Source organism: Luedemannella helvata, assembly GCF_039528415.1.
Lineage (GTDB): Bacteria > Actinomycetota > Actinomycetes > Mycobacteriales > Micromonosporaceae > Luedemannella > Luedemannella helvata.
On record NZ_BAAALS010000011.1, the window covers coordinates 1 to 57,671 of the forward strand.

General features: G+C 72.8%; 50 protein-coding genes and 1 tRNA gene (1 of these 51 running past the window's edge). 33 read left to right on the forward strand and 18 right to left on the reverse strand.

What is annotated here, in order from left to right:
• Window positions 1-318: 318 nt before the first annotated feature.
• Complete coding sequence (locus tag ABD191_RS12830) at window positions 319-1,077, reverse strand: hypothetical protein (RefSeq protein ID WP_344080698.1); 759 nt, start codon at window positions 1,075-1,077, stop codon at window positions 319-321.
• A gap of 213 nt (window positions 1,078-1,290) precedes the next feature.
• Between ABD191_RS12830 and ABD191_RS12835 the strand changes: the two genes are divergently transcribed.
• The 4 genes from ABD191_RS12835 (at window position 1,291) to ABD191_RS12850 (ending at window position 6,756) form a co-directional block, all read left to right on the forward strand.
• Window positions 1,291-1,815, forward strand: coding sequence for an endonuclease V (locus ABD191_RS12835; protein WP_344080701.1), 525 nt, complete (start codon window positions 1,291-1,293; stop codon window positions 1,813-1,815).
• 37 nt (window positions 1,816-1,852) lie between these two features.
• Complete coding sequence (locus tag ABD191_RS12840; RefSeq protein ID WP_344080703.1) at window positions 1,853-3,064, forward strand: S8 family serine peptidase; 1,212 nt, start codon at window positions 1,853-1,855, stop codon at window positions 3,062-3,064.
• A gap of 375 nt (window positions 3,065-3,439) precedes the next feature.
• On the forward strand, window positions 3,440-4,195 hold the full coding sequence (locus ABD191_RS12845) for an ABC transporter ATP-binding protein (RefSeq protein WP_344080706.1): 756 nt from the start codon (window positions 3,440-3,442) through the stop codon (window positions 4,193-4,195).
• Window positions 4,195-6,756, forward strand: coding sequence for an ABC transporter permease (locus ABD191_RS12850; protein WP_344080709.1), 2,562 nt, complete (start codon window positions 4,195-4,197; stop codon window positions 6,754-6,756). The genes ABD191_RS12845 and ABD191_RS12850 overlap by 1 nt, the downstream gene beginning before the upstream one ends.
• 81 nt (window positions 6,757-6,837) lie before the next feature.
• On the opposite strand, the gene ABD191_RS12855 is transcribed toward ABD191_RS12850, so the two are convergent.
• The 7 genes from ABD191_RS12855 to ABD191_RS12885 form a co-directional block, all read right to left on the reverse strand.
• Window positions 6,838-7,491, reverse strand: a complete 654-nt coding sequence (locus ABD191_RS12855; RefSeq protein ID WP_344080712.1) for a GNAT family N-acetyltransferase — start codon at window positions 7,489-7,491, stop codon at window positions 6,838-6,840.
• A gap of 253 nt (window positions 7,492-7,744) precedes the next feature.
• Window positions 7,745-8,230 carry an NUDIX domain-containing protein gene (locus ABD191_RS12860; protein ID WP_344080715.1) on the reverse strand — a complete coding sequence of 162 codons (486 nt, stop codon included), beginning with the start codon at window positions 8,228-8,230 and terminating at the stop codon, window positions 7,745-7,747.
• Between the two features lie 138 nt (window positions 8,231-8,368).
• Window positions 8,369-9,175 carry an ABC transporter permease gene (locus tag ABD191_RS12865; protein WP_344080718.1) on the reverse strand — a complete coding sequence of 269 codons (807 nt, stop codon included), beginning with the start codon at window positions 9,173-9,175 and terminating at the stop codon, window positions 8,369-8,371.
• The gene (locus ABD191_RS12870; RefSeq protein WP_344080721.1) at window positions 9,135-9,929 is read right to left on the reverse strand and encodes an ABC transporter ATP-binding protein; all 795 of its coding nucleotides are present in this window, start codon (window positions 9,927-9,929) and stop codon (window positions 9,135-9,137) included. Before ABD191_RS12870 ends, ABD191_RS12865 begins: the two co-directional genes overlap by 41 nt.
• Window positions 9,926-10,387 (reverse strand): MarR family winged helix-turn-helix transcriptional regulator, encoded by a 462-nt coding sequence (locus ABD191_RS12875; protein WP_344080724.1) that lies wholly within the window; start codon window positions 10,385-10,387, stop codon window positions 9,926-9,928. Before ABD191_RS12875 ends, ABD191_RS12870 begins: the two co-directional genes overlap by 4 nt.
• Before the next feature lie 122 nt (window positions 10,388-10,509).
• A tRNA-Pro gene (locus tag ABD191_RS12880) sits at window positions 10,510-10,583 on the reverse strand.
• 58 nt (window positions 10,584-10,641) lie between these two features.
• Entirely contained in the window at window positions 10,642-11,535 is an 894-nt protein-coding gene (locus tag ABD191_RS12885) for a metallophosphoesterase (RefSeq protein ID WP_344080727.1), read from the reverse strand.
• Between the two features lie 54 nt (window positions 11,536-11,589).
• Between ABD191_RS12885 and ABD191_RS12890 the strand changes: the two genes are divergently transcribed.
• Entirely contained in the window at window positions 11,590-12,045 is a 456-nt protein-coding gene (locus ABD191_RS12890; RefSeq protein WP_344080730.1) for a GatB/YqeY domain-containing protein, read from the forward strand.
• A 218-nt stretch (window positions 12,046-12,263) separates the two neighbouring features.
• On the opposite strand, the gene ABD191_RS12895 is transcribed toward ABD191_RS12890, so the two are convergent.
• Window positions 12,264-14,699 (reverse strand): transglycosylase domain-containing protein, encoded by a 2,436-nt coding sequence (locus tag ABD191_RS12895; RefSeq protein WP_344081145.1) that lies wholly within the window; start codon window positions 14,697-14,699, stop codon window positions 12,264-12,266.
• Window positions 14,700-15,134: 435 nt separating this feature from the next.
• Between ABD191_RS12895 and ABD191_RS12900 the strand changes: the two genes are divergently transcribed.
• A complete protein-coding gene (locus tag ABD191_RS12900) occupies window positions 15,135-15,425 on the forward strand; it encodes a WhiB family transcriptional regulator (RefSeq protein WP_344080733.1) in 291 nt (96 codons plus the stop codon).
• Here the strand turns inward: ABD191_RS12900 and bagB are convergent.
• Genes bagB through ABD191_RS12915 form a run of 3 tightly spaced genes read right to left on the reverse strand, consistent with a single transcriptional unit; the run spans window position 15,412 to window position 18,663 of the window.
• Window positions 15,412-16,527, reverse strand: coding sequence for an ArsA family ATPase (gene bagB / locus ABD191_RS12905; protein WP_344080736.1), 1,116 nt, complete (start codon window positions 16,525-16,527; stop codon window positions 15,412-15,414). The genes ABD191_RS12900 and bagB overlap by 14 nt on opposite strands.
• Entirely contained in the window at window positions 16,520-17,530 is a 1,011-nt protein-coding gene (bagA, locus tag ABD191_RS12910; RefSeq protein WP_344080739.1) for an ATPase BagA, read from the reverse strand. Before bagA ends, bagB begins: the two co-directional genes overlap by 8 nt.
• A gap of 44 nt (window positions 17,531-17,574) precedes the next feature.
• Entirely contained in the window at window positions 17,575-18,663 is a 1,089-nt protein-coding gene (locus tag ABD191_RS12915) for an Rv0361 family membrane protein (RefSeq protein ID WP_344080741.1), read from the reverse strand.
• Window positions 18,664-18,790: 127 nt separating this feature from the next.
• Between ABD191_RS12915 and sp36 the strand changes: the two genes are divergently transcribed.
• The 8 genes from sp36 to ABD191_RS12955 are packed head-to-tail and all read left to right on the forward strand — an operon-like array spanning window position 18,791 to window position 27,772.
• Entirely contained in the window at window positions 18,791-18,946 is a 156-nt protein-coding gene (gene sp36 / locus ABD191_RS12920; protein ID WP_344080744.1) for a Sp36 family protein, read from the forward strand.
• 20 nt (window positions 18,947-18,966) lie between these two features.
• A complete protein-coding gene (locus ABD191_RS12925) occupies window positions 18,967-19,425 on the forward strand; it encodes a RidA family protein (protein WP_344080747.1) in 459 nt (152 codons plus the stop codon).
• Window positions 19,426-19,465: 40 nt separating this feature from the next.
• Window positions 19,466-20,302, forward strand: coding sequence for an MBL fold metallo-hydrolase (locus tag ABD191_RS12930; RefSeq protein WP_344080750.1), 837 nt, complete (start codon window positions 19,466-19,468; stop codon window positions 20,300-20,302).
• A complete protein-coding gene (locus ABD191_RS12935; RefSeq protein ID WP_344080753.1) occupies window positions 20,299-23,949 on the forward strand; it encodes a tetratricopeptide repeat protein in 3,651 nt (1,216 codons plus the stop codon). The genes ABD191_RS12930 and ABD191_RS12935 overlap by 4 nt, the downstream gene beginning before the upstream one ends.
• 53 nt (window positions 23,950-24,002) lie before the next feature.
• On the forward strand, window positions 24,003-24,905 hold the full coding sequence (locus tag ABD191_RS12940; protein ID WP_425560710.1) for a serine/threonine-protein kinase: 903 nt from the start codon (window positions 24,003-24,005) through the stop codon (window positions 24,903-24,905).
• A gap of 44 nt (window positions 24,906-24,949) precedes the next feature.
• Window positions 24,950-25,300 (forward strand): hypothetical protein, encoded by a 351-nt coding sequence (locus tag ABD191_RS12945; protein ID WP_344080756.1) that lies wholly within the window; start codon window positions 24,950-24,952, stop codon window positions 25,298-25,300.
• Window positions 25,294-27,168 carry a M91 family zinc metallopeptidase gene (locus ABD191_RS12950; protein ID WP_344080759.1) on the forward strand — a complete coding sequence of 625 codons (1,875 nt, stop codon included), beginning with the start codon at window positions 25,294-25,296 and terminating at the stop codon, window positions 27,166-27,168. The genes ABD191_RS12945 and ABD191_RS12950 overlap by 7 nt, the downstream gene beginning before the upstream one ends.
• Window position 27,169: 1 nt before the next feature.
• Entirely contained in the window at window positions 27,170-27,772 is a 603-nt protein-coding gene (locus ABD191_RS12955; RefSeq protein WP_344080762.1) for a hypothetical protein, read from the forward strand.
• Window positions 27,773-27,835: 63 nt separating this feature from the next.
• Here the strand turns inward: ABD191_RS12955 and ABD191_RS12960 are convergent, their stop codons facing one another.
• On the reverse strand, window positions 27,836-28,513 hold the full coding sequence (locus ABD191_RS12960) for a Crp/Fnr family transcriptional regulator (RefSeq protein ID WP_344080765.1): 678 nt from the start codon (window positions 28,511-28,513) through the stop codon (window positions 27,836-27,838).
• A 114-nt stretch (window positions 28,514-28,627) separates the two neighbouring features.
• Between ABD191_RS12960 and ABD191_RS12965 the strand changes: the two genes are divergently transcribed.
• The 6 genes from ABD191_RS12965 (at window position 28,628) to ABD191_RS12990 (ending at window position 33,785) form a co-directional block, all read left to right on the forward strand.
• Complete coding sequence (locus ABD191_RS12965) at window positions 28,628-29,278, forward strand: adenosylcobinamide amidohydrolase (RefSeq protein WP_344080768.1); 651 nt, start codon at window positions 28,628-28,630, stop codon at window positions 29,276-29,278.
• A gap of 93 nt (window positions 29,279-29,371) precedes the next feature.
• On the forward strand, window positions 29,372-30,577 hold the full coding sequence (locus tag ABD191_RS12970; protein WP_425560716.1) for a CapA family protein: 1,206 nt from the start codon (window positions 29,372-29,374) through the stop codon (window positions 30,575-30,577).
• Between the two features lie 40 nt (window positions 30,578-30,617).
• Window positions 30,618-31,358, forward strand: a complete 741-nt coding sequence (gene nth, locus ABD191_RS12975) for an endonuclease III (protein ID WP_344080774.1) — start codon at window positions 30,618-30,620, stop codon at window positions 31,356-31,358.
• Window positions 31,355-31,915 (forward strand): TlpA family protein disulfide reductase, encoded by a 561-nt coding sequence (locus tag ABD191_RS12980; RefSeq protein WP_344080776.1) that lies wholly within the window; start codon window positions 31,355-31,357, stop codon window positions 31,913-31,915. The genes nth and ABD191_RS12980 overlap by 4 nt, the downstream gene beginning before the upstream one ends.
• A gap of 4 nt (window positions 31,916-31,919) precedes the next feature.
• Entirely contained in the window at window positions 31,920-32,558 is a 639-nt protein-coding gene (locus ABD191_RS12985) for an NUDIX hydrolase (RefSeq protein ID WP_425560711.1), read from the forward strand.
• Between the two features lie 39 nt (window positions 32,559-32,597).
• Window positions 32,598-33,785 (forward strand): MarP family serine protease, encoded by a 1,188-nt coding sequence (locus ABD191_RS12990; protein WP_344080778.1) that lies wholly within the window; start codon window positions 32,598-32,600, stop codon window positions 33,783-33,785.
• A gap of 38 nt (window positions 33,786-33,823) precedes the next feature.
• On the opposite strand, the gene eccCa is transcribed toward ABD191_RS12990, so the two are convergent.
• Window positions 33,824-37,774 (reverse strand): type VII secretion protein EccCa, encoded by a 3,951-nt coding sequence (gene eccCa / locus ABD191_RS12995; protein WP_344080781.1) that lies wholly within the window; start codon window positions 37,772-37,774, stop codon window positions 33,824-33,826.
• A 121-nt stretch (window positions 37,775-37,895) separates the two neighbouring features.
• On the opposite strand from eccCa, the gene ABD191_RS13000 reads away from it, so the two are divergent.
• From ABD191_RS13000 to ABD191_RS13025, 6 genes are all read left to right on the forward strand, one after another.
• Entirely contained in the window at window positions 37,896-38,756 is an 861-nt protein-coding gene (locus ABD191_RS13000; protein WP_344080784.1) for a dihydrodipicolinate synthase family protein, read from the forward strand.
• Entirely contained in the window at window positions 38,756-39,760 is a 1,005-nt protein-coding gene (locus tag ABD191_RS13005; protein ID WP_344080787.1) for a proline racemase family protein, read from the forward strand. Before ABD191_RS13000 ends, ABD191_RS13005 begins: the two co-directional genes overlap by 1 nt.
• Entirely contained in the window at window positions 39,757-40,902 is a 1,146-nt protein-coding gene (locus tag ABD191_RS13010) for an NAD(P)/FAD-dependent oxidoreductase (protein WP_344080790.1), read from the forward strand. The genes ABD191_RS13005 and ABD191_RS13010 overlap by 4 nt, the downstream gene beginning before the upstream one ends.
• A 252-nt stretch (window positions 40,903-41,154) precedes the next feature.
• Window positions 41,155-42,789: an FAD-dependent oxidoreductase gene (locus ABD191_RS13015; protein ID WP_344080793.1), complete on the forward strand. Its 1,635-nt coding sequence runs from the start codon at window positions 41,155-41,157 to the stop codon at window positions 42,787-42,789.
• Window positions 42,790-42,829: 40 nt separating this feature from the next.
• Entirely contained in the window at window positions 42,830-44,254 is a 1,425-nt protein-coding gene (gene eccD / locus ABD191_RS13020; RefSeq protein WP_344080796.1) for a type VII secretion integral membrane protein EccD, read from the forward strand.
• A gap of 53 nt (window positions 44,255-44,307) precedes the next feature.
• Window positions 44,308-45,192 carry a LamG domain-containing protein gene (locus tag ABD191_RS13025; RefSeq protein ID WP_344080799.1) on the forward strand — a complete coding sequence of 295 codons (885 nt, stop codon included), beginning with the start codon at window positions 44,308-44,310 and terminating at the stop codon, window positions 45,190-45,192.
• 55 nt (window positions 45,193-45,247) lie between these two features.
• Here the strand turns inward: ABD191_RS13025 and ABD191_RS13030 are convergent, their stop codons facing one another.
• Window positions 45,248-45,796, reverse strand: a complete 549-nt coding sequence (locus ABD191_RS13030; protein WP_344081150.1) for an inorganic diphosphatase — start codon at window positions 45,794-45,796, stop codon at window positions 45,248-45,250.
• A gap of 95 nt (window positions 45,797-45,891) precedes the next feature.
• On the opposite strand from ABD191_RS13030, the gene dacB reads away from it, so the two are divergent.
• Genes dacB through tilS form a run of 3 tightly spaced genes read left to right on the forward strand, consistent with a single transcriptional unit; the run spans window position 45,892 to window position 51,418 of the window.
• Window positions 45,892-49,299, forward strand: coding sequence for a D-alanyl-D-alanine carboxypeptidase/D-alanyl-D-alanine endopeptidase (gene dacB / locus ABD191_RS13035; protein WP_344080802.1), 3,408 nt, complete (start codon window positions 45,892-45,894; stop codon window positions 49,297-49,299).
• 41 nt (window positions 49,300-49,340) lie between these two features.
• The gene (locus ABD191_RS13040; protein WP_344080805.1) at window positions 49,341-50,405 is read left to right on the forward strand and encodes a zinc-dependent metalloprotease; all 1,065 of its coding nucleotides are present in this window, start codon (window positions 49,341-49,343) and stop codon (window positions 50,403-50,405) included.
• 8 nt (window positions 50,406-50,413) lie between these two features.
• A complete protein-coding gene (tilS, locus tag ABD191_RS13045) occupies window positions 50,414-51,418 on the forward strand; it encodes a tRNA lysidine(34) synthetase TilS (protein WP_344080808.1) in 1,005 nt (334 codons plus the stop codon).
• On the opposite strand, the gene ABD191_RS13050 is transcribed toward tilS, so the two are convergent.
• Window positions 51,415-52,386, reverse strand: a complete 972-nt coding sequence (locus ABD191_RS13050) for a GlxA family transcriptional regulator (RefSeq protein ID WP_344080811.1) — start codon at window positions 52,384-52,386, stop codon at window positions 51,415-51,417. The two genes, tilS and ABD191_RS13050, sit on opposite strands and share 4 nt — an antisense overlap.
• A gap of 165 nt (window positions 52,387-52,551) precedes the next feature.
• Between ABD191_RS13050 and ABD191_RS13055 the strand changes: the two genes are divergently transcribed.
• The 4 genes from ABD191_RS13055 (at window position 52,552) to folE (ending at window position 56,348) form a co-directional block, all read left to right on the forward strand.
• Window positions 52,552-52,677: a hypothetical protein gene (locus ABD191_RS13055; RefSeq protein WP_344080814.1), complete on the forward strand. Its 126-nt coding sequence runs from the start codon at window positions 52,552-52,554 to the stop codon at window positions 52,675-52,677.
• 95 nt (window positions 52,678-52,772) lie between these two features.
• Window positions 52,773-53,369, forward strand: coding sequence for a hypoxanthine phosphoribosyltransferase (hpt, locus tag ABD191_RS13060; protein ID WP_344080817.1), 597 nt, complete (start codon window positions 52,773-52,775; stop codon window positions 53,367-53,369).
• Window positions 53,370-53,592: 223 nt separating this feature from the next.
• Complete coding sequence (gene ftsH / locus ABD191_RS13065; RefSeq protein WP_344080820.1) at window positions 53,593-55,653, forward strand: ATP-dependent zinc metalloprotease FtsH; 2,061 nt, start codon at window positions 53,593-53,595, stop codon at window positions 55,651-55,653.
• A gap of 26 nt (window positions 55,654-55,679) precedes the next feature.
• A complete protein-coding gene (folE, locus tag ABD191_RS13070; protein ID WP_344081153.1) occupies window positions 55,680-56,348 on the forward strand; it encodes a GTP cyclohydrolase I FolE in 669 nt (222 codons plus the stop codon).
• A 6-nt stretch (window positions 56,349-56,354) separates the two neighbouring features.
• Here the strand turns inward: folE and ABD191_RS13075 are convergent, their stop codons facing one another.
• Together ABD191_RS13075 and ABD191_RS13080 are read right to left on the reverse strand one after the other, a co-directional pair.
• Window positions 56,355-57,515: a hypothetical protein gene (locus tag ABD191_RS13075; protein WP_344080823.1), complete on the reverse strand. Its 1,161-nt coding sequence runs from the start codon at window positions 57,513-57,515 to the stop codon at window positions 56,355-56,357.
• Window positions 57,516-57,599: 84 nt separating this feature from the next.
• A protein-coding gene (locus ABD191_RS13080; RefSeq protein WP_344080826.1) for a hypothetical protein crosses the window boundary here: on the reverse strand, window positions 57,600-57,671 show its 3' end. It continues 591 nt past the right edge of the window; the window shows 72 of its 663 coding nt (coding positions 592-663); its start codon lies beyond the right edge, outside the window; its stop codon occupies window positions 57,600-57,602.

A 57,671-nucleotide genomic window follows, 5' to 3' on the forward strand; every position in this document is an offset into this window, starting at 1 on the left:
TGGCGGGCAGTCCACTGAAGAGCCGAAGAAGGGCCGGGCCGTCGACATCATCGAGTCGACGCTCGTCGATGGTCGTATCGGCGATCAGCTCTCGTGCGTCGGTGAGGTCCTTCAACATGTCGACAGCAGTCTCCGTCCTGTCCTCGGTCTAAACCTCTTTCTCGAAGTTGTTTCTGAGAGTAGCGCGCATTATGGCCGAACGGTCAGGCTGATATCAGCCGAAAGGACTAGTTGAGAGCGGGAGGCGGACAAGCTGCGTCCGCTGACCTTCACGGGCGCGGGTGCCGCCCCAGGGGGCCGGCACCCGCCGCCGTCCGGTCAGCTCTGCCGCGTCAGGTCGACGCAGCCCGCCTCGTCCGGGAGCAGTGGACGCAGGGTGAGCGTCCACTGCTTTCCACCCGACTGCCACGGGGTCAGCGTGTTCGCCCGCACCGCGGCCGCCTGCACCTGGGCGGCGGCCGCACCCGTGGCCGTCACGCAGTGCAGGTCCAGGCCGCCGCTCAGCCGCTCGCCGGGCAGCTCCGGCCCCGGCCACGACCGCTCAGGCTGCGCCGGCTGGTCGGGCCCCGGGTCCCGGTACGGCTCCACGATCGCGGCGATCGCCGAGGGCGCGTACAGCCTGGAGGCGCTCACCGCGTCCGGCCCGAGCGTCCCGGACAGGTCGTTGAGCTTGGACATCAGGTCCCACAGCGGGCGCCGGGCCGCGATCTGCGCGGGCGTCAGGCCGCTGGTGAACCCGTCCTCGCCGTCGCCCAGCGCGTACACCTCGGTGCTCTTGAGGCCGTCGTCCGTAAGCACGGTGAACCGGGTCGACGGCACGTCCGCGACCCCGGGCCGGCCATAGTCGGCGGTGCCGCCCACCCCGGCGGCGACCGCGAGGTCGACGAGCTTCCACGCGTCCTCCGGCGAGATCTGCCGCACCTCCAGGCCCGGCAGCGCCGGCGGCGGGAAGATCTCGATCTGCGGTGCCTGGGTCAGCACCCGGCCGTCCGCGTAGACGCTGAGCACCGGCAGGCGGGCGGGGATCAGGTTGGGCGGCACGAACCCGCCCACCCACGCGACACGCAGAATCAACACATCTCCGTCGTACGAGCTGGCGGGCGTGCCGCCGCTGGGCCCGCCTGCGGGCGTACCGTTCGCATCGGCGGCTGCGGCGCACCCGGCGCTCAGGCCGACGAGTACAGCCGTGGTTGCGGCGGTGACCGCCGCGCGTAATGTCCTCACACCCGCTCAGACGCGACGGCCTGCCCCCCGGTTCCGGGGTTCTTCGCGGCGGGCGACAATCCGGGCATGGATCACCCGGCGGGTTTTCGGCTCGGCGCCGTCGACGTGCACTACCCGGAGTCCGGCGGGGCGCGGGCGGCGCTCGTCACCGCCGACGACGACCGGTTCGCCCCGATCCTCGCGGAGCGGGTGGCCTGGCTCGACCACGTCCAGCCGTACGAGCCGGGCGCCTTCTACGCCCGCGAACTGCCGGCGCTGCGGACCGTACTCGACGGGGTTGACCTGGAGCTCCTGGTGGTCGACGGATACGTGGACCTGGACCCCGACGGACGTCCGGGGTTGGGCGCCCACGTCCGCGCCGCGCTGGGCGTCCCGGTGATCGGGGTGGCCAAGACGGCGTTCCGCACGGCCACGCACGCCGCCGCCGTGCGGCGCGGCTCGTCGACCCGCCCGCTCTACATCACTGCGGCCGGCCTGCCCGTCGCCGAGGCGGCCACGCTGGTGGAGCGGATGGCCGGGCCACACCGCCTGCCCGACGCGCTGCGCCGCGTCGACGCCCTGGCCCGCGGCGCCGCCCCCCGCCACGAATGAATGCCACGGTGACAGGCCCGGCCACTACCATCGATCGGTGCGTGTCCATCGGGTGTGGTGGGCGGTCGTCGCGTTGCTGGCGGCCGTGCTGCCCGCCGTGCCCGCGGCGGCGGCGCCGACGTGCGAACCGGCCACCTCGTATCGGGCGGTCACCGATGTGCCGTGGCCGCAGCGGCGTTACGACTATGCCTCGATCGCGCGCCTCGCCGACGGGCGGGGCGTGACCGTCGCCGTGATCGACTCCGGGGTGGACGCGGACCATCCACAGCTGCGCGGCCGCGTCGCCGCCGGCGTCGACCTCGTGGACGGGGGCAACGGGCAGGTCGACTGCGTCGGGCACGGTACCGCCGTGGCCAGCGTCATCGCCGCCCGGCCTCGATCCGGCTCGGGCCTGCGCGGCCTCGCTGCCGGGGCGACGATCCTGCCGATCCGGGTCACCGACCGCCACGACAGCGACGGTGACGTGGTGGGCAGCGGCCTCGACGCGAAGGGCGTCGCGACCGCCGTACGCCGCGCGATCCTCGCGCGCGTTGGCGTGATCAACCTCTCGCTGAGCACGACCACGGACGATCCCGCGCTGCGTGACGCCATCGCGGACGCGGTAGCGGCCGACATCGTGGTGGTCGCCGCCGCCGGCAACGCGCGCGAGCGGGGCAACCCGACGCCGTACCCCGCCGCCTATCCGGGGGTCCTCGGCGTGGGGGCGATCGACGAGAGCGGCCAGCGGGTGGCCGCGTCGCAGGTCGGCTCCTACGTGGACATCGTGGCGCCCGGCGCCCAGGTGATCGGCGCCCAGCCCGGCGGGGGTCACGCGGCGATGAGCGGTACGAGCCTGGCCGCCCCGTTCGTCGCGGCCACGGCCGCGCTCGTGCGCCAGTACCGCAGCGATTTGGACGCGGCGGCCGTGGCGCGCCGCCTGCTGGCGACCGCGGACCCGGCCCCGGGCGCGCGCCGGGCCGCCGACTACGGCCATGGGGTGCTCAACCCGCTGCGCGCGCTGACCGACGTCCTGCCGGTGGGTGCCGCGCGAGCGCCGGCTGCCGGCGGTGTGCCGACCCGCCCGACGACCGCCGCGGTCGGGTCCACAGGGCTCGGTCGGGCGTTCGGCGTCGGCGGCGTCCTGGTCGCCGCGGGCGGCTCGGTCGCGCTGATAGCGATGTTCGTCCCTGCCGGGCGTCGCCGCCGTTGGCGCCCGGGGGTCCTGAGTGCTCGGGATCCGGGCAGCCACCGCGCCCCCGGTGCGCACTGACGAACACCCGACACCTGCCGCACCGTGTGTCCACCGCCACTCCGACGGCCCTGACCCCGCACCGCGCCCACCCCGCCTGCCCCTCGCCAAAGTGCGCACTCGGGCGGTTACCAGGGGCCACGGAAGCCGCCGAAGTGCGCACTTTGCCGGCTTGCGGCGAGGTGGGGCGGACGAAATGGGTCGGCGGGGAGGTCGTGGGTTGGGGGGTCAGGGTCTTCCCTGAGAGGCGGCTGGGGCGAAGCTCGGGGTTGGGGCCCGATGCACCTCGGGTACGGGGCCCCGCACCATGGTTGAGCCGGTCCGGTGTCTGCCGGGCCGGTCCAACGTGTGGGAGGGCGGTGAACACCCGTGACGATCGCATCGTCGCCGGCGAGGGTGCGTGACCAGTATGACCGGCCGGCGGAGCCCGCTGCTCGCGCCGCGGACGTCTGGAAGGTATACGGCGAGGGAGAGGCGCGGGTCAGTGCGCTGCGCGGCGTGAGCGTGGAGTTCGCCCGCGGGCGGTTCACCGCCATCATGGGTCCCTCGGGCTCCGGAAAGTCCACCCTCATGCACTGCCTCGCCGGGCTGGACTCGGTGACGCGCGGTGAGGTCTACATCGGCGCCACGAAGCTGACCGGGCTGGGCGACGCGGGCCTCACCAAGCTGCGCCGTACCCAGGTCGGCTTCATCTTCCAGCAGTTCAACCTGCTGCCGACGTTGACCGCGCACGAGAACATCCTGCTCCCGCTGGCGATCGCGGGGCGCAAGGTCGACAAGGAGTGGTTCCGGACGGTCATCGACGCGGTCGGCCTCGGCGACCGGCTCGACCACCGGCCCGCGCAGCTGTCCGGCGGGCAGCAGCAGCGCGTCGCGTGCGCGCGCGCCCTGGTCAGCAAGCCCGAGGTGATCTTCGCGGACGAGCCGACCGGTAACCTCGACTCGCGTACGGGCGCCGAGGTGCTGGGCTTCCTGCGCCAGTCGGTCCACGACTTCGGGCAGACCATCGTCATGGTCACCCACGACGCGAACGCCGCGAGCCACGCCGACCGGGTCGTCTTCCTGGCCGACGGCCAGATCGTGCACGACATGGCCAACCCGACCGCCGATGGGGTCCTCGACACCATCAAGCGCATCACCGGGGAGCGGTGATGCTGCGCGCCACCCTCAGTAGCCTGCTCGCGCGCAAACTCCGGCTCATCCTGTCGGCCCTCGCGGTCGTGCTCGGCGTCATGTTCGTCTCCGGCTCGTTCGTGCTCACCGACACCCTGACCCGTTCGTTCGACGACCTGTTCCGGGGCATCTACGCGACCGTCGACGTGCAGGTGGGACCCGCCGGCCAGGGCGGCGCGTCGATGGACGACAACGACCTCGCCGTGAAGACCATTCCGGCGGCCACCCTGGACAAGGTCCGCGCCGTGCCCGGCGTCGCCTCCGCCACCGGCGAGGTGGGCGCGGACGGCGCCCGGGTCATCGGCGCCAACGGCAAGATCGTGAGCACGTTCGGACCGCCCAGCTTCGGTGAGGCCTGGACCGGCACCAACGAACTCGTCCAGCTGCGCGAGGGCCGTGGCCCCACGGCCGACAACGAGATCGCCATCAACGCCGACCTGGCGAAGCGGGCCGAGCTCAAGGTCGGCGACCAGGTGGGCGTGCTCACCCGCGAGCCGAAGCAGACGTTCACGCTGGTCGGCATCGTCGGCTACAGCGGCGGGCGGGACACCCTCGGCGGTTCGCAGTCCGTGCTGTTCACCGAGCCGGTGGCGCAGAAGCTCATGCTCGGCGAGACCGGCGTGTACACCGGCATCTCCGTCCAGGCGGCCGACGGCACCACCCCCGAGGCGCTGCGGGACGCGATCGCCGCCGCGCTCGGTCCGGAGTACTCGGCGAAGACCGGCACCGAGCTGGGCGCGGAAAGCTCCGCCGCGTTCAAGTCCGTGCTGGACATCTTCAACAACGTGCTGCTCGGCTTCGCCGGGGTCGCCCTGTTCGTCGGCGCGTTCCTCATCCTCAACACGTTCTCGATCATCGTGGCGCAGCGCACCCGCGAGCTGGCGCTCATGCGGGCCGTCGGCGCCAGCCGCCGCCAGATGATCGGTTCCGTCATCACCGAGGCCGTCGTGATCGGCCTGCTCGCGTCCGTGCTCGGCCTGGCCGCCGGTTTCGGGGTCGGCCGTCTCATGGCCGCGCTGTTCGCCAGCTCCGGGGCTGGCGGGCTCGCGCTCGCCAGCGTCGGCCTGCCGGCGGCGGCCGTGATCAGCGCGTTCGCCGTCGGACTCATCGTGACGATGGTGGCCGCCGTCCTGCCCGCGCTGCGCGCCTCCCGCATCCCGCCGATCGCTGCCCTGCAGGAGGTGGCGACCCCCGACCGGCCGTTGACCAAGCTCACCGTCTCCGGCGCCGTGATCGGCGTGGCCGGCGCGGTCACGCTCGGGCTCGGCCTGACGGGCCGGTTCGGCGACAACACGCTCTGGGGCGTACTCGGTGGGGGGTTGGCCATTTTCCTCGGCGTCGCGCTGATCACCCCCTGGATCAGCCGGCCGGTGGTCGCCGGGCTGGGCCGGCTGACCGGGCGCTGGCTGCCCGGCATGCTCGGCCGGCGTAACGCGGGCCGCAACCCGCGCCGCACCGGCATCACCGCCGCCGCCCTGATGATCGGTGTGGCCCTGGTGACGACCTGCGGCGTGATCCTGACCTCGGCGAAGGCCAGCTTCACGGAGGCGGTCGAGGACACGGTCCACGCGGACATCTACATCGGCGCCGACCAGACCGGCCCGATTCCGCCGACCTTCGACGCCAGGGTGCTGAGCCAGGCGGCCCAGGTCCCGGGCGTCGCTCAGGTGCTCGGCACCTGGGACGACGACGGCGCCATCGTCGACGGCGAGAAGTCCGACCTCACAGCCGTGCACAACGCGGCGGCACTGCGCCCGATCCTGGGGCTGACCGCCACGGCGGGCAGCATCGACACGCTCGGCGAGGGCCAGGTGCTGGTCGACGAGGCGACCGCCGCCTCCCGCCAGCTCACGATCGGGTCCACGGTGGACATCACGACCACCCGGGGTACAGAGAAGACGTACACGGTGGCGGGCATCTACCCGTCCTCGGACTGGTCCTACCTGCGGGGGTTCGTGCTGCCGGAGTCCGCGCGTACCGGATTCGCGGTGCCGCAGGCGCGCTCGGCGTTCATCGCGCTGACGCCCGGCGTCACGGTCGCCGAGACGCTACCGAAGGTGCGGGCGCTGCTGGCCGACTCGCCCGAGGTCGATGCCGTCGACCGGGCCACGATGATCGAGAACGAGACGTCCGAGGTCGACACCCTGCTCAACATGGTGCAGATCCTGCTGTCGCTCGCCATCCTGATCGCGGCCCTGGGCATCATCAACACCCTGGCCCTGTCGGTGCTGGAGCGAACCCGCGAACTCGGCCTGCTGCGCGCCGTCGGCCTGGGCCGGCTGCACACCACGGCCATGGTGACCGTGGAAGCCCTGGTCATCACCGTGTTCGGCGCGTTGCTCGGCATGGGCGTCGGCATCGGCCTGGGCTACGCGGCGGTGCAGGCCTTCAAGGACAACGGCTTCAGTACCTTCTCGCTGCCCTGGTCGCAGCTGGGCACGTACGTGGTGGCCGCGACCGTGGTGGGCATCGTGGCTGGTCTGCTGGCGTCGATCCGGGCCGCCCGGATCAACGTTCTCGCGGCCATCGCCCACGAGTAGTACCGATGGTCCCGGTGCCGGCCAGCGCTAACGCGGTGGCTCGGCGCCGGGACCACGATGTGGATAAACAGCGCGCCGCAATCAATTCGCGCGGGACACCATTGTTGTCTCGATGAGATCACTGATGTCGGTCGACCGCCCGAGCCACACCACCGGCGCTGGATCGGGCACCTCGATGGGCCTGAAGCCCATGCTGTCGTAATACTTGAGTCCGCCGGGATTCTGTGCGGACACGCACACGTGCACGCCGGGTACGCCGGCAGTCCTCAGCGCCTTGAGATAGGTCAACATCAGTTCCCGGCCCAGCCCCAACCGGTGGAACTCCGGTGCGAGGTCGATGTGCAAGTGGGACGGATAGTCCTCGATTCCCGGCACCACCATGCGTGGGTACGAGTTGAAGTGCAGACAGTAGGTCCACAGCTCATCCCAGCTTTGCGGCGACTCGATCGGCTGCGGGTACTTGCGACCGGCCAACGGGGCCCACTCGTCGCGGAACCAGGTCGCGAACCGCACCGTGTCCGCGCAGCCGACGATGTAGCCAACTGCCCGCCCGCCATCCTCGACAACGAAACACAGATCGGGATCGTGGACGGTGTACGGCACCAGGAAGATGTCGGGAACCAGATCGGGGAACGCTGTCATCGGGGTGGAATCTTGTCCCGAGTTCGCGGTCCGCACGCAAATGCGGCGCGTCTCATCAAGGTCAATGTCGCGGTGCAGACGAATCGCAGCCATAGATCCTCATCGCTTCGACAAACACTGATGGAGATAGTGGCATGCGCGGCCTGGCGCGACAAGGAGTCCGCATTGAGGAGCGATACAACAGGTCTAAAATCGAGACTGATAATTCGCTTTTCGCGCTCGATCAGACCGGGGCCTTCCCATCAATTGTCGCCCGATCTTTTCGCCGCAGACGAGATCGTCGATTCACAGAGTTGGAGAGCCCGATTCATGGGGGCGCCGAAGCCGGGACCGCCCCGCGCATCCGCTACCCGTGGTTCCAGGGCAGCCGGATCGGGTGCGCGGGCGTGCCGTCGGCGAGGGTGGTGAGCAGGCCGGCGAGGTTGAGCGGTACGACCGCCTCCGCCGTGGTCGTGAGTTCCTCGGCCGCCCACCAGCGGTACTCGGCGGGGGTGCCGCAGTCGATCGTCGGCGCGGAGCGGCGCAGGACGAAGTAGTCGTTGCGGAAGACGCCGTTGGTCCAGCCCGCGCTCGCGTACCCCGTGGACACGGCCACGACGTCGCCCAGCTCGGCCGGTGCGCACGCGACGCCGGTCTCCTCCGCCAGCTCGCGAGCGGCGGCCTCGGGCGCCGACTCGCCGGGCGCCACCCCGCCGCCGGGGGTGCACCACACGTGACCGGCGGTGGGATCGTCCGGGTCACGCAGGCAGCGCAACAGCAGTACCTTGCCGTCGTCGTCGAGCAGTAGCACGCGCGCGGAATGGCGGCGGACCTCGCTGTCCGGCGCCGTCACGGATCGCTCCTGAGCAGCGGCATGCCGGCGATCATAGGCGCGTTTGGGTCGGGAAGGCGTCAGTCTGGTGGCCGGAAAATCACCCCGCACCGGCCGACGCGCGAGCGTCACCATGCGACGACAATGCGCGACGGCAGGTCAACGGGCCAGGCGGGGAAGCAGCGCGGCGGCCACGACGATGGCCACGGCGGCCGAGCCGGCCAGGACCGCGAAGTCCAGCGCTAGCCGGGCGGGCGTGCCGATGAGCAGGCCGCGTAGCGCTTCCACCTGGTACGACAAAGGGTTTATGTGGTTGATGGCCTGCAACCAGCCCGGCATGACGGCCACTGGATACAGCGCGTTGGAGGCGAAGAAGAGCGGCATCATGATGGCCTGGCCGATGCCCATCATCCGGTCGCGCTTGAGCACCAGGCCCGCGATCGTGATGGACAGGCAGCAGAAGAACGCCGCGCCGAGAAGCAGCACCACGGCCGTGCCGAGCAGGCGCAGCGGGTCGCGGGTCAGCCCCACGCCGAGGATCGCGGCCAGGATCACCACGACGACCGCCTGCGTCAGCGCCCGTACGCCCGTGGCGAACGCCTTGCCCGCGACCAGGGCGACCCGGGGTGTCGGGGTGACCATCAACTTGGCCAGCACGCCCGCGTCCCGGTCCCAGATGATCTGGATGCCGTAGAAGATCGCGATGAACAGGGCAGACTGGGCGAGCACGCCGGGGGCGAGGAAGTCCAGGTAGGGGATGTCGCCCGTCGGGATCGCCTTGATCTGGGTGAAGGTCTGCCCGAAGATGATCAGCCACAGGGCGGGCTGGATCGCGCGGGTGACCAGCTCCGTGCGGTCGCGGCGCAGCTTCTGCAGCTCCACCAGGCACAGGGCCCAGGTGCGGCTGGCCAGCAGCCGCAGTGGCTCAGCCCAGGCGTTGCGCGGTGCGGCGAGTGGTGCGGACACTGCGGAAACCTCCCGTGATCACGTCGTCGCCGGTGAACTGCCGGAACACCTCGTCGAGGTTGTCGGCGTCGAAACCCGTCGCCAGCTCGGCCGGCGTGCCGAGCGCCCGTACCTTTCCCTGGTGCATGAGGGCGACCCGGTCGCAGTACTGCTCGGCCTCCTCCATGTAGTGCGTCGTGACCAGCACGGTCATGCCGGTGTCCCGGCGCACCTGGGCGATGCGCTCCCACACGGTCGTGCGGGCCACCGGGTCGAGCCCGATCGTCGGCTCGTCGAGGATGAGCAGGCGGGGGTTGCTGACCAGCGCCTGCGCCAGTTCGAGGCGGCGCAGCATGCCGCCCGAGTAGGTGCCGGCGGCCCGGTCGGCCGCGTCGGTCAGGCGCATGCTGTCGAGCACCTCGGCCGTCCTGTCCTTGCGCTGCCTGCGGGGCACGTCGAACAGCCGCGCGAACAGCGCCACGTTCTCCCGGCCGGTGAGTGCCGCGTCGGCTGACAGCGCCTGCGGCACGTAGCCCACCAGGCGGCGCACGGCCATCGTCTGCTTCCTCACGTTGCGGCCGAAAACCTCAACCATGCCCGTACGCACGGGAAGCAGCGTGGTGATCATGCGGATCGTGGTGGTCTTGCCGGCCCCGTTCGGGCCCAGCAAACCGAAGATCTCTCCGGGATGGACGGTCAGGTCGACACCGTCGACGGCGACGTGCTCGCCGAAGCTGTAACGCACGCCTTCGACGCGTACGGCGGGGGTGGTCATGTGGCCTCCTCGTCGTGCTGGGCCAAGGCCTCCGTGAGGCGGGCCAGGGCCGGCAGCGCGGTGGCGATCGCCGTGCGCTCTGCCGGGCTCAGTTCGGTGAGCGCGGCGCCCACGATCGCGGCGCGGTTGGCGCGCCACGTGTCGAGCCGCTGGGCCGCCGCCTCGGTGAGGAACAGTTGGGCGCCGCGCCGGTCGGCCGGATCCGTCTCGCGGCGCAGATAACCCGCCTCGGTGAGCTGGTTGACCAGCGTGCTCACCGAGTTGCCGGCCAGGGTGAGCGTCCTGGCGGCGGCCGAGACGCCGATGCCCGGCTCGGTCTCGACCAGGCGCAGCAGCTCCACCTGGCCGCCAGGGAGCGCGGGGCCGTCCAGGGTCGCGCGCACGCGCCGGCGCAGTACCCTGCGCAAGCCGTTGAGCCGGGCGCCCAACTCCTCGGCGAGCTCAAGGTCGTTAGCCATGCTCACGACAATACCTCGGTAACAGAGGTATTTCCACCGGCTGACCCCTGTTGCTTTCGCTTCATTCAGCACTCCGGCGAACGCGACGAAGCCCTCCCCGAAGGGAGGGCTTCGTCAATGTGTCGGGGTGGCGGGATTTGAACCCACGACCTCTGCGTCCCGAACGCAGCGCGCTGCCAAGCTGCGCTACACCCCGAGGTGGTGCCCGGCAATACTAGCTGACCGGGCGGAGCGGTCCAACTCGGTATCCCCGGTCAGCGGGGCACCAGAGTCAGCAGGGAGGCCTCCGGCAGGCAGGCGAACCGGATCGGCGCCGTCGGGTGGGTGCCCAGGCCCGCCGACACGTGCAGCCAGGCGTCCGTGTCGGGCCAGCGGTGCAGGCCACGGGCCATCTTCCGGGGCAGGCCGCAGTTCGTGACCAGGGCGCCCACGCCGGGGACGCGGACCTGGCCGCCGTGGGTGTGGCCGGCCAACAGCAGGCCGAACCCGTCGTACGCCATGGCGTCGAGGATCCGGGGTTCCGGGGAGTGGGTCACGCCGATGCTGACCTCGGCGGAGGTGTCGACCGGGCCGGCGATCTCGGCGTAGTCGTCGCGGTCGACGTGGGGGTCGTCGACGCCGGCCAGCTCGATGGAGCGCCCGCCGGCCTTGAGCAGGACGCGGGCGTTGTTCAGGTCGGCCCAGCCGCCGTCCGTGAGGACGCCACGCAGCTCTTCGGTGGGCAGCTCGACGCCCTGCACGTACTCCCGGTCGTGGTCGAAGTAGCTGAGCGGGTTCTTCCAGACGGGGCCCCGGTAGTCGTTCGAGCCGAAGACGAACGCGCCCGCGAACTGGAACAGCGGCTCGAACGCGCGGCGTACGCCCGGCACGGCAGCCGGGTGGGCCATGTTGTCACCGGTCACGATGACCAGGTCCGGGTCGAGGGCGGCGAGCTCGGCCACCCAGCGCTGCTTGCGCGTCTGGGCCGGCACGAGGTGCAGGTCCGACACGTGCAGGACGCGCAGCGGCTCCGCGTCCGGGGCCAGTAGGGGCACCTCGAAGCGCCGCAGGGTGAACAGGTTGCGCTCGACCAGCGACGCGTAGGCGAAGGTGGCGGCGCCGGCGACGGCCAGGCCCGCGCCGAGGCGGTAAACAGTACGCGCACGCATATGGGACAGAGTAATGTGCGTCGCGGCTCACTTTCGAAGGGTGGTGCGACTCCCATGACGGCGCTCAAGGCGCGGCTCGAACAGGACCTCAAGAACGCCATGCGGTCCCGCGACGAACTGGTCACCTCCACGCTGCGGATGGCCCTGGCGGCCGTCCAGACGGCGGAGGTCGCCGGCAAGGCGGCGCGCGAGCTCAGCGACGACGAGGTGCTGGGCGTCCTGACCAAGGAGGCCAAGAAGCGCCGGGAGGCCGCCGAGGCGTTCGCCGCCGCCGGGCGCGACGTTTCCGCCGACAAGGAGCGGGCGGAGGAGAAGGTGCTCGCGGGTTACCTGCCGGTGCAGCTCTCCGACGCCGAGGTCGCCGACATCGTGTCCGGCGCGCTCGCGGCGGGCGGCTTCACGTCCGTCGGTCAGATGGGACAGGCGATGAAGGCGGTGCAGGCGCAGATCGCCGGCCGCGCCGAGGGCGGCCGGGTGGCCGCGGAGGTCCGCAGACAACTCGCCACCTGACCGCGGCCCACCCGCGGTCCTTCTGCCGGCCCACCCACGTCATGCGGCGCGGGATAACCGCGCTATGGACGCACACGTACGTATTGAGGCGGCGGGTAACCGCTTTGTGGACGCACACGTACGTATTGAGGCGGCGGGTAACCGCGCTATGGACGCATACGTACGTATTGAGGCGGCGGGTAACCGACGCATAGCGTGGTCACCCGCCGCCGGGCGTTCTAGCGGGGCCCTCGTGGGCCGCCCGGGCCGCCCTGGCCGCCTTCGCCGGGGCCGTCCGTCGGGCGGGTGGGGGCCTTGCCGTTGCTGATGTAGAGCAGGACGTAGCCGTTCTCGACCGTCCAGCCGTCCGGATCCGTGCGGGCCACCGTGCCGGCGGGGCAGCTCGAGTCGACCGGCTTGGAGTCCACCTCGACCTGGAAGCCGCGACCGCGCAGGATCGACCGGGCGTCGTCGACGCCGCGGCAGGTGACCGACGGGACGCTCACCCGCTTGCCGGTCGTGTACTTCGACGACGGCGGCGTGAAGTTGATCGACTTCTTGCCCTTGAGGGCGTCGCGCATCGTGTACGCCACGGCGTAGTTGGTCTTGGGCGCACTCATCTCGCGGTTGGCCTGGGCGTGGTCCGGGTCGGCCATCGTGCCGGCGACCGCGAGCTGCTTGGTGCTCAGCGCCAGCGTGGCGGTCCACAGGTCGTCGGTCGTACCGGTCTTGCCCATCACCGGCTTGCCGACCACGCCGCGCACCCACGACGCCGTGCCCTGGTCGCACCGGCTGACCGACGAGCGGTCGCCCACCGCGCAACGGGCGGCGTCGACGGCCGCGCGCGCGACGTCGGCCTTCACGGCCTGGTTACAGCGCGGCTTGGTGACGTCGTTCAGCACGTTGCCGTCATGGTCGGTGATCTTCGCGACGGGGATGGGCTCGCAGTACTTGCCGTCGGCGGCCAGGGTCGCGTAAGCGTTGGCCATCTCCAGCGGGACCGCGTCGGAGACGCCGAGCGTGAACGGGCCCCAGCTCTTGGTCAGGTCCTTGTTGGTCGCGAACTCGTAGTCGGCGGGGGCGTCCTTGGTGCCCTTGGCCCGGAACTGGATGCCGAGCCGCTTGGCCACGTCCACCGCCTTCTCCGCGCCGACCCGCTCCTGCAGCGGCACGAAGTACGTGTTCACGGAGCGGCCGAAGCCCGTCCACATGTTGCGCACGCCGTTCATCCAGGACGGGTTGGCGTTCACCGGACACCAGTGGTCACGGTCGTCCTTGCAGGCCGCCCGCGAGTTGCGTTCGACGATGTACTTCGACTTGTAGGGCGACTTGGCGGCGATGGGGTAGTCGAGGGTGTACCCCTCCTCCAGGGCCGCCACCATCGTGAACATCTTGAAGGTCGAACCCATCTTGTACCCGGTGATGTCGCCGCCGCCGCTGATGAGCGGGTTGGTGGTCGTCGGGTACGTGCCCTTGATGCCGAGCTTGCGCTTGGCCGGGTCGGTGGACTGGCCGTTCTTCGACGTGTCGAGCCCGTACTTTCGGTTCGTGGCCATCGCCTTGATCTTGCCCGTTCCGGGCTCGACGGCGGCGATCATGAGGGCGTCGGAACTGCCCGTCGGGACCTGCTTCTCGATGTTCTTCTTCGCCGCTTCCTGGACCTTCACGTCGAGCGTCGTGACGATGCGGTAGCCGCCCGCCTTGAGCTTGTTCTCGCGGCTGGAGGCGTCGCTGCCGAAGGCCTCCTGCTGCATCCACCAGCGGTAGAGGTAGTCGCAGAAGAAGCCCCAGTGGTTCTTGCGGGTGGCGGTGCAGCCGTTCGGCGTCCGCTTGCCGATGATCTTGAGGGGCGTCTTGAGCGCGGTGTCCGCCTCGGCCTGGGTGATGAACCCGTTCTTCACCATCTGGCTCAGCACGTACTGGCGGCGGTCCAGGGCGGCCGTGCGGCCCGCCTTCGTCGTCGGGTCGTACGTGCTGGGCGCCTTGACCAGGCCGGCCAGCAGCGCGGCCTCGCCCAGCGTCAGGTTCTTCGGGATCTTGTTGAAGAAGACCTGGCTGGCGGCGTAGATGCCGTACGTGGCGTTGCCGAACGCGGCGATGTTGAGGTACCGCTCCAGGATCTGGTCCTTGGTGAGCTGGGTCTCCAGCGTCATCGCGTACTTGATCTCTTTGAGCTTGCGCGCGTTGGTGCGTTCGGTGGCCGCGATGATCGCCGACGGGCTGTTCGAGAAGTACGTGAGCGCCTGCCGCACGTACTGCATGGTCAAAGTGGACGCACCCTGCTGGGAGTCGCTGTTCTGGTTGGCCACGTACGCCCGGATGACGCCCTGGACGTCCACGCCGTTGTGCTCGTAGAAGCGTTGGTCCTCGGCGGCGATGATCGCGTTCTGCATGATCTTCGGGATCTGCGCCAGGGGGATGTCATGGCGGTTCTCGTCGTAGATCGTCGCGATGAGCGTCTTGTTGTCGGACGCGTACACGTAGCTGATCTGGGGCGATTGCAGAACCTGGAGTTGGCTGGGCAGGCCGCCGTAGGCCTCCGAGCCGGACTTCATGGCCAGGCCACCCATCGCGATCGCGGGGAACGCGGCGGCCGCGACGACGACCCCTGCCAGCACCCCACAGATGAGTAGCGCAGCAGCGTTGGCGAACAGGCTCCGATCCCGCTTGCGCATCCACTTCACGCGCACAGGGTACGTGACGTGCGCACGCCCGTGGGGCCGGCGTCAATGCGTCGGCTTGCTGACCATTACCGGGTCGGGACGCGCTCGTTGGGTAGGAAGCACGATCACTCGTACGAGCGGCGTCCGGCACCCAGTGTCGGGCACCACCCGGCCGGCCCGCAGTCGTTTGGACGATTTGGGTCCCGCCGGAGCGCGTACGGCTGGCCCGGTCCTCATCCGTGACGCTTGCGAGAGCCGATGCGGGGTGAGGTGTCCTGTTATGCGGATTTCCCGGACAACGTTGCGTAATCGTACGACTACGGAGCATGATGTCCGGCGGGGGATGTGCTCAGACCCAGGTAAACCAGGGCGAAGCCATGCCTGATAACCGGGGTAAGTCCGTCCCGGGCGGTGGGGACCGTCGGGACGTAAGGGGGGACGTGACAGATGGGGATGATCAGTGACTGGCCGACGCTCGCGGCCTGCCGCAACGGGGACCCGGACGCGCTCTTCGTCCAGGGCGCCGAACAGAACGTCGCCAAGCGGATCTGCCGCGGCTGCCCGGTGCGCTATGAGTGCCTGGCCGACGCGCTCGACAACCGCATCGAGTTCGGCGTCTGGGGCGGCATGACCGAGCGGGAGCGGCGCGCCTTGCTGAGGCGGCACCCCCAGGTGACCAGTTGGCGCCGCATGTTCGAGGCGGCGATGAAGGACAACGAACTCGTCAGTACGAGCTGACCGGGTCCGTCGAGAGGGCCGAACCGATCTTTCGCAGCCCGTCGATGTCGTGGACGTCGGCGGGCTGCGCCGCGACCGTGGCCACCGCGACGTCCGGGTAGGCCTCCCGGAACCGGCGGGTGATCTCGCGCTCGCGCTCCACCAGGGTCACCAGCCGGGCGTGCACGCGCAGGACGCCGGCCGTGACCGGGTCGGCCCCGGCGGCAGCGGCGAGCGCGGCCTCGGCCGTGATGTCCGGGGCGAACACCTCGTGGACCCGGTTGACCACCAGGCCGGCCAGCGGCATCCGTTCGGCCGCGAGCCGGCCCGCGAAGTAGTCGGCCTCCCGGATGGCGTCCGGCTCCGGGGCGGCCACCACCAGGAACGCCGTCTCGGGCGCCTGCAGGATCCGGTACGTCTCCTCGGCCCGGTCCCGGAAGCCGCCGAACATGTTGTCCAGCGCCCCGACGAACCCGGACAGGTCGCTGATCAGCTGCCCGCCCAGCACCCGCTCCATGAGCTTCGCGAACATGCTGAACGAGGCCGTAACCAGGCTGAACACGCTGCGCCCGCCGGCCCGGGCGGGGGCGATGAGCAGCCGCAGCATCCGCCCGTCCAGGAAGCGCGACAGCCGGGCGGGCGCGTCCAGGAAGTCCAGCGCGGAGCGCGACGGCGGGGTGTCGACGATGATCAGGTCCCACTCGTCGCGGGAGCGCAGGTGGCCCAGTTTCTCCATCGCCATGTACTCCTGCGTGCCCGCGAAGGTGGAGCTCATGGCCTGGTAGAACGGATTCGCGAAGATCTCCTCGGCGCGCTTGGCGTCCGTGTGGGCGAGCACGACGTCGTCGAACGTCCGCTTCATGTCGAGCATCATGGCGTGCAGTTCGCCGTCCGCCTCGGGAACCGCGCGGGGGGTGTTGTCCAGTTCCACGAGCCCCAGGGACTGGGCGAGCCGGCGGGCCGGGTCGATCGTCAGCACGACCGTGTGCCGGCCGTGCACCTCGGCGGCCCGCACGCCCAGCGCGGCCGCCGTAGTGGTCTTGCCCACACCGCCGGAGCCGCAGCACACCACGATCCGGATGCCGGGGTCGCTCAGGAGGGCGTCGACGTCGAGATCACTCATCGCCGTGGGCCTCCCCCAGGAGTACGCCCGCCAGCCGGTGCAGTCCGGCCAGATCCACGCCGCCGGCCAGGGCCGGCAGCTCCACGATCGGGCGGCCCAGGGCGGCCAGCTCCGCGCGCAGGTCCGCCTCCAGGTGGCGGCGGGTCAGGTACGCGCGCGACTCGGTCACGAGCCCCGCCACGGTCGCCTTGTCGGCGGGCAGGCCGGCCGCGAGCAGTCCACGGCGTACCTCCGCTTGGGTGATCTTGGCGGTCGGCAGGAGGTCGGGCTGCGCCGAGTTGATGATGATCGAACCCACCCGCAGGTCGAGCGCCCGCAGCTCCGTGATCGCGTCCGCCGTCTCCTGCACGGGCATCTCCTCCAGGAGCGTCACCACGTGCACGGACGTCACCGGGGAACGCAGCACGGCCTGCACGCCCTCGCTCTGCGTCTTGATCGGGCCCATCTTGGCCAGCCGGGCCGTCTCGGCCGTCACGTTGAGGAAGCGGCCGATGCGGCCCGTCGGCGGGGCGTCGATCACCACGGCGTCGTAGGCGCGCCGGCCCTCGACCGTACGGGTCACCGCCTCCTTCATCTTGCCGGTGAGCAGCACGTCGCGGACCCCGGGCGCCACCGTCGTGGCGAAGTCGATCGCGCCGAACTTGCGCAGCGCGCGGCCCGCGCGGCCCAGCTTGTAGAACATGTCGAGGTACTCGAGGAGGGCCTCCTCGGCGTCCACCGCCAGGGCGTACACCTCGCCGCCGCCCTTGGCGCGCGTGCCCGGGTAGCCCACCGCGATCGGCCGCTCCTGGTAGGGCAGCGGGGCGCGGTCGAACAACTGCGCGATGCCCTGCCGGCCCTCGACCTCCATGAGCAGGGTCCGGCGGCCCTGTGCGGCCAGCGCGAGGGCGAGCGCGGCGGCGACCGTGGTCTTGCCGGTGCCGCCCTTGCCGGTCACGACGTGCAGGCGCGCGGACCAGCGGGCCGCTGGTTCCCCTGCCGGGGGTTGATCGCGGGTCGGCACACCACGGAGGTTACCGGCCGCGCGTGTGCCGTACGGGATCTCGCTCAGCTCAGTTGAGTGGCGTCACACACCCACCAGCCACGGTCCTCGACGAGGGCCAGCTGGAGCTTCTTCTCGGCGACCCGGCCATCGGCCGTGGTCATCTTCACGGTGACCTTCGCGTCGGCCGTGCCGCCGCTGCTGGTGATCTCCGGGTCGGTCCAGGTGACGCTCGGGGTGTCGTACGTCTGCTCGTACGTGCGGACGTTGTCCACCACGCTGCGCAGCTTCGCCTCGTCGCGCGCGGCCTTGCACACGTACTTCGCCGCGCCGCTCGCGCTGTGATCCTTGTAGATCGAGTTCAGGAAGCCCTTCGCGGCCCCGGCGGCGGTCGCCTCGCCCTTCGGCTGGGAGCTCTGCCAGATGAAGAAGCCGCCGGCGCCCGCCCCGGCCACGAGGACGAAGAACACCGCCACGAGCGTGATGATCAGGCCCTTGCGGCTCTTCTTCGGCGGGGGCGCGTACGGGTAGCCCTGCTGCGGGAAGCCCGGCGTCGCGGCCGGGTAGCCGCTCGTCGGCGCCCCGGGGTAGCCGGAGGTCGGCGCACCCGGGTAGCCGGACGTCGGCGCGCCCGGATAACCGGAGGTCGGTGCGCCCGGGTAGCCGGACGTTGGCGCGGCCGGGTAGGGCGCCGTGGCGGGGTAGCCGGACGTGGGCGCCGCGCCGGGGTAGCCGGAACTGGGCGCGGCCTCCGGGTAGCCGGACGTGGGCGCGGCGCCTGGGTAGCCAGCGGGTGCCGCCGGGTAGCCGGAACCCGCTGCGGCTCCGGGGTGGCCGGAGGTCGGCGTCGCCCCTGGGTAACCCGAGGTCGGTGCGGCGCCCGGATAGCCACTGGTCGGGGCTGGCTCCGGGTGGTCCGACGTGCCCGGGTAGCCGCTCGTCGGGGTCCACGCGGGTGGCTGCAGGGTCGGGGCCGGCGCCGGCTGGGCCGGCTCGGGCGTCGAGGCGAACGACGGCGAGCCGTACGCGGTGCCCGGGGTGTATCCGGGCGGCGGCGGGTAGACCCCCGGGGCGGGCGGCTGCGGGGTTGGCTCGGGGGACCCGTCACCGCCCGAGGACCGGTACGGGTACTCGTTGGTGGGCGACTCGCTCATGGGGTGGTCCTCGGCGCTCTCGACGTGCGATTCGGGGGAGCCGCTACGCTACCTCGCCCCCACGGTGTCGGGCTGCCCCGCCCGGTAGGATTCTTGATCTATTCGCGACTTGAGGGGCGGGTCGAACATGGTCAAATGGGAGTACGCCACGGTGCCGCTGCTCGTGCATGCCACGAAGCAGATCCTCGACAACTGGGGCGCCGACGGTTGGGAGCTGGTGGCCGTCATTCCCGGCCCCAACCCGGAGCAGTTGGTGGCGTACCTCAAGCGGCCAAAAGAGTAGCGACCAGCAGAGGAGAATCCGTGAGTGCAGCCCGCAAGCGCCTCGCCGAGCTCGGACTGACCCTGCCGGCCGTGACCCCGCCGCTGGCCGCGTACGTGCCGGCCGTCCGGTCGGGCTCGCACGTGTACGTGAGCGGGCAGTTGCCGATGGCTGACGGGCGCCTCGTCGCGGTCGGCAAGGTCGGCGCGGAGGTCACCCCGGAGCAGGCGAAGGAGCTGGCGGCCCGGTGCGCGCTCGGCGGCCTGGCCGCGATCGATCACCTGGTCGGGATCGACGCGGTCACCCGCGTCGTCAAGGTCACCGGGTTCGTCGCGGTCGCGCCCGGCTTCACCGCCGTGCCGGCGGTCATCAACGGCGCCAGCGAGCTGCTGGGCGAGGTCTTCGGCGACGCGGGCAGGCACGCGCGCAGCGCCGTCGGCGTGGCGGAGCTGCCGCTGGGCGCGCCCGTCGAGGTGGAGCTCATCGTCGAGGTGGGCTGACCCCGGTAAGTCGCTGGCGCCGCTGCGTACCATCGTCGGCATGGTGGGCCACGTGAGCGTGCCGGCCGCCGCGGTCCTGGCGGAGTTGCCGACCTGGGCCGCCCTCGTGCGGGCGGACAATCCGGGCCCCATGACCCTCGACGGGACGAACAGCTGGGTACTGCGCGCCGACCCGGCGTCGCCGTGCCTCATCGTCGACCCCGGCCCGGACGACGGCGCGCACCTGGCCGCCCTGGCCGCGCGGAGCCCGGTGGCCGGCATCCTGGTCACCCACGGGCATTCCGATCACGTTGCGGGGCTCGGCGCCCTGGTGCGCAGCCTGGGCGGGGATGTCGCGGTGCTGGCCGCGGGCGCCGAGCCGGCGTCCGTGCGCGCGGTCGGCCGCGCGGCCGGGTTCGATCTGGACATGCTGCCCACGCCGGGGCATACGGCTGATTCCGTGTGCTTCGTGACCGGTACGGGTGAGCGGAGCGTGGTGCTCACCGGGGACAGCATCCTGGGGCGCGGCACGACGATCGTCGCGTACCCGGACGGCGACCTGGGCGCCTACCTGGCCAGCCTGGAGCGGCTCACCGACTACGACGGCGTGCCGGCCCTGCCGGGGCACGGGCCCGCGCTCGCGGACTGCGCGGCCGCGGCCCGCTTCTACGTGGCCCACCGGCACGCGCGGCTCGACGAGGTGCGCGCCGCGGTCGGCGCGGGCGCGCGTACGCCTGAGGATGTTGTCGCGGTCGTCTACCGCGACGTACCCACGACCCTGTGGCCCGCGGCGGCCTGGTCCGTCCGAGCGCAGCTGGCCTACCTGGGGCAAGAGGACGGTCAACAAGCCGACGGACGGGAATCCGCGCCGCCCCTGAGCCGGTTGGACCCGCCGTGATGTGCCCGGTCTGCGGCACCGTACCGGTGCCCGGAGCCAACTTCTGCCACCAGTGCGGCGCGGCGCTCGCCTCGGCGGCGACCCTGCCCGCGACGGAGCGACGGGTCGTCACCGTGCTCTTCGGCGACCTGTCCGACTTCACGGCCTGGTCGGAGGGCGTGGACCCGGAGCGGGTCGGGGCGGTCACCGACCGGGTCATGGCGGCGCTCGCGGGCGCGGTGAAGACCTTCGGCGGGCACGTCGACAAGCTCACCGGCGACGGCATCATGGCCGTGTTCGGCGCGCCCGTGGCGCACGAGGACGACGGCGAGCGGGCCGTGCGCGCGGCGCTGGCCATGCAGCGGGCCGTGCGCCGGGTGCTCGACGACGAGCGCGGCGGCGGCGCGCCCGGGGGCCTGCGGCTCGGGCTCAACACCGGCGTCGTCGTGGCGGGTGTGCAGGCCGGGCTGGAGTACACGGTCATCGGCGACACGGTCAACACGGCCGCGCGGCTGGCGGACGCGGCGTCGATCGGCTCCACGTACGCGGGGGCGGTGACGAGCGCCGCCACCCGCCATGTCGCCTCCTGGCGCTGGCTGCGGCCGCTGCGGCTCAAGGGCAAGCGGGACCCCGTCGAGGCGTACGAGCTGCTCGGCCTCGTGGACTCGCCCGGCACCCGGTCGGGCATGGGTGACGAGGCGCCGTTCGTGGGCCGCGAGACGGAACTCGGCATCGTGGCCAGCCGGCTGGCCGAGGTCGCCGACCGGGGCGAGCCGCGGGTGCTCGTGTTCACCGCCGAGGCCGGGTTGGGCAAGTCCCGCTTCGCCGCCGAGGCCGCGCGCCTGGCCGCCGGCTACGACCGCAGTACGGGCGGCGGTGCGCGGGTGTTGACCGTGCGCTGCGCCGCGTACGGGGAACGGCGTCGCCTCGCCCCGCTGGCCGACCTGGTCCGGGCCGTCACCGGCCTGCCGACCGAGCCGAACCCGGCCGCCAACCGGGCGGTCGCCGAGGAGCGGCTGCGCCGGTTCGCGCAGCTGGTCGAGCGGCGCACCGGCGTGGCCCCGAAGCTGCGGGTGGACCTGCTGCTGACCCTGCTCGGCTACGGCGACGGGGTGTCCGCGCAGGCCGACCGGCCCGGCGCGGTCGAGCGCCCGGGCGGCGCCGAGCGGCCCGGCGGGCCGGGCGAACCGGGCACCGAGCGCGCCGACGCCGAGCGGGAGGCCATCGCGGCGGCCGTGGGCGACCTGATCAGCGCGGCCGCGCTGGAGGGCCCGATCGTCGTGATCATCGACGACGTGCACGACGCGACCCCGCAGACGATCGACGCGCTCGGCGCGACGCTGCGTACCCTGAGCGGCCCGGCGCTCGTCCTGCTCATGGCCCGTCCCGAGCTGGTCCGCAACCCGGCCACCATGTCGCGCCTCGCGGACGCCGAGGTGCACCCGCTGTCGCCGCTGCGGGGCGCGGAGGCCGCCCGGCTGCTCACCGCCTACCTGGGCGGCGGACGGCTGCCTCAGGCCGACCAGGACCGGCTGCTGCTCACCGCGCAGGGCAACCCGTTCTACCTGGTCGAACTCGTCACGATGCTCATCGAGCGGGGCGCGCTCACCACGACGGGCGCGCGCGGCGGCACGACAAGCACCTGGCGGCTGTCGCCCGAGTCGCTGGGGGGCCGGCTGCTCAGCCGCGACCTGGCCGCGGTCCTGGCCGCCCGCATCGACGCGCTGCCGCCCGTGGCCCGGGCCGTGCTGCGCGACGCCGCGGTCGTCGGCGACGAGGTGCCCGCCGCCGCGCTGGAGGCGCTGCGCGACGGGCGGGGTGCCTCCTGGGCGCCGGCGGGCGGCCTGCACCCCACCGAGGCGCGGCCGGGCGCGGTCGTCGCCGTCGAGCTGGACCGCGCTGTCGACGAGCTGCTGCACCGCCGCATGCTGCTGCGCGTCCACGGCGGGTACGCGTTCGCGACGCCGCTCATGCGCGAGGCCGCGTACGCGGGCGTGGGCAAAGCCGACCTGGCCGAGCGGCACGCGCTGCTGGCCGCCTGGGCGGCGCAGCGGCCCACGCCGGTGCCGGGTTGGAGCGCCACGGACCTGGACTCCTTCATCGCCGAACAGGCCGAGCGGGCCGCCACCCTCGCCGACGCGGTCAGCCTGCGCGCGGACGCGCCGGCCCGGGCGGTGGCGCCGCTGGCCGTGGCCGCGTGGGGCCGCCTCGCGCGGGCCGCCCTCATCGCCGGGGAACCGGCGCGCGCCGCCCAGCTGCTCGACCGGGCCGCGGCCCTGGCCGGCGACGCCTTCTCGCCCGAGGACCGTCTCGTGCTCGCGAACGCGCTGCTGCAGCTCGGCCGCGCGAAGGAGGCGCTGGTCGACGCCGAGAAGATCATCACGAACGGCGGCGACCAACCGGTGAAGGCGCGGGCGCTGCTCGCAGCCGGGCTCGCGCACCGGGCGCTCGGCGAGCCCGAGCGCGCCGAGGACGCGTGGCGCGCCGCGCTGGCGGTCGCGACGGCCGCCGACGTGGCCGATGTCCGCGCCGAGGTGCTGCGCCGCATCGGAATGACCGAGTACCTGCGGGGCAGGCTCGGCGAGGCCGCGACCCTGTTCTCGCGCGCGCTGGAGATCTCCGAGGCCGCGGGCGACCGGACCGGCCAGGCGTGGTCGCTGCAGTACCTGGCCTGGGTCACCACCACCCGCGGCGACTTCCTCGCGGCCGACCAGGCGATCAACCGGGCGACCCGCATCTTCGCCGAACTCGGCGACGTCACCGGGCGGGCCTGGGTGCGCGGCACGGCCGCGTTCGCCCGGCTGCTCGCCGGCCGGCTCACGGAGGCGCGCCGGCTCGCCCACGCGTTCCTGCCGTTCGGCGACCGGGTCGGTGACGACTGGGCCGTGGGCACCCTGCGCGCGGTCGGCGCCTTCGCCGCCGCCGAACTCGGCGACCTGAGCACGGCCGACGCGGAGGCGCGGCGCGCGTACGGGGACTTCTCCGAGGCCGGCGACGAGTGGGGCATGGGTTTCGCCCTCGTCGTACGGGGTGTCGTCGCGCGTGGGCTGGACGAGCCGGGGCACGCCCACGACCTGCTCACGGACGCCCTGCGCCACGGCGAGCGCACCGGCCACCCGCTGCTGATCGGCATGGCCCGGACGATCCGTGGCTTCGTGAGCCTGTCCGCCGGGGACGCGACGGCCGCCGAGGAGGACGCGCGCGCGACTCTCGCGGTCATCGACTCGCACGATGTCGACCAGGCCGCCACGGTCGGGCCGCGCGTGCTGCACGGGGCGGCGCGGCTCGCGGTCGGCGACGTCGCCGGCGCGCTGGACCTGCTGGAGCCGATCGCCTGCGAGGTCGAGTCGGCCGCGACCCGGCCGGCGCTGATCTTCTCGCGCCGCCAGGTGCTGTCGACGTACGCGGAGGCGCTGCTCGCCGACGGTCGCCCCGCCGAGGCCGTCGCCCAGGCGCGCCGCGCCGCGGAGCTGCCCGCCGAGGACGTGCGCAGCGGGGTGCTCGTGCTGCGCGTCCTCGCGAGGGCACTGGCCGCGCACGGCGCGGACGATGAGGCCGAGGTCGTGGCCCGCCAGGCGGTGGCCGAGGCGTACGCGACGCCGCAGGCGAGCGAGCGTCGCGCAGCCGACGCGGTGCTCGCCGCCGTGTCGTCCTCGGCCGTGGCGTAACGTTTCCGGATGTGAGCGCCCCCCCGCCCGCGGCACACCCCATGATCCCCGGCTTGACCGGGCTTCGCGTCGTGGCGCGCGGCGGGTACGCGACCGTGTACCGGGCCGTGCAGGAGTCCATCGGCCGTGAGGTCGCCGTCAAAGTGGAGCACCGCACGCTGGAGAACGACCGCGACCAGCGCCGCTTCCTGCGCGAGGCGAAGGCGGCCGGGCAGATGTCATCGCATCCGCACGTGGTCGACCTGTTCGACGCGGGCGTGACCCACGACCTACACCCGTTCCTGATCATGGAGCTGTGCGACGGCACGTACGCCGACCGGCTCAAGCAGGGCCCGCTCACCCACCACGAGGCGCGGGACGTCGGCGCGAAGATCGCGGACGCGCTCGCCGACGCACACAGCCTCGGCATGGTGCACCGCGACGTGAAGCCCGCGAACATCCTCATCACCCGCTTCGGGGAGCCGGCCCTGGCCGACTTCGGCCTCGCGGTGCTGACGGAGACGCGGGACACCTCGATCACCCTGGAGCTGACGCCCGCGTACGCGGCGCCGGAGCTGTTCCACCACGCGCGCCCGGTGCCGGCGTCGGACGTCTACGCGCTGTGTTCCACGCTCTACGCGCTGCTGTCCGGCCGGCCGCCGCGCTGGCGGGAGGGCCACAACCCCACGCTCGTGTCCGTGATCGACCTGTTCGCCGAGCCGGTCCCGGACCTGCCGGGCGTGCCGGCCGAGCTGACGGCCACGCTGCGGCAGGGTCTCACGAACGACCCGGCCGCCCGCCCCACGGCGACGCAGCTGCGCGACACCCTCGGCGGCTTCCAGCGCGACCCGGATCCGACGTCGGCGCTCAAGCCGCTGCGGGTGATCCCGCCGCTCGGCGAGCGTCGCGACACATCGGACGAACCCACGCTCGCGCATCCCACGTTCGACGCCCCGCCGCCCTGGCTCGAGGACTGATTCCGGGCCCGCGCGAACGGCGCGGAATCGGTAGCATCCGTCGAATGGCGGACGAGGTACGGGCGAATCCGGAAGAACTCGCGAAGCTCGCGGGGACCACACTGGACACCTCGATCGCCCTCGGCGACGGGTGGACCGACGCGCGCACCGACCTCGCCGTCCCCGTGGCGGCGTTCGGCAACCTGGCCGCCAGCGCGGGTGCGTCGTCGGCACACACCACGGCGGTCGAGAACGCCGACACCGCCGTCGGGCGGCTGGTCGCGGTGTTCGAGGGCGATGTCGACCGGCTCTACCGGTGCGCCTTCACCTACCAGCAGGCCGATCAGGAAGCCGAGCGGAAGCTGCGCGAGGCCGAGCAGCGGCATCCGGCGAGGGAGCGCGAACGTCCATGGTGATTCCCGATACAGAGACGTACTCGCAGGTCAGCGTAGGCAACCTGTGGGACGTCAAGGCCAACCCCGGCGCCCTCACGGCCGCGGCCCTCGCGTGGCGCGCGTACGCGACCAGGGCCCGCGCGGCCCAGCAGGACGTCGACGAGCAGGCAGCCGGCCTCACCGGCAACGCGTGGCAGGGCGTGGCGGCCGACACCTACCACGCGCACCGGACCAAGCTCGGCACGGACGTGGCGACGACCGCGACCGCGGCCGACGCGATCGCGGGCACGATGGACACGATCGCGGGCTGGCTCACGGCCGCGCAGAGCATGCTCGACCGGCTGCTCGCCGAGGCCCGCGGCAAGGTGCCGCTGAGCGTCAACGGCGACACGGTCACCTTCCGCCCGACCACGCAGGAGCAGAACCAGGCCATCCAGCCGGCGATCAATGAGGCCAACGACGCCCGCGAGCACTACAACGCCGAGGTGCTGCGCTGCGTCGGCGAACTGAACGCGGCACGCGCGGCGCTGGCCCCTGTCTCGCGCGCGTGGGACACGGTCGCGCGCGGCACCAGCGACCCGTGGACCCTCCCGCCGGAGGCGAGCAACGGGGTCACCGTGATCCGCACCGGCGACGACGTCATCATCAACACCGGCGTCGACGACGACAAGGTCACCATCACGATCGACCCGAACACCGGCGAGCAGTTGGTCACCGTCAACGGCCAGACCTTCCGGTACCCGGCCAACGCGCACATCATCATGCGCACCGGCCCGGGCAACGACGAGATCACCGTGCCGGCCGGCACCAAGGTGGACCTCACGCTGCTCGGCGGCGAGGACGCCGACCGGATCACGTCCGGCGACGGGAACGACATCGTCCTCGGCGGTGACGGCGCCGACCGGCTGGAATCCGGCGCCGGCAACGACCGGGTCAGCGGCGGCGCCGATCGCGACTACCTCGACGGGTACAAGGGCGACGACCGGCTCTCCGGCGGCCTGGGCAACGACACCGTGTACGGGCTGTCCGGCAACGACCGGATCACCGGGGGCGAGGGCCGCGACTACCTGGAGGGCGGGACGGGCGACGACCTGCTCATCGGCGGCGCCGACAACGACATGATCTCCGGTGGCCGCGACAACGACACCATCCTCGCCGGCAGCGGCGCCGACTATGTCTACACCGGACACGGCGTCGACCGGGTCGACGGCGGCACCGGCACCTCAACGGCCACGGACAGCCCGGACGGCGACGTCGTCTACAGCCAGGCCGAGGACAGCGCGGAGAACGTCGAGCGCACCGTCACCATCGAGATCAAGGACCTCGGCAAGCACATCACGATCGAGGGCTCCGACGAGTTCAAGGAACGGGTGCAGGCCGACCTCGACATGCTCATGGCCTCCCCCCGAGGGCAGATGATGCTGGAGGCCCTCGACCAGGCCCACGAGAACACGAAGGCGCCCGCGGCGGACTGGCCGATCCTCGGCAACATCGCCTACCCGGGCGACACGTTCACGATCCGGGAGACCACGGCCGCCAACGGGTACGCCCACCGCAACGACACGACGTTCATCAAGACCTGGTCACAGCACCCGAGCATCGAGTACAACCCGGGGTTCGACACGATCCACGACGGGCCGCCGGTCGTGGTGCTCTTCCACGAGATGGCGCACGTCTACGACTTCGAGACGACGGGCCTGGACACCCGGATCTACACCGGTTCCGACAACCCGAACACCAGCAACTACGAGCGCAACGCGGCGGGCCTGCCGATCGACCACGACGGCGACCCGAGCACCCCGGCCATCATCGACCCCGACCAGCCGATCGACTACACGGAGAACGGGCTGCGGGAAGAGATGGGCGCGACCCCGAGGCCGAGGTACTGACATGACGCGCACCCCGTTGCGGCGCTGGGCGGCCGGCGCCCTGGGCGTGCTGGCCGCCCTGGCCGGCTGCGACCGCGCCACCGACCCGCCCGCCCCGACGCTCGATGTCACCCTGACGGTGCAGGCCAGGCAGGAGGCCGGCGCGCTGCTCATCGAATACACGCTGCTCAACCGGGAGCAGAAGGCCATCGTCGCGTTCACCGGGGTGCCGAGGTCCGAGACCCACGAGCCCGGCAACGTCGACCTGGACGCGGTCTACGTCACCGCGCGCGACGACGACAAGGTGGAGATCGCCAAGCGGGTCTTCGGGCTGCCCAAGGACCTGCACCCGGCGGTCCGCTTCATCGTGGAGGGCACGATCGTGCCCGCGGGGGTGAGCTTCGGCGAGACGGTCCGCGTGCCCTTGCCGCTGGCGGCCCGGCGCCCGTACGTCAGCGACGCCACCCTGCCGGCGCAGGTCAGGCAGGCCGTGTTCTGCGTGGGCGTGGCGACCGAGGGGACCGTCCAGCCGGAGCCCCAGTCGGCGACGCTCTTCACCCACAGCGACCCGGTCGCGGCGGCCCAGCAGCTCATCTGCAGCGACCCCTTCCCCGTGACCCCGTAGGCAGGGGCGGGCGCCGCACCGGGGGTGCGTAGGGACAATCTGTGAGCGTGGTGGGAGCGGCGGTCAGACGCGGGCGCGGCGGGCGAGGCGCTCCGGGTCGAGGATGATGACGCTCTTGCCGTCGAGGCGCAGCCAGCCGCGGGAGGCGAAGTCGGCCAGGGCCTTGTTCACGGTCTCGCGGGAGGCGCCGACGAGCTGGGCGAGCTCCTCCTGGGTGAGGTCGTGGGTCACCCGCAGGACGCCGCCGTCGCGGGAGCCGAACCGGCCGGCCATCTGCAGCAGGTTCTTGGCCACGCGGCCGGGCACGTCGGTGAAGATCAGGTCGGCGAGGGCGTCGTTCGTGCGGCGCAGGCGGCGGGCCAGCACGCGTAGCAGCTGCTCGGCGATCTCCGGGCGGTTGGTCAGCCAGGGGCGCAGGCTCGCCTTGCGCAGGCGGGCCAGGCGGGTGTCCACGATCGCGGTCGCGGTGGCGGTGCGCGGGCCGGGGTCGAACAGCGACAGCTCGCCGAGCATGTCGGACGGGCCCATCACGGAGATCAGGTTCTGCCGCCCGTCGGCCGCCCGCCGGCCCAGCTTGATCTTGCCGGAGAGCACGATATACAGGCTGTCGCCCGGTTCGCCCTCGTTGAAGACGACGTCACCCTTGCGGACCTCTACGGTCTCCATCTCCTTGGCGAGCGCCTCGGCCGCCTCGGGGTCGACACCCTGGAAGATCCCGCTGCGGGTCAATGTCTCGTCCATTGCCGCACCTCCACCGTCCGGCGAGTCTGCCGGACGGAGCCAGTCTAGGCACACCAGGGCGGGAAACTGACGCCGCCCTAGCAAATCGGTGATCTCCCGTTAATATCCCGGCCGATGGCACCGACCCGCACCAGCCGTATTGAGGATGGCAGGAACCTCCCCCTCCTGTTCTGGCGTTTCGCCGAACCCGCCCGGGCGATCTGCAGCGGCCCGCTCGGCGGGGGCGTCGGCGACCGGCAGTGGATCATCAACGCGACCGTTTCCCGCGAGTACTCCCGGATGGACCCGGACCGGCACCTGGCCGAGCTGGCCGACGGCCTGGGGCTGCGCGGACCCGGTGCCGGGCTGCTGACGGCCGTGGACGTCGGCGCGGTGGAGTTCGCGAACGACGGCGGGGTCGAGGTGGCCGCGACCGTCGGGCTGGGGCATCCGACCTGGGCCGCGGCGCCGGACGGTGACCTGCGCCACGGCATCGGCACGATCAACATCGTCGGGTGGGTCCCCGTGGCGCTCACGGACGCCGCGCTGGTCAATGCCGCGCTCACGGTCACCGAGGCGAAGGTTCAGGCCCTGTGGGAGTACGGGCTGGAAGCGACCGGTACGGCCAGCGACGCGGTCGTGGTCGCCTGCCCGGCGGCCGGGCCGGCCGAGCCGTTCGGCGGACCGCGCTCCACGTGGGGTGCCCGCCTGGCCCGGGCCACTCACCAGGCCGTTCTCGCGGGTACGGCCGCGTGGCCACCTGCGTGGGGTCACCCGTTCGAGTAGCCTGGCGTCACCCCGCCCTGCCTCCCGGAACGTGACCCGATAGTGACTGTTTACGGACGCCCGTACCTGCCGCCCGAAGAGGACCCCCCGGCCATCACGCCGCCCGCCGCCGACAACAAGCGGCGAGGGCCGCTGCTGGCCGTCGTGGCGCTGCTCGTGCTCGGCCTGGTCGGCGCGGCCGTCGCGGGCGGCGCGTCCTTCGGCCCGGACGCGCCGACGGCCGGCTGGCTGGCGCCGGCCAGCGCAGGCGCGCCGTCGGGCGCCCCGAAGCCGTCCGCCCCGGAGGACGACGGGACCATCACCCTCGCCGGGGTCGGCGATGTGATCATGGGCTCGGCGCCGGGCGACCTGCCGCCGGGCGGCGGCAAGGGCTTCTTCGACCGGGTCCGCACCTCGCTGAAGGCCGACCTGGTCATGGGCAACCTGGAGACGCCGCTGTCGGGCGACACCGGGTACGTGAAGTGCGGGTGGGAGACGCCCACCCCGGGGCCGGGCAACCCGTCGCCGAGCCCGCGCCCGGCCGCGAACTGCCACCAGTTCAGCCTGCCGACCTCGTACGCCGGGCACCTGAAGGACGCCGGGTTCGGGGTGATGAACCTGGCCAACAACCACACCTTCGACATGGGCCGCGCCGGGCTGGACAACACCCGCAAGGCGCTGGAGAAGCAGGGCATCGCGCACACGGGCGCGCCCGGCCAGATCACGTACCGCACGGTGAAGGGCGTCAAGGTCGCCGTCATCGGGTTCTCGATCTACGGCTGGACGCAGAGCCTCAACGACATCTCCGGCAGCGCGTCGCTGGTGCGCAAGGCCGCCAAGAACGCCGACATCGTGGTGCTCCAGATGCAGGGCGGCGCGGAGGGCTCCGACAAGCAGCACGTCAAGCGCGGCCACGAGATCTTCGCCGGCGAGGACCGCGGCGACCTGATCACCTTCACCCACAAGATGATCGACGCGGGCGCCGACGTGGTGTTCGGGCACGGGCCGCACATCATGCGCGGGATGGAGTTCTACAAGGGCCGGCTCATCGCGTACAGCCTGGGCAACTTCTGCGGGTACCGGGTGCTGCGCGGCACCGGCTACCTGGGCGTCGGCGGCATCCTCAAGGTTCGCCTGAAGCCGGACGGCACGTGGGTCAGCGGCACCCTCGTCCCGACCGAGATGGTCAACGGCGGCTACCCGGCGGTCGACAAGGAGAAGCGGGCGCTGTCGTTCGTCAACGGGCTGTCCGAGGACGATTTCGGCGACAACGCGGCCCGCATCGACAAATCGGGCAAGATCACGCCACTGTCGCCGTAGGCGGCGGTCCGCTGTCGGGGCGGGGCGGTAGCTTGGGTGCGTGAAACCGCTCGAGGAGACCCCGCTCGCGCTCAAGCGTCGCGCCCGGCGCATGGCGCGCACGCTGGCGCTCACTCACCCGGACGCGCACTGCGAGCTCGACCACACCAACGCGCTGGAGTTGTCGGTCGCCACGATCCTCTCCGCGCAGTGCACCGACGAGCGGGTCAACCAGGTCACCCCGAAGCTGTTCGCGCGCTACCCCACGGTGGCCGACTACGCCGGCGCCGACCGCGCCGAGCTCGAAGAGATGATCAAGTCGACCGGGTTCTTCCGGAACAAGGCCAACAACATCATCGGCTTCGCCCAAGGGGTCATGGAGCGCTACGACGGCGAGATCCCCAACAAGCTCGCCCAGCTGGTCACGCTGCCCGGCTTCGGCCGCAAGACGGCCAACGTCGTGCTCGGCAACGCCTTCAACGTGCCCGGCCTGACGGTCGACACCCACTTTCAACGGCTCGTCGGCCGGTTCAAGTGGACCGACGAGAAGGACCCGGTGAAGATCGAGCACGCCGTCGGCAAGCTGATCGAGCGCCGCGACTGGACGATGCTCTCCCACCGGCTGATCTTCCACGGCCGGCGCGTGTGCCACGCCCGCAAGCCCGCGTGCGGAGCGTGCCCGCTCGCCAGGGACTGCCCGGCCTACGGCACCGGTCCCATCGACCCGGCCGCCGCGGCGGCCCTCGTCAAGGGCGACCGCGCCGCCGAGATCATCGCGATGGCGCGGGCCGGCCAGGCATGAGGCGGTTGCTCGCCGTCGCGGCCGCGCTGTCCGCGCTGGTCCTGGCCGCGTGTTCGGGTACGGGCGACGAGCGCGCGCAGGAGTCGTCGCCCTTCGCGGCGTGCCCTCCCGCCGCGCCCACGTCCACCGCGCCGGCCGGCGGCACGCCTGTGCCCGACATCGCGCTGGACTGCTTCGCGGGCGGCCCGCGGGTGAGCCTGCGCACGCTCGGCCGCCCCGCCGTCGTGAACTTCTTCGCCTCCTGGTGTGCCCCCTGCCGGGCCGAACTGCCCGCCGTGCAGCGACTGGCCGACACCGGGCAGGTCCTCGTGCTGGGCGTCGTCACCCGCGACACCCGGTCGGCGGCGGCCGACCTCGCCACGGAGACGGGCGTGCGCTTCCCGGCCGTCTTCGACCCCGACCAGGCGCTGCTCGCCCGGCTCGGCCGCACCGCGCTGCCGGTGACCCTGTTCGTCGACGCCACCGGCCGCATCGCCCACGTCCACACCGACGCCGCCCTGAGCGATGCCACCCTGACCCAACTGGTCCGCGACAAGCTCCATGTGGACCTGCCGTGACGCGGTGACGAGCCCGGCCCTCAACCTGCCGGCGTGGTGGGACCCCCTCGCCGCGCGGGCGCTCGACGCGCGCCGGGCCGACTTCACCCGCTGGTCCACCCCGGCCGTGGGCGGGCGCCCCAGCGCCGTACTCGTGTTGTTGGGAGAGTCCGACGGCGAGCCGGACGTGCTGATCCTGCAACGCGCCGCGCGGATGCGTTCACACGCCGGGCAGCCAGCCTTCCCCGGCGGAGGGGCCGAACCCGGGGACGCTGACGCCGTGGCGACGGCCCTGCGGGAGGCGAACGAGGAGGTCGGGTTGCAGCCGCCCAGCGTGACCGTGGTCGCGACGTTGCCCCGGCTGTGGATCCCGGTGAGCGGGTTCGTGGTCACCCCCGTCCTGGCCTGGTGGCACGCGCCACATCCGGTGGCCGTGATGCAGCCCGAGGAGGTGGCCCGGGTCGAGCGCATCCCGATCGCCGAACTGCTCGACCCGGCCAACCGGGGCCGGGTGAAGCACCCGAGCGGGTTCGTGGGGCCGGCGTTCGCGGTGCGGTCCATGGTGGTCTGGGGCTTCACGGCCGGCATCCTGGACACTCTGTTCGAGCTGGCCGGCTGGACCCGGCCCTGGCGGCCCGGTCGGCTGATTCCCCTCGCCGAGTGACGTCCTCGGCACGTGGCGCGACGACCGTACTCTTGCGGGATGTTCGGCAGCGTAGTTGATCTTCTACTGGTGTTCCTCGTCGTGCTGTTCGCGATCAACGGGTACCGCCAGGGCTTTCTCGTGGGCGCGCTGTCGTTCGTCGGCTTCTTCGGCGGCGCGCTGATCGGCCTGCAGGTGGCGCCGCTGATCGTCGACCGGTTCGAGCAGCCGCTCGGGCGCATCGTCGTCTCGCTGATCATCGTGTTCGGCATCGCGCTGGGCGGCCAGGCGATCGCCGCGTGGGCCGGCAACCGCCTGCGACGCGCGATCAACAGCCCGGTCGGGCGTCGGCTTGACGACAGCGGCGGCATCCTCGTGTCCGTACTGGCCCTGCTGCTCGTCGCCTGGATGATCGCCGCGCCGCTCGGCTCCTCGGCGCTGCCCGGCGTCGCCAAGGCCGTCCGCAACAGCGCGATCCTGCACGGGGTCGACACCGTCATGCCGGACGCGGCCCGCTCGCTCTACAACGGACTGCGCGACTCGATCGCCGACAGCGACTTCCCGGACGTGTTCGGCGGCCTCACCCCCACGGACGTCACCGAGGTGCCGGCGCCCGACCCGCAGCTCGCCAAGTCCGCCGCCGTGGCGACCGCCAAACGCTCCTCCGCCAAGATCCTTGGTACGGCGCCGTCGTGTTCGCGGCGCATCGAGGGCTCCGGTTTCGTCTACGCCCCCGAGCGCGTGATGACGAACGCGCACGTCGTGGCGGGCACCAAGGGCGCCCTCTCCGTCGAGATCAACGGCCGGCGCTCGCGGGGCAATGTCGTGCTCTACGACCCGCAGCGTGACCTCGCCGTCGTGCACGTGCCCGGGCTGACGGCGCCCGTCATGCCCTGGGCCGGCGCCGAGGCCGACAGCGGCGACGACGCGATCGTGGTGGGCTTCCCGCTCAACGGGCCGTTCACGGCCACCTCGGCGCGCGTACGCGACGCCCGCAAGGTGCGCGGTCCCAACATCTACGACAACGCGACAGTGACCCGCGAGGTCTACACGCTGCGCTCCAAGGTCCGCAGCGGCAACTCCGGCGGCCCGCTCATCACGGAGGACGCCAAGGTCCTCGGCGTGATCTTCGCGGCGGCGGTCGACGACCCGAACACGGGCTTCGCGCTGACGGCCGAGGAGGCCGCCCCGGTCGCGGACGCCGGCGCCACCCGTACGGAGCCGGTCGCCACCGGTTCCTGCACCTGACCCCGCCGTTCCCGCCCGAACCCTGGCGGGCCGGGAGGTCAGTCGACCGGGAGGTGGGCCAGCTGGACCAGGCGGGCGCCCTCCTTGCGGGTGACCAGCCAACCGCGGCCGGGCGGCTGGGGGGACGGCCGAACGGCGCCCACCAGCGGGCCCTCGTTACGGTCGCCGGACATCACCAGGCCGGGTGAGGCCAGCTCGCGCAGGGTCTTGAGCAGCGGGTCGAAGCTCGCCATGCCCGCGCCGCCGGCACGGCGGGCCGCGATGACGTGCAGGCCCACGTCACGGCCGTGCGCCAGATGCTCGACCAGGGGCAGGATCGGGTTGTTCGGCCCGGTGGCCACCAGGTCGTAGTCGTCGATCAGCACGAAACACTCCGCCCCGGTCCACCACGAGCGGGTACGCAACTGTTCGGCGGTCACGTCGACACCGGGCCGGCGCTCGTGCAGCTTGCGGCTCAGCGCCTCCATGAGCGCCTCCGTGTGCTCGGCGGCCGTACCGTAGCCGACCTCGTAGTCCTTCGGCACCGCGCCCAGCAGGCTGCGCCGGTAGTCCACCAGCATGATCTTCGCGCGGTCCGGCGTGAAGCGGCGCGTCAACGACTCCGCGATCACCCGCAGCACGTTCGACTTGCCGCATTCGCTGTCGCCGTAGACGACCAGGTGCGACTCGGCCGCGAAGTCCAGCAGCACCGGGCGCAGATCGTTCTCGGCCAACCCCAACGGCAGCGCGAACTCCGTACCCACCGGACGGCCGATGCCCTGCGCGTCCGGCACGACGAAGGAGGTGTAGTCGACCAGCGGCGGCAGCAGCCGTACCGCCTGGGCGCGGTCGCCGGCCCATGCCGCGTCGATCGCCTTCACCAGCTCGTCCGGCCCCATGGCGGTCAGTTGCGGCAGGGCGGTCATCAGATGCGCGCCGTCGCTGGTCAGGCCCCGGCCGGGCGCCGCCTTCGGAACGGCCTCGGCGCGGGCCCGCCCGGCCACCGAATCGGCCGCGTCGCCGAGGCGCAGCTCCAGCTTCGCCCCGAACAGGTCCGTCATGGAGCTGCGGAAATCCAGCCACCGGTTGCCCGTGGCGACGAGGTGGATGCCGTAGCTCAGCCCACGGGTGGCCAGGTCGATGACGATCGGCTCCAGGTCCTCGAAGTCGTGCCGAAGCGTCTGCCACCCGTCGACGAGCAGGACCACGTCGCCGAACTCGTCCTCGGCGACCGCGACGGTGGAGTCGAAGTCGGCCGGGCGGCGCAGCCTTCGGAACGTCGCGATCGAGTCGATGCCCCGGGCCGCGAAGCGCCGCTCCCGGTCGGCGAGCAGCGTCGCGACCTCGCCCACCGTGCGGCGTACGGCAGCCGCGTCGAGCCGGCCCGCGACCCCGCCGACGTGCGGCAACCCGCGCAGCGTGGCCAGCCGCCCGCCACCGAAGTCCAGGCAGTACACCTGCACCTCGCGCGGCGTGTGGGTGAGCGCGAGCGCCGTCACGAGCGTGGCCACGGCGGTGGACTTGCCGCTCTGCGGGGCGCCCACGATGCCCACATGCCCGGCCGCCCCCGCCAGGTCGAGCCAGCACACGTCGTGGCGCTGCTCGAACGGCTTGTCGACGAGCGCGACAGGCACCTGCAGGGCGCCGCGCAGCGACGGGTTGGCCACGGTCAGGCCGCGCATACCCCGGCCCGGGGTGTCGACCGTGACGATCGCGCCGAGCAGGTCGTCGAGGCTCGGCGCCCGGTCCAGCGGCGGCAGCCACACCTTGTGCGCGGCCGGGCCGCGTCCGCGCATGCCGGCGACCAGCAGCTCCAACAGGCTCTCGGGCGCCTCGATCTCCAGCGGAGTCGCCTCGGCGGGCGCGCCCGCCACGTGGTGGGTGTGGTAGTCGAGCACCCCCGTCGCGGCGCCCGCGACCGCCCCCGCCGCCCCGCGCCGGCGGTACCGTCCCGACACGTACGCGGCCTTGAAGCGGGTCAGCGGCCCGCCGCCGAACGTCAGGTACCCGTGCCCGGGCGCGGCCGGCAGTTCGGCGGCGTCCGGGGCCTTCAGCACGGCCCGCGAGTCCATGGCGTGCTGGGTACGCAGGCTGATGCGCAGGTTGAGCTGCCCCTCCAGCCCGCGCGTGCGCCCCTCGTCGAACTTCTGGGTGGCCAGCAGCAGGTGCATGCCCAGCGACCGGCCCTGCCGGGCGATGCGGTCGAACAGCTCCGCGAACGCCGGCTTGCGCGCGATCAGCTCGGTGAACTCGTCACAGACGATGACGAGCGTGGCCAGGGCGGGCAGGTCGGCGCGCGCGGCCCGGCGGTACTCGCGCAGCGACGACAGGTTGCCCGCCCGGTTGAGCAGCTCGCTGCGGCGCGCCAGCTCGCCCTCCAACACCTCGCCGAAGCGGTCGACGAGCGGCAGCTGCTTCTCCAGGTTGGTGATCAGCGCGGAGGTGTGCGGCAGCTGATCCAGCGCCGAGAAGGTGGCGCCGCCCTTGAAGTCGACGAGGACGAAGTTCAGCTCCTCGGACGAGTGGGTGGTGGCCAGCCCCAGCACGAGGGTGCGCAGCAGCTCCGACTTGCCCGACCCGGTGATGCCGACGAGCATGCCGTGCGGGCCCATGCCGTCCTCGGCGGACTCCTTCAGGTCGATGTGGACCGGCCCGCCGTCGGTGCCCGTACCGATGGGGACCCGCAGGAACTCGCGCCGCGAGCGGGGTCGCCACAGCGCGGCCACGTCCACCGCGGTCGCGTCGGGGATGCCGAGCAGCTCGGCGAGGTCGAAGTCGCGGGCCAGCGGGGCGTGCTCCTTCGCGGCGCCGGCCAGGCGCAGCGGGGCCAGGCGGCGGGCCAGGGTCTCGGCCTCCACGAGGCTCAGCGTGTCGACGGTGCCGACCCGGGCGCGTTCGTCGGCGGTCACGGTGGACAGCACCCCGGCCGCGTCCGCGCTCAGGACGATCGTGCCCGCGTCCAGCGGTGCCGGCGGCGGCCCGCCGAGGTCCACGAAGGTCACCGCGTCCAGGCCGGAGCCCAGGTGGGCCGACCCGGCCGTGTCGCCGCCGTCGATGAGCAGCACGACCTGCGGGGCGGCGCTCCCCGCGACACCCGGCGTCGCCCGCTTGCGGGTCGCGACCACGTCCGCGAGCAGCTCGTCGAGTTCGGTGAGCGAGGCCGCGAGGAGCCGGCGCGGGCCCAGCGCGTCCGTTTTGGTGGGGTGCAGCGCGTGGGGCAGCCACTTGAGCCAGTCCCAGGCGGGCCGCTGGTCGGCGGCCACGCACGCCGCGATGATCAGGTCGTCGGGGGCGTGGAAGGTGGCGAGCTGGGCGACCATGGCGCGGGCCAGCGGGCGCGCGTGCGCCGGGGAGTCGAGCACGACGCGGGTGAAGCCGCGCAGGTTGAGCGCGACGGGCAGGTCGGGCACCACGGCGTACGCGTCGAGGAAGCGCCGCACCGCGCCGGTCGTGACCGGTTCGAGGTTGGCCGTGGGGTCGAAGTCGGGCGCGATCAGCTCGCTGCCGAGTGCCTGCGGGCCCAGCCCGATCCGGACGACCGCGAAGTCACGGTCGGTGGGGCGCCGTTCCCAGACCCGGGGCCCGAACGCCTCCGACCACAGCGCCTGCGGGTCGGGGTGATGGTGCGCCAGGGCGGTGCGCTGCGCGACGATCGCCGCCCGTACGGTGCGCCGCAGCCCGGCCAGGTAGCGCAGATAGTCGCGGCGGGCCTGGATCAGCTCGGCCTTGTGGGGGCCGTTCTGCCCGCCCCAGTTGGTGATCAGCATGCCGAGCGTGGACAGCCCGAACAGGCCCCCGACCACGTACGTGTACGTCCCCGCGCCCTTCTGGCCGCTGAACATGAGAGCGGTCGCCACCGTGCCGGCGAGCAGCGGCAGCACGGTCAGCCACTGCTGCCAGCGCTGGCCGGTGGGCTGCGGGATCACCGGGGGCGGCTCGATGGCGATCTCGCCGGTGGGCATCGGTGGCGCGGGCCGGCGCGGCGGCCGCGTGATGATGACCGTACCCATGGGCCTCGATGTTAGGGGTCGGTGCCGCTGCGTGTCGGCCCCGTCCCGGACCGTGTGCGTAATCAGCTGCACACAATCGGGGACTGTGCAGGTCAGGCCTTGATCAGCCACACTGGCGGTCATGATGCCGTGGCATGGGGTGCTGGTGGCGACCGCGCTGCCGCTCCGCGAGGACCTGACCATCGATTTCGACGCGTACGCCGAGCACGTGTCCTGGCTTGTGACCAGCGGCTGCCAGGGAGTGGTGCCCAACGGTTCGCTGGGGGAGTACCAGACCCTGACGGAGGCGGAGCGCGTCCAGGTGATGATGACGGCCCTGTCGGCCGACGGCGGGGGCGTGGTCGTGCCCGGCGTCGCGGCCTACGGGTCGGCCGAGGCCCGTCGCTGGGCCGAGCGCGCGGGCGAGGCGGGCTGTCCGGCCGTCATGCTGCTGCCGCCGAACGCCTACCGGGCCGACCGCCGCGCCGTGCTCGCCCACTACCGGGAGGTCGCGAAGGCCGGCCTGCCGATCGTGGCGTACAACAACCCGATCGACACCAAGGTCGACCTCACCCCGGAGCTGCTGGCGGAGCTGCACAACGAGGGCCTGATCGTCGGCGTGAAGGAGTTCACCGGGGACGTGCGGCGCGGGTACGAGATCGCCGAGGCGGCGCCCGGCCTCGACGTGATCGCCGGCTCGGACGACGTGGCGCTGGAGCTGGCCCTGGCCGGTGCCAAGGGCTGGATCTCCGGCGTGACGAACGCCCTGCCGGCCGAGTGCGTGGCGTTCTGGGAGGCGGCCGTGAAGGGCGACCTGGACACGGCCCTGCCGGCCTACCGCGAGTTGCACCAGCTGCTGCGCTGGGACTCCAAGACCGAGTTCGTCCAGGCGATCAAGCTGATGATGGACGAGGTCGGCCGGTACGGCGGCCCGTGCCGGGAGCCCCGCGTCCCGCTCACCGACGAGCAGGCGGCGCTTCTGCGCTCCCAGATGTCGCGCTGATGCGTACCCGGAGGGTCTTCCACGCGGTCGACTCGCACACGGAGGGCATGCCCACCCGGGTGATCACCGGCGGGGTCGGGGTGATCCCGGGCGCGACGATGGCCGACAAGCGGGTGCACCTCATGACGGAGCTGGATCACCTGCGCACGCTGTTGATGTTCGAACCGCGCGGTCATTCGGCCATGTCGGGCGCGATCCTGCAGCCGCCGACCCGCCCGGACGCCGACTTCGGGGTGCTGTTCATCGAGGTGTCGGGCTGCCTGCCGATGTGCGGACACGGCACGATCGGCGTGGCCACCGTCCTGGTCGAGACCGGCATGGTGCCGGTGACGTCGCCGGTCACCACGATCCGCCTGGATGTGCCGGCGGGTCTCGTCGTCGTCGACGTGGCCGTACGCGACGACGGCGCCGCGACCGGCGTGACCATCCGCAACGTCCCGTCGTTCCCGGTCGCGCTCGACGCGTCCGTGGCGGTGCCGGGTCTCGGGGAGGTCGGCTACGACCTGGCCTTCGGCGGCAACTTCTACGCCATCGTGGCGTTGGAGAAGCTCGGCCTGCCGTTCGACCGGGCCGCCAAGACCCAGCTGCTGGACGCCGGCCTGGCCATCATGGCGGCGATCAACGAGGCCGGCGAGCCGGTGCATCCCGAGCAGCCGGAGATCCGTGGCTGCCACCATGTCTACCTGGCCGCTCCCGGTTCGGACGCGCACCGCTCCCGCCATGCGATGGCGATCCACCCCGGCTGGTTCGACCGCTCCCCGTGCGGCACGGGCACGTCGGCGCGCATGGCGCAACTGTGGGCGCGCGGCGAACTGCCGCTGGGCCGCGACTTCGTCAACGAGTCGTACCTGGGCCGCCCGTTCATCGGCCGTCTCGTCGAGGAGACCACGGTGGCCGGCCGCCCCGCCGTGGTGCCGGCCGTGACGGGCCGCGCGTGGATCACGGGCACCGCTCAGTACATGCTCGATCCCGAGGACCCGTTCCCGGCGGGCTTCTTGCTGTGACCCCGGACGTCGTGGTCGTCGGCGCCGGCATCGTGGGCGCCGCGTGCGCCTACCACCTGTCGCGGGCCGGCCTGCGGGTGACGGTGCTGGAGCGGGGCGCGGTCGCCGGCGGGACGTCCGGCTCCGGTGAGGGCAACCTGCTCGTCTCCGACAAGGAACCCGGCCCGGAGCTGGCGCTCGCGATGCGCTCGAACGCCCTGTGGCTGGCGCTCGGGGAGGAGGTCGGCGGCTTCGAGCTGGAACCCAAGGGCGGCGTGATGGTGGCGTCCAGCGCCGCCGCCATGTCCGGGCTCGCGTCACTCGCCCTCAACCAGGGGGCGTACGGGGTGACAGCGCGCCTCCTGTCCGAACCCGACCTGCGCGAACTGGAGCCGCACCTGGCCCCCGGCTTCGCGGGCGGCGCCTTCTACCCCCAGGACATGCAGGTGCAGCCGATGCTGGCGACGGCGAACCTGCTGGTCCGGTCGGGCGCGACCGTCCACTGTGGTGTTGAGGTGACCGGTTTGCGCCGCGCGGGCGGCCGGGTGACCGCCGTGGAGACCGCGTCGGGCGACGCCATCTCGACACCGGTGGTCGTGAACGCGGCCGGCACGTGGGCGGGCTCGGTGTTCGCGAGCGCGGGCGTGCGGCTGCCGATCGCGCCGCGCCGCGGCTTCATCCTGGTCACCGAGCCGCTGCCGCCGTTGATCCGGCACAAGGTCCAGGACACGGAGTACCTGGCGAATGTGGCCAGCGACGACGCCGGGCTGCAGGCGTCGGCGGTCGTGGAGGGCACGGCCGCGGGCACGATCCTGATCGGGTCGACCCGCGAGCGGGTGGGCTTCGACCGGACGTTCTCGCTGCCCGCCCTGCGCCTGTTGGCCGCCAACGCGCTGCGCCTGTTCCCCGCGTTGGCGGGCGTCAGCGCGATGCGCGCGTACCGGGGCTTCCGTCCGTACTCTCCTGATCATTTGCCGGTGATCGGCGCGGACCCGCAGGTGGCGGGACTGTGGCACGCCTGTGGCCATGAGGGCGCCGGGATCGGCCTCGCCCCCGCCACGGGCGAACTCATCACGGCCCTGGTGACCGGCGCGCAGCCCGCCGTGGACCCGGCCCCGTTCGCCCCCGCCCGCTTCGCCGCCCCGCCGCCAGACGGTAACTGAGGGTGCATTTTGTGGGACCTCACGCTGCGTGCTGCTCCTGCCCGCCGACGGCTGGCCGCTCCACTCCCTTTGCTCTGCTTACATATAGGCATCACGGAGGCTGACCAGCCATGATGGATTCTTGTCCGGTTTGTCGGGCATTACGGAGCGTGCTGCTTCCTCTGAGTAAGCAGAGCAAAGGGGGCGGGGGAGCACATGGGCGGCGGGCCGGCGTGGTGACTCTCAGTGATCCAGGCGGGGAGAGGTGACGTCATGACGGATGGGGGAGCCGCGGTCCAGTGGTGTGGGCGGAGCGTGCCGGTGGGCGACGGGCAGAGCGTCGCCGGGGTGCTGATGGCCGGCGGGGTGGGCGGGTGGCGAACGACCCGGGGCGGCGGGCGGCCGCGCGGGCTGTTCTGCGGGATCGGGGCCTGCTTTGACTGCCTGATCACGGTGGACGGGGTGCCGCATCAGCGGGCCTGTCAGGTGCCCGCCCGGGCGGGCATGGTCCTCACGCCGGACGAGCCGGGGGTCGGGGCGGCGCCAACGGAGGCGGGCAGCGACACGCGGGTCGAGGTCGAGGTCGCCGTGGTGGGGGCCGGGCCGGCGGGGATGGCGGCCGCTGGGGCGGCACTGGGCGCCGGGTGTTCGGTCGCGCTGGTCGACGCGGGAACCCGACCTGGGGGGCAGTTCTGGCGGCACCGCGAGGGGGAACCGCCGAGGGGACGCGCGTTCGGGGAGTTGGCGGCCGCGCTCGACGACAGGCGGCTGATCCGGCTCGTCGACTCGGCCGTGTGGTTCGCCGAGGCCGCCGGCGACGAGGGCTTCCGGCTGCACACGACCGACGCGGTCGTCACCGCCCGGCGGGTGGTGATCGCGACAGGCGCGTACGACCGGGTGTTGCCGTTCCCCGGGTGGGACCTGCCGGGCGTCGTGACGGCCGGCGGGGCGCAGGCGCTGCTGAAAGCGTCCGGCGTACCCGTCGGGCGGCGGGTCGTCGTCGCCGGTGCCGGGCCGTTCCTGCTGCCCGTGGCCGCCGCGCTCGCCGAGGCGGGGACCACGGTGCCGCTCGTCGCCGAGGCCGGGGACCCACGCCGGTACGCGGCCGAACCAGCGGCGCTGCTCACCGCGCCCGGCAAGGTCGTCGAGGGCGCCCGGTACGCGGCGACGTTCGCGCGGCACCGGGTGCGCTACCGGACCCGGCGCGCCGTCACGGCCGCGCACGGCGACGGCGCCGTCGAGGCGGTCACCGTGAGTCGGCTCGACCGCGAGGGTCGGCCCGTACCCGGCGACGAGCAGACGATCCCGTGCGACGCCGTGGCGGTCAGCTTCGGGTTCGTGCCGCAACTCGAACTGGCCCTCGCGCTGGGCTGCGGGACGCGGCTCGACGTCGACGGCAACCTTGTCCTCGCGGTCGGGGCCGACCAGCGCACCACTGTGGACGGTGTGTACGCGGCGGGAGAGGTCACCGGGGTCGGCGGGTGGGCTCTGGCCGTCGTCGAGGGACAGCTCGCCGGCGCGGCGGCGGCCGGCGCTGCCGCCCGTACCCCCTGGGTGAAACGGAGGGCGAGGTTGCGGCGGTTCGCCACCGCGATGCACCGCGCGCACCGCGTGCCCGCCGGCTGGACCCGGTGGGTGACCGACGCGACGCTCGTCTGCCGGTGCGAGGAGGTCACGGCAGGCGCGGTCCGCGCGGCCGTCACCGAGCTGGGCGCGACCGACGCGCGTGCCGTCAAGCTGCTCGCCCGGCCCGGCATGGGCTGGTGCCAGGGGCGGATGTGCGGGCACGCGACGGCGTGCCTGACCGCGCAACTCCGCGGACGGGAGCCGGACGCGGCCGACCTCGCCGCGTTCGCGCACCGGCCGCTCGCGCAGCCCGTCACCCTCGGTGAGCTCGCCGGAGACTGACGGGTACCGATGCGCTGGCGAATCGTGGTAGGACGGTGCGGTGACCGCCACGACCAGCGGCGTGGCCCGCGTGACCATCCGCGCCCCGCGCCGCCGCCTCGATCTCGTCGTGCCCGACCAGGTGCCGCTCGCCGAGGTGCTGCCCGAGCTGCTGCGCCGGGCCGGCGAGGCCGGCGAACTGCGCCCGCCCGCCGGGGCCGGGTTCCCGCCGCAACCGCACGGGCCATTGACCCAGGCGGCCGGCGGCTGGGCGCTGCGCCGGGGCGACGGCGCCGCGCTGGCCGGGGACAGCCCGCTCGCGCAGCAGGGGGTACGCGATGGTGATGTGCTCTACCTCGTGCCGCGTGCCATGCTGTGGCCCGAGCCGGCGTACGACGACGTGGTCGAGGAGATCGCGGCCAGCGCCCGGGGGCGGGGACACGCGTGGGACGCCACCACCACCCGGACGGTGGCCCTCGTCGCGGCCGGGGCCGTGCTGCTCGGCGGGCTCATCGCACTGCTCACCCTCGGGCCGCCGTGGTCCGTGCCCGGGACGATCGCGCTGTTCGCCGCCGTCGTCCTCATCGGACTCGGCGTCCTGCTCTCGCGCGCCCTCGGCGACGGGGTCACCGGGGCGGCCAGCGCCGGGTTCGGCCTGCCGTACGCGGCGGCGGGCGGGGCGCTGCTCGTCGCCGGCGACCCGCCGCTGCGCTCCGCCGGGCCGGGGGCCCTCGTGGTGGGCGCCGCCGCGCTGCTGTTCGCCTCGGTCCTCGGGGCCGTCGGGGTCGGCCACGGCCTGCGCGTCTTCGCGGCCGGGGTCACGGTCGGGGCGTTCGGCACGCTCGGCGCCGTACTCGCGGCGCTGATCTCCGGGCGCGGTGGGGCGGCCGTGCTGACCGTGGCCGTCGTCGCCGGGATCGGGGCGGCGCCCGTGCTCGCCGTCCGGCTCGGGCGGCTGCCGCTGCCCGTCGTGTCCGCGTCCCCGGAGACCCTCGCCGCCGAACGGCGGCCGGACCGCCCGCAGATCCGCGCGGCCGTGACCCGCGCCGACGAGCTGCTCATCGGCGCGCTGGCGGGCATCGCCCTGCTCGCCGTCGCGTGCGTCGTCGCGCTCGGGCCGCGAGGTGCCGGCCCGGCGCTCGGCGCGGTCGCCGGCCTCGCCCTGCTGCTGCGTTCCCGCCTGTTCCCCACGGTGGCCGCCCGGCTGCCGCTCGTCGCCGGTGGGCTGGCGGCCCTCGCCGTGGCCGGCTGGGCGCTGCTCGGTGGCGCGTCCACGACCGTCCGGCTGCTCGCCGTGGCGGTCGCCCTGGTCACGGTCGCCGCGCTGATCGCGACGGCCGCGCTCGCCCCGCGCCGCCGCGGGGACGGCTCGCCGTACCTCGCGCGGCTCGCCGACATCCTCGACATCGTCGCCGTGGTCGCGCTCGCCCCGCTGGCGTGCGTGGTGCTGGACCTCTTCGCCTGGGTACGCGGCCTGGCCGGGTGACCTTGGCCATTTCCGCGAGACCATCTCGCCGATGACGTCGTTATTCGGGCGAGATGAGAGGAAGACGTACCGTCCTGAGTGTCGCGGCGCTCGTCACCGTGTCGGCCGTTCCGACCGCCGTCGCGGCGAGGACCGGCGTCCTGGCCTCCGTCGTGCCCGACGAACTGCTGCCGCCTCAGGTCATCGCTCGAGGGCTGCCGGCGTCCCCGTCCGCGCACCCGGTGCCGCCGGCCCCGCCGCCATCCGCCGCTCCGCCGGTTGCCGGGCAATGGCGGGTTGTCGCCCGGTACACGTTTGACCGGGGCCTCGGCGAGGGTGTCGTGCGCGACGACTCCGGCCACGGGCACACGCTGGAGGTCGCGAGCCGTAACGGCGGCCGCATCGTGCCCGCCGTACGGGGCGAGGGCCTCGCGGTCCGCTACCCCCGGCCGTGCTACCCGTGGATGGCCGTACGCGTACCCAAAGCGGCGGCCAGCTGCCCGCGCGCCGTACTGCAGGCGGACAGCTCCGAGGACCTGAACCCGGGCACACGGCCGTTCTCGTGGGGCGCCATGGTGCAGTTGTCGGCCACCGCCACGAGCCCGGGCGAGAACATCCTGCAGAAGGGCCTGCGCACCCGTACGGGACAGTTCAAGCTGCAGGTCGACGGCGCCGCCGGCTACCCGAGCTGCGTGCTCACGGAGACGCGCACCGCGCGGTTCCACCGGGCGTTCGGCCAGCGGACCGTCGCTGACGGCCAGTGGCACCGTGTCGACTGCGTGCGCACCCGCAACCGGCTGTCTATCTTCATCGACGGCCGGCCCAACGACCACCGGCGGATCCCGCCGACGCTGCGGATCAGCAACTCGATGCCGCTGCGCATCGGCGGCAAGGGCGTGCTGCGCGGCAACGACCAGTTCAACGGCGCGGTCGACAACGTGTACGTCGCGAGGGGCTGAAACGCGGAACGAGGCGCTCCCTGTCCGAAGGGAGCGCCTCGTTCCGCGTCGATGCTCAGTGCGTGCCGGGGCCGACGCCGCCGTAGGGGACGACCTCCACCTCGTCCAGTTCGCCGGCCTCGATCGCCTCCTCGTGTCGCTTCCACGACAGGCGCACCTCGGCCTCGGCCTCGGCGCGGCCGACCCACGTGGCGCCCTCGACGCTCTTGCCGGGCTCCAGCTCCTTGTAGACCTCGAAGAAGTGCTGGATCTCCTTGCGGTCGAACTCGGGCAGGTGGTGGATGTCGCGCAGGTGCTCCTGGCGCGGGTCGTCCGCGGGTACGCAGAGGACCTTGTCGTCCCCGCCCGCCTCGTCCTTCATCCGGAACATGCCGATCGCCCGGCACCGGATGAGGCAGCCTGGGAAGGTGGGTTCCATGACGAGTACGAGCGCGTCGAGAGGGTCGCCGTCGTCGCCCAGGGTGCCCTCGATGAAGCCGTAGTCGGCCGGGTACTGCGTGGCGGTGAACAAGGTTCGATCGAGCCGGATCCGGCCCGTTTTGTGGTCAACTTCGTACTTGTTGCGCTGCCCCTTCGGGATCTCGACCGTGACGTCGAAGTCCAACATCGCACTCCTCCGGGCTCAATGACGGCAGCCGCTGGGCCGGCTTTACGGTTAGTGTCGCGCAGAGACATCGGGGGCACGGGAAGGAGGGTCCGGTGACGAGTACCGAATCACACCCGGACGCTGAGCCCGCAGGCCATGACTCCGGCCCTCCGGACTCGCCGGAGGAGCGTCCCGGCACCGGCGTGGTCCGGCCCGGCACCGGCGTGGTCCGTCCGGGAACGGGCGTCGTCCGGCCCGGAGCGAGCGCGGCCGCGTCCGCCGCCGTGCCCGAGATCGAGCCCGACCTCGGCCCGATCCACGTGGTACTGCCCAAGATCGAACTTAAGCCGGCCAAGCAGAACCTGCTCGACAAGCTGGTAGCCCCCAAGAGCAAGAAAAAGAAAAACAAGAACAAATCCGATAGTACGGGCGAAATGCCCGTTGTACGCGGCGACGACCCGCCGGCGGATGCGACGAACACGTTCCCCGTGGTGCCGGCCGCCCCGCCGCCGGTCGCGCCCCCGGCCGCCCCGCCCGCCGCGGCCCGCCCGGCGCCCCCCATGCCCCCGGCCGCACCGCCGCCCCCCATGCCGGCGCCGCCGCCCCCCACGCAGGCGCCACCACCGCCCCCGGCCGCCGTGCGCCCCACGGCGCCATTACCGGCTGCCGCCACACGCCCCACCCCACCACCGGCCGCAGCGACACGCCCCACCCCACCGCCGGCCGAGCCACCGACCGTGCCGTCCGCGCTCGACGTCCGGCGGCCCGGCGCCTCCGCGCCGCCGCCCGCGTCCGCGCCCGCCGCGCAGCAGCTACGTCCCGAGCTGGATGTCCGTCGACCGGGCGACCCGGCCGTTGACGTCCCGCGTCCCGAGCTGGATGTCCGCCGGCCCGGTGCCTCGGGCGGCCCAGCCGGCGATGCCGTTCGTCCTGAGCTGGACGTTCGTCGGCCCGGTGGGTCAGGCGGCCCTGCCGACGACATCGTGCGTCCCGCCGCGGCCGCGAAGGCGGCGGCCGCGCCCGTCCGGCCCGCCCCGCAGCCGCCGCCCGCAGCCGAGCCGATCGTTCCCGTGGCCCCACCGCGTCCCGAGCCCACGGCCGCCCCCGCCGCGCCGCCGCGCCACGACCCTCCCACCATTCCGGTCGCCTCGCCGCGCGTGGACCCGCCGACCGTCCAGGTGCCGCCACGGGTGGACCCGCCGACGGTCCAGGTGCCGCCGCGGGTGGACCCGCCGACGGTCCAGGTGCCGCCGCCCGCGGCACGCACCCCGATCGCGCCGCCGCCGGTTCAGCAGGCGCCGGTTCAGCAACCGCCGCAGGCGTCGCCGCCACCCGCTGCCGCGGCCGGGCCGTCCGCACCCCCGGCACCGGATGTGCGGCGGCCGGGCCGCCCCACGCCCCCGCCGCCGGCGACGTTCGGTGCCGACCAGGCCGCGCCGCCGCGTACGCCGGGCGTACCGAAGGCCCCGCCGCCGGCGCAGTTCCCGGTCGCCGAGCCACCCGCCGCCCGTCCCGGCCGGGACACCCCGTCCGAACCCGACCAGCGCCGCGATCCGCGCTTCGGTCCGCAGGCGGGCGAAGAGAGCGGCTGGCGTGACGACTACCGGGCGGACCAGCGGCGCGACGCCTCCACGGACTACCGCCCGGACACGCGGCGCGACGCGTCCCCGGACCACCGCGCCGACCAGCGGCGCGACGCGTCCACGGACCACCGGGCGGACGCGCCTGTGCGCGGCGACCAGGGGCGTCGTGGGGCCGGGGCGGCGCCGCCGGCCCACCCGGGCACGGCGCCGCACGGTCAGCCGGGTGGGCCGCACCACGGCCCGGCGTCCGAGCCGCCGCCCGGCCGTCCCGGTCGCGGCACAGCGCAGGCACCGCCGCGCCGCACGAGCGGCCGACCGCCGGTCGACCGTCCCGCGGCCCGCACACCGGAGGCCCCCTGGGCGGACGAGCGCGCGCCCGCCGACCGCAACCGGCCGGCCGAGTACGGGCCGGCCGCCAAGCGGGAACGGTCCGACCCGCAGGGCTGGGACCAGCGCGACCGCGCCCGGGGCTGGGACGACGCCGACTGGCAGCGCGACGCCGAGCGGGACCGTGGGGACGCGCGCGAGGTGGGCGTACTCGCGGATGATGCCCTCGGGGAGCGCAAGCCGCGCCGCGGCCGGTTGATCGCGGCGGCCGCGATCGTCGCGGCCGTCGGGCTGACGGCCGGTGGGGTCGCCAGCGCGAACTTCACCGGGCAGGCCACATGGCTCGGATCGCCGCTGCCGGCGTCGGCGGGCGGGCCGGTCCTCGGCGCGCTCGTTGAGGACGCGCCCGCGCCCGACCCGGCGAAGCTCGCCGCGCGGGTGGACGGGCTGCTGGCGGACTCCCGGCTCGGCAAGCATGTGACCGCGTCGGTCGTGGACGTGTCGACCGGCGACAGCCTGTACGAGCGGGAGGCGTCCGCGGCGACCGTGCCGGCCTCGACGACGAAGATCGTGACGGCGGCGGCGGTGCTGGCCGCGCGCGGGCCGCACTACCGGATCGAGACCACCGTCGTCGAGGGCAGCACGCCCGGGGAGGTCGTCATCGTGGGCGGCGGTGACCCGGCGCTCGCGGTGAACGAGAACATGCAGTACCCGGGCGCGGGCCGGCTGGACAAGCTGGCCAAGCAGGTCGTCAAGGCGCTCGGCGACCAGGCGCCGACGCGGGTCGTCGTCGACAATTCGGCGTACAGCGGGTCGACGGCGGGGCCGGGCTGGTACAGCTCGGACCTCAAAGCGGGCTACATCGCCAACATCACGGCGCTGATGACGGACGGCGCGCGGCGCGACGCGACGAGCACCGCGCCGAACGCGGCCCGCTACGACCGGCCGGACCTCGCGGCGGGGCAACTGTTCGCCAAGGAACTGGGGCTGCCCGCCAGCGCGGTGACGATCCGCAACGGCGCGGCCGTGGACGGGGCGCGGGAGCTGGGCAAGGTGTCCTCCCCGACGATCGCGACCCTCGTCGAGCGCATGCTGCTGACCAGCGACAACATCGTGGCCGAGATGCTGGCCCGGCAGGTCGCGCTCGCTAAGGGGATGCCGGGCAGCTTCGCCGGCGCCGCCGAGGCCACCCGCGAGGTCCTGGTCGAACTGGGACTGCCGACCGACGGGTACGGGCTGGTCGACGGGTCGGGCATGTCGCACGGCAACAAGCTGTCGGCCAGCCTGCTCACCGCGATCGTGGCGAGGGCGGCCAGCGACGACGCGCCCCAACTCCGGCCGCTCATCACGGGCCTGCCGGTGGCCGCGTACTCGGGCACGCTCTACGACCGGTACCGCTCCAGCAGCGCGGGCGCCAAGGCGGCCGGGACGGTCCGGGCCAAGACGGGCACTCTCAGCGGGGTGACGGCGCTGGCCGGGCTCGCCGTGGACGCCGACGGGCGGCTGCTCGCGTTCGCGCTCATGGCCGACCAGACCGACAAAACCTCCGACCGGGGTAAGTACGCGCTCGACAGCGCGGCGGCGGCCATCGTGACGTGCGGCTGCCCATGATGGCGGGCGTCGGGTTCGCCCCGCGCGGGTAACGTGGGCCCATGGCGCAGTTCGTCGACTGGGATCTTGCCGCTGCTACGGCCGGCAAGCTGGGCAAGACCGGACCGCGGGTCACCCTCGAGGAGGCCACCGCGGTCGTCGCCGAGCTGCGGGTGCTCGCCGACGAGGCCGCGGCGCACGTCGCGGAGTACACGAACCTTCATCCGGCCGGCCCGCCGTCGCCCGTACGGGTGGTTGACCGGCGCGACTGGGCCAACGCGAACGTGGACGGGCTGCGGGAGGTCGTGGCCCCGCTCGTCGGCCGGCTGACCAGCGGGCGCGAGCCGAGCGGGGTGTTCGACGCGGTCGGCGCCCGGGCCGCCGGCGTGCAGGCGGGCGCCGTCCTGGCGTACCTGTCGGGCAAGGTCCTCGGGCAGTACGAGGTGTTCTCCGCCGATCCGGGCCAGCTCCTGCTCGTGGCGCCGAACATCGTCGACGCGGAGCGTTCGCTGAACGCCGACCCGCGCGACTTCCGGCTATGGGTGTGCCTGCACGAGGTCACCCACCGCACGCAGTTCACGGCCGTGCCGTGGCTGCGCGGGCACTTCCTCGCCGAGGTCGCCGCGTTCGTCGACGCGACCGGTACGGGCGAGGAGTTCGTGGCCCGGGCGCGGCGCGCGATCGGCGTCGTCTCCGACGTGGTCCGCGACCCGAGCAGCCGGGGCTCGATCCTCGACATCGTGCAGACGCCCAACCAGAAGGTCCTCCTGGACCGCATCACGGCCCTGATGACGTTGCTGGAGGGGCACGCCGAGTTCGTCATGGACGGCGTCGGCCCCGACGTGGTGCCGTCCGTGGCCGACATCCGCGCGAAGTTCAACCGCCGCCGCGAGACCGCCAACCCGGTCGAGTCCCTGATCCGCCGCCTGCTCGGCGTGGACGCGAAGCTGCGCCAGTACGCCGAGGGCCGCACGTTCGTCCACCAGGTCGTCGACAAGGTCGGCATGGCGGGCTTCAACAAGGTCTGGACCTCGCCGCTGACCCTGCCCCTGCTCGACGAGCTCGCCGACCCGCAGAAGTGGATCGACCGGGTGGGCGCGGCCCCGCCGGCCGTCGAGGCGGACTGACGCGGCTCATGGGTCGCCTCGACCCCGCCGTCGCGGAGCTCCGCAACGCTGTCGCCGCCGCGCTCCCGCCGCCCGCCGGCGACGCCCCCTTGGCGCTCGTGGCCTGTTCGGGCGGGGCGGACTCCCTGGCGCTCGCCGCCGCCACGGCGTTCGTGGCGCCCCGCCGGGGGTGGCGGGCCGGCCTGGTGACGGTCGACCACGCCCTGCAGGAGGGTTCCGACGAGCGCGCGGCGTCCGTGGCGGGCTGGGCGCTCGGCGCGGGTTTCGCCCCGGTGGTCGTCGAGACCGTCGTCGTGGCCGGGCCGGGCGGCCCGGAGGCGGCCGCGCGCGACGCCCGCTACACCGCCCTGGTACGCGCGGCGAGCGCGCATTCGGCGCGTACCGTCCTGCTCGGACACACCCGCGACGACCAGGCGGAGACCGTGTTGCTGGCCCTGGTGCGCGGCGCCGGTCCGCGCGGCCTGGCCGGGATGCCGGCGGTCCGTTCCCGCGACGGGGTGGACTTCGCGCGCCCGCTGCTGGACGTGTCCCGGGAGACGACCCGGGCGGCGTGCGCGGCGCTCGGCCTGTCGCCGTGGGACGACCCGCACAACGTGGACCCGGCGTTCGCCCGCGCCCGTGCCCGCGCCCTCCTGGGCGACCTGGTGAAGGCCCTGGGGCCGGCCGTGGTCGACAACCTGGCCCGTACGGCGACGTTGACGGCGGCCGACACCCGCGCCCTCGACGACCTGGCCCGTACGGCCCTCGCCGCGGCCCGCGCACCCGATGGCGCCCTGCGGGTGGCCGCGCTGGTCGCGTTGCCGGACGCGGTGCGCACCCGGGTGCTGCACGCGTGGGCGCGCTCCCTGGGCGTACCCGGCTCGGCGCTGTCGTATGTGCACGTGCGGGCCCTGGACGCCCTCGTCACGGCCTGGCACGGCCAGGGGCCGGTCGCGCTGCCGGGCGACGTCCGTGTCGCTCGCGCGTCCGGCCGCCTGCGCGCCGTCGCGCCCGACACCGGTGCCGGTCGCTAGGCCGGGACGCGGTGCTCGGCGGGGCAGAAGGTCGCGCGGTAGCTCTGCGGGGTGGCGCCGACCCGGCGGGTGAAGTGGTGGCGCAGGGTGGCGGCGTCGCCGAACCCGGCGCGGGCGGCCACGGACTCGACGCTCAGTGTCGTCTCCTCCAGCAGCCGGCGGGCGAGCAGGACCCGCTGCGCGGTGAGCCAGTCGAACGGCGTCGTGCCGGTCTCGGCCCGGAACCGCCGGGCGAACGTGCGCGGCGACATGTGGGCCCGCGCCGCCAGTTCCTCGATCGTGACCGGCGCCCGCAGGTTCTCGATCATCCAGGTGAGCAGCGGCGTGAGGGTCGGCGCTTCCGGGGTACGCGGCAGTGGCGTCTCGATGTACTGCGCCTGGCCGCCCTCGCGGTGCGGCGGGACCACCATGCGGCGGGCGAGGCGGGTGGCGACCTCGGAGCCGTGCTCCCGGCGCACCAGGTGCAGGCAGAGGTCGATGCCGGCGGCGGTGCCCGCGCTGGTCACGACCGGGCCGTCCTCCACGTACAGGGCGTGGGGGTGGACCTTCGCCTTGGGGAAGCGGGCCGCGAGCTCATCCGCGTACTTCCAGTGGGTGGTGCATTCGCGGCCGTCGAGCAGCCCGGCCTCGCCGAGGAGGAACGCTCCGGAGCAGAGGCTGAGCACTGTCGCGCCGCGGTCGACGGCCGCGCGCAGCGCCTCGCCGACGATGTCGGGCAGGGTGACGCCACGGGGATGCGCGGGCACGGCGACAAGGTCGGCCTCCGCCAGCGGTGACAGGTCCGCCTGAGGTTGGATCATGAAACCCGATTTCGTACGGACGGGAGCGCCGTCGACGGAGCACGTCGTGAAGTCGTAGTACGGGAAGCCGTCCTCGGTGCGGTCGGTGCCGAACACCTCGCAGACGACCCCGAGTTCGAAGGGTGCGATCTCGTCCAGCAGGACGGCGGCGACCCGGCGAATGGCCATGTGACGAGGGTAACTCGATCGCTGGCAGGATGTCGATGTCCTTTGGCATTACTGCCACTGTCAGGTGCGGGTGGACAGCGACATCCTTATTGATGAAACCGGTGCGCACCGGCGACGAACACCCCAAACGACTGTTTTTCACCCACCCGAAAGGGCGTCGTCGCCATGGAACTCCTGCTCATGCTCGTACTCTTCGTCTTCCTCCCGTTGGCCGCGCTGGCCGGCTTCGGCGCCGACAGCCGCGACCACCTGCAGTGGAACCCACGCCACGGAGGCCGACGGATCCCGTGACGCACAGCACCCCGTGAGATGACCGCTACGCAGCGGCGCTCGCGGGGTGCCCCCTTCCCCCGTGTGTCCGTCGGGGATGCGGCAGGCTGTAGACCATGGGTGAAGGAACCGGCGCCTCGGGCAGGACCGTCGTCGCGGACGACGCCGACATCGAGCGGGTCGTTGTCAGCGACGAGGAGATCTCTGCCAAGATCGACGAGCTGGCCAGGCAGGTGGCCGCCGACTACGCCGACGTGGACAGCGTGCTGCTTGTGTGCGTACTCAAGGGCGCGGTCATGTTCATGGCCGACTTCGCCCGGGCGCTGGGCCGCCACGGCCGGCCGGTCGAGCTGGAGTTCATGGCCGTCTCGTCGTACGGGCAGCGCACCACCTCCTCGGGCGTCGTGCGCATCTTGAAAGATCTCGACCGGGACATCGCCGGCCGGCACGTGCTCGTCGTCGAGGACATCGTCGACTCCGGGCTGACCCTCAACTGGCTGCTGAAGTACCTGGCCAGCCGGTCGGCCGCCACGGTCGAGGTGGTCGCCCTGGTGCGCAAGCCCGAGGCCGTGAAGGTGGACGTGAAGGTCCGTTACATCGGGTTCGACATCGCGAACGAGTTCGTCGTCGGGTACGGGCTGGACTACGCGGAGCGGTACCGTGAGCTGCCCTACATCGGGGTGCTGCGCCCGGCGGTTTACTCCCGAGGGTGAGCCGCACCGCACGTAGGTGCCGGTTATGTCCGTTCTGTAGAGGCCCTGCCGGATCCGGCGGGGCCATTCTGGCGAGCACGGTGTACCTTCGAATGACCGGGCGACGTCCAGGTCGCACCCGGTGTCGTGTTGGCCACCACCAGCGCGGCGGTTGTGCAGGTCAGCGGGGCTTTCCGCACAGTGACTGATCGGGAGGGTTGAGCGCGGCAGCGCTCACAACAGCATGGAACGTACCCGAGGCATCTTCCGCCGGCCGGTGATCTGGCTGCTTCTGGTGATCGCCGGTGCTATCGCGCTCAGCGCGATGTTCACGGGTGGGCCGGACTACAAGCGCACGGACACCTCGCTCGCCATGTCCCAGCTCACGGGCGGCAACGTCAAGACCGCTGAGTTCGAGGCGCGTGAGCAGAACCTGAACCTGATCCTCAAGCAGAAGATCACGGTGAAGGGCGCCACGACCGACCACATCACCACCCAGGTCCCGGCCGAGTCCAGCGATGAGATCTACAACCAGTTCATCAACGCGGCCAACGAGAAGCAGATCGAGTCGTTCAACACGACCGTGACCCAGGAAAGCGTCCTGCTCAGCCTGCTGGTCAACCTGCTGCCGATCGCGATCCTGGTGATCCTGCTGCTGCTGTTCATGTCGCAGATGCAGGGCGGCGGCTCCCGCGTGCTCAACTTCGGCAAGTCCAAGGCCAAGTTGATCACCAAGGACACCCCGAAGACCACGTTCGCCGACGTGGCCGGCGCCGACGAGGCGGTCGAGGAACTGCACGAGATCAAGGACTTCCTGCAGAACCCGGCGAAGTACCAGGCCCTCGGCGCCAAGATCCCCAAGGGCGTCCTGCTCTACGGCCAGCCGGGCACGGGCAAGACCCTGCTCGCCCGCGCGGTGGCCGGCGAGGCCGGCGTCCCCTTCTACTCGATCTCCGGCTCCGACTTCGTCGAGATGTTCGTCGGCGTCGGCGCGAGCCGCGTGCGTGACCTGTTCGAGCAGGCCAAGGCGAACGCCCCGGCCATCGTGTTCGTCGACGAGATCGACGCCGTCGGCCGCCACCGCGGCGCCGGCCTGGGCGGCGGTCACGACGAGCGCGAGCAGACCCTCAACCAGCTGCTCGTCGAGATGGACGGCTTCGACACCAAGGGCGGTGTCGTCCTGATCGCGGCCACCAACCGGCCCGACATCCTCGACCCGGCCCTGCTGCGCCCGGGCCGCTTCGACCGGCAGATCGCCGTCGACAACCCCGACATGGAGGGCCGCAAGGCCATCCTGCGGGTGCACGCGAAGGGCAAGCCGTTCTCGCCCGACGTCGACCTCGACTCGGTGGCCCGCCGCACGCCCGGCTTCACGGGCGCCGACCTGGCCAACGTGATCAACGAGGCCGCGCTGCTGACCGCCCGCCACGACAAGCGGGCGATCACGAACGAGTTCCTCGAGGAGTCGATCGACCGGGTGATCGCCGGCCCGGAGCGGCGCACCCGCGCGATGAGCGACCACGAGAAGAAGATCACCGCGTACCACGAGGGTGGCCACGCCCTGGTCGCCTGGGCCATGCCGCAGCTGGCCCCGGTGCACAAGGTGACGATCCTGCCGCGCGGGCGCTCTCTGGGTCACACCCTGGTGCTCCCGACGGAGGACAAGTACACCCAGACCCGCGCCGAGATGATCGACACCCTGGCGTACGCGCTGGGCGGCCGGGCCGCTGAGGAGCTGGTCTTCCACGAGCCGACCACGGGCGCCGGCAACGACATCGAGAAGGCGACCAGCATCGCCCGGGCGATGATCACCCAGTACGGCATGAGCTCGAAGCTGGGCGCCATCAAGTACGGCACGAGCAACGACGAGCCGTTCCTGGGCCGCCAGATGGGCCACACCCGCGACTACTCCGAGGCGATCGCCGCGGAGATCGACGCCGAGGTGCGTTCGCTCATCGAGACGGCGCACGACGAGGCGTGGGACATCCTGGTGGAGTACCGCGACGTCCTCGACAACATCGTGCTGGAGCTGATCGAGAAGGAGACGATCAGCCACCAGGACATGGCCCGCCTCTGCGCCCGGGTGCAGAAGCGCCGCCCGATGGCCCCGTTCAACGGCTTCGGCAAGCGCCAGCCGCCGAGCGAGGAGCGCCCGCCGGTGCTCACGCCCGCCGAGATGGAGGCCCTCAAGGTCTCCGCCGCGGCGGACGGCGCCCAGGCCCACGCCGCCAACGGCGGCGCTGAGGCCCAGCGTTCCACGCCCGCCGCGGGCGAGGCGCAGGCGAACGGGGACGGTCCGCTCTGAACCGCGTTGACGACGCGTCGGGCTCCATCGCTGATGGCTCAGCGACGGAGCCCGACGATGCTCCCGGCCTGGACTTCCTGGCCGCCCGCCTGATCAACGGCCGCCTGACGGGCGGGCCGGTTGAGGACTCTGTCGATCTGGCCCGCATCGAGAAGGCGGTCCGGGAGATCCTCATCGCGATCGGCGAGGACCCGGACCGCGACGGCCTGGTGCGCACCCCCGGCCGGGTCGCCCGCGCGTACGCGGAGCTGTTCGCCGGCCTGCGGGTCGACCCGCGTGAGGTGCTCACGACGTCGTTCGAGGCCGACCACGACGAGCTCGTGCTCGTACGCGACATCGAGGTCACCTCGACCTGCGAGCACCACCTGCTGCCGTTCACCGGCACCGCACACATCGGCTACATTCCCGGTGCGGACGGTCGCATCACCGGCCTGTCCAAGCTCGCCCGCCTCGTCGAGGTGTACGCCCGCCGCCCCCAGGTGCAGGAGCGGCTGACCTCCCAGATCGCGGACACCCTCATGGACGCCCTGAACCCGCGCGGCGTCATCGTGGTCGTCGACTGCGCGCACACCTGCATGTCGATGCGCGGCATCCAGAAGCCCGGCTCCCGGACGGTCACCTCGGCCGTCCGCGGCATCTTCCAGGCCGACGCCAAGTCCCGCGCCGAGGCGATGAGCCTCATCCTCCACGCCTGACCGTCGTCACGCCGGCTGCGGCAGGCTCAGCGGCGGCGGGGACGTCGGCAGCGTCGTGCTGGTGTCGAGGTTCGTGAGGCGGATCAGCTCCTTCAGGTAGCGCTTGACGATCAGGTCTGTCGCGTCCGCCAGCTCCCGGCCCGTCTGAACGGCCTGCCAGAACTGGTAGAACTCGTACAGCGCCGCGCTGCCGAACACCACCGGCCCGATGACGGTGGGGGCGGTCGCCTCCGCCGCCTGCGCGGCCACTAGGGCCGCCACCGCCATGTCGATGACCCGGACGAGCACGTCGGCCAGCTTCGTGACCAGCGCGCACACGCTCTCGCCGATCCGCTTGTAGCAGTCGGCGACCTGGTTGAGCCACTCCTGGGTACCGACGTGGGACAGGCCGAACAGCCGCAGGTGCTCCTGGAACGCCTCCGACGCCTGGCCCTGCCACACCGCGCGGACGTTGATCTGGTTCTCGGCGAAGTTCTGGTTCACGGCCGCGCAGGCCCGGCCGATGTTGGTGAACACGTCGGCGAGCTGGAGCATGGCCGGCCAGTTGCCCGCCACCGGCTTGATGATCTCGGCGAAGATGTCGATCGGGCGGTCGCACCAGCCCAACCGCGCGCCGATCGCGGTGGCCTGCCAGACCAGGTCGCGCCCGGAGCGGGTCAGGCTGAACGGGTCGCGGGTCCAGTCGATCGGGTTGGTGGCGAAGTCGCCGCGGTGATCCGCCGGCGGCAACAGGTGCGCCCTGGGTCGCACCACGTCCGTGAACAGCGGCACGGGCGGGTCGAGCGGATCGTAGCGGCGGGTCAGGTTCTCCGGGTGCTCCGCGCCACGCCACGTCCGGTCGGTGCGGGCCGCGGCCTTCAGGTCGGTCTCCCCGTAGTACTGCGAGACCCTGATGAGCCGGTCGGCGACCTCCGCGCCGTGCATGGCGAGCCCCGTACGCAGCTGGGTGTTGACCGCGTCGACCACCTTGTCGTGGGCCGGTTTGACCAGGGCGATCAGCGCGCCGACCGAGGACACCTCACGCCACGGCAGGTCGCGGTAGGTGTGCAGATAGTCGGCGCCGGCGCTCGCGTCGCCGCAGGCGCGCAGCACCATTCTGGTGAGCCCGGGAAGTTCATGAACGTCCACGGAAAAGGGAAGGTCGCGCACGTCGGTGTCGTAGGCCATCGTCGCCCCCCGTTACGGTCGGATGCCTCTTTGTAGGCCACCGGGCCGGCGCGCGGCAACGACGGATCGCAACCTGTGGATAACTCAGCGCACCCAGGCGAGCAACCCGAGCGCGCAGCACAGGACGACGTTGGGCGCGAAGCAGATGAGCGCCCC

Coding starts and splice junctions, on each gene's coding strand:
- ABD191_RS12835 (WP_344080701.1), top strand. CDS start 1,291: ATGGATCACCCGGCGGGTTTTCGGCTCGGCGCCGTCGACGTGCACTAC.
- bagB (WP_344080736.1), bottom strand. CDS start 16,527: ATGAGTGATCTCGACGTCGACGCCCTCCTGAGCGACCCCGGCATCCGG.
- ftsH (WP_344080820.1), top strand. CDS start 53,593: ATGGAACGTACCCGAGGCATCTTCCGCCGGCCGGTGATCTGGCTGCTT.
- ABD191_RS12850 (WP_344080709.1), top strand. CDS start 4,195: ATGCTGCGCGCCACCCTCAGTAGCCTGCTCGCGCGCAAACTCCGGCTC.
- ABD191_RS13000 (WP_344080784.1), top strand. CDS start 37,896: ATGATGCCGTGGCATGGGGTGCTGGTGGCGACCGCGCTGCCGCTCCGC.
- ABD191_RS12885 (WP_344080727.1), bottom strand. CDS start 11,535: ATGCGTGCGCGTACTGTTTACCGCCTCGGCGCGGGCCTGGCCGTCGCC.
- ABD191_RS12900 (WP_344080733.1), top strand. CDS start 15,135: ATGGGGATGATCAGTGACTGGCCGACGCTCGCGGCCTGCCGCAACGGG.
- tilS (WP_344080808.1), top strand. CDS start 50,414: ATGGGTCGCCTCGACCCCGCCGTCGCGGAGCTCCGCAACGCTGTCGCC.
- ABD191_RS13050 (WP_344080811.1), bottom strand. CDS start 52,386: ATGGCCATTCGCCGGGTCGCCGCCGTCCTGCTGGACGAGATCGCACCC.
- ABD191_RS12870 (WP_344080721.1), bottom strand. CDS start 9,929: ATGACCACCCCCGCCGTACGCGTCGAAGGCGTGCGTTACAGCTTCGGC.
- ABD191_RS12965 (WP_344080768.1), top strand. CDS start 28,628: ATGGCACCGACCCGCACCAGCCGTATTGAGGATGGCAGGAACCTCCCC.
- ABD191_RS12945 (WP_344080756.1), top strand. CDS start 24,950: ATGGCGGACGAGGTACGGGCGAATCCGGAAGAACTCGCGAAGCTCGCG.
- ABD191_RS12930 (WP_344080750.1), top strand. CDS start 19,466: ATGGTGGGCCACGTGAGCGTGCCGGCCGCCGCGGTCCTGGCGGAGTTG.
- eccCa (WP_344080781.1), bottom strand. CDS start 37,774: ATGGGTACGGTCATCATCACGCGGCCGCCGCGCCGGCCCGCGCCACCG.
- ABD191_RS13040 (WP_344080805.1), top strand. CDS start 49,341: ATGGCGCAGTTCGTCGACTGGGATCTTGCCGCTGCTACGGCCGGCAAG.
- ABD191_RS13015 (WP_344080793.1), top strand. CDS start 41,155: ATGACGGATGGGGGAGCCGCGGTCCAGTGGTGTGGGCGGAGCGTGCCG.
- ABD191_RS12955 (WP_344080762.1), top strand. CDS start 27,170: ATGACGCGCACCCCGTTGCGGCGCTGGGCGGCCGGCGCCCTGGGCGTG.
- ABD191_RS12915 (WP_344080741.1), bottom strand. CDS start 18,663: ATGAGCGAGTCGCCCACCAACGAGTACCCGTACCGGTCCTCGGGCGGT.
- ABD191_RS12855 (WP_344080712.1), bottom strand. CDS start 7,491: ATGGCTGCGATTCGTCTGCACCGCGACATTGACCTTGATGAGACGCGC.
- ABD191_RS12890 (WP_344080730.1), top strand. CDS start 11,590: ATGACGGCGCTCAAGGCGCGGCTCGAACAGGACCTCAAGAACGCCATG.
- ABD191_RS13025 (WP_344080799.1), top strand. CDS start 44,308: ATGAGAGGAAGACGTACCGTCCTGAGTGTCGCGGCGCTCGTCACCGTG.
- ABD191_RS13055 (WP_344080814.1), top strand. CDS start 52,552: ATGGAACTCCTGCTCATGCTCGTACTCTTCGTCTTCCTCCCGTTGGCC.
- hpt (WP_344080817.1), top strand. CDS start 52,773: ATGGGTGAAGGAACCGGCGCCTCGGGCAGGACCGTCGTCGCGGACGAC.
- ABD191_RS12875 (WP_344080724.1), bottom strand. CDS start 10,387: ATGGCTAACGACCTTGAGCTCGCCGAGGAGTTGGGCGCCCGGCTCAAC.
- ABD191_RS12980 (WP_344080776.1), top strand. CDS start 31,355: ATGAGGCGGTTGCTCGCCGTCGCGGCCGCGCTGTCCGCGCTGGTCCTG.
- sp36 (WP_344080744.1), top strand. CDS start 18,791: ATGGTCAAATGGGAGTACGCCACGGTGCCGCTGCTCGTGCATGCCACG.
- ABD191_RS13005 (WP_344080787.1), top strand. CDS start 38,756: ATGCGTACCCGGAGGGTCTTCCACGCGGTCGACTCGCACACGGAGGGC.
- ABD191_RS12950 (WP_344080759.1), top strand. CDS start 25,294: ATGGTGATTCCCGATACAGAGACGTACTCGCAGGTCAGCGTAGGCAAC.
- ABD191_RS12895 (WP_344081145.1), bottom strand. CDS start 14,699: ATGCGCAAGCGGGATCGGAGCCTGTTCGCCAACGCTGCTGCGCTACTC.
- ABD191_RS12990 (WP_344080778.1), top strand. CDS start 32,598: ATGTTCGGCAGCGTAGTTGATCTTCTACTGGTGTTCCTCGTCGTGCTG.
- ABD191_RS13075 (WP_344080823.1), bottom strand. CDS start 57,515: ATGGCCTACGACACCGACGTGCGCGACCTTCCCTTTTCCGTGGACGTT.
- ABD191_RS12960 (WP_344080765.1), bottom strand. CDS start 28,513: ATGGACGAGACATTGACCCGCAGCGGGATCTTCCAGGGTGTCGACCCC.